The following is a 57,671-nucleotide window of genomic DNA, read 5'->3' as shown; positions in this document are numbered from 1 at the left end:
ACTTTCATCCACGCTAGGCCTTTCGCGCCGTAGATACCCACGAAGTTAGTGTATTCGTCGATTTGCTTACGAGACAGTGCTGCACCGCCTGGAACGCGAATTACCGCTACGCGGCCTTTTTCGTCGTTAGCTGGGCCAGAGAATACTTTGAAATCAACATCTTTCAGGATGTCAGCTACGTCTACAAGCTCAAGTGGGTTACGTAGATCTGGTTTGTCTGAACCAAAACGACGTGCCGCTTCTTCAAATGACATGATTGGGAATTCACCCAGATCAACGTTTAGCAGCTCTTGCCACATTTGACGAATCATCGCTTCTGTTTTTTCACGTACTTGCTCAGCAGACATGAAAGATGTTTCGATATCGATCTGAGTAAATTCAGGCTGACGGTCAGCACGTAGATCTTCGTCACGGAAACATTTAACGATTTGGTAGTAACGGTCAAAACCAGACATCATCAGTAGCTGTTTGAATAGCTGTGGTGATTGAGGTAGCGCGTAGAAGCTGCCTTTGTGTACACGGCTTGGTACTAGGTAGTCACGAGCGCCTTCTGGCGTTGCTTTAGTTAGTACTGGTGTTTCGATGTCTAGGAAGCCATTCTCATCTAGGAAACGACGAACAAAGCTTGATGCTTTTGCACGTAGTTTGATGCGGTCGCTCATCTCTGGACGACGTAGATCTAGGTAACGGTATTTTAGACGTTGCTCTTCAGAGTTCTTTTGGTTGAAGTCTAGAGGCAGAACATCAGAACGGTTGATGATTTCAAGGCCTGAAGCTAGGATTTCTACTTCACCCGTTGCCATACCTGCATTGATTTGGCTTTCAGGACGTGCACGAACTTCACCCGTCAGTTTGATACAGAATTCATTACGTAGTTGCTCTGCTACTTTGTAAGCATCAGCCATGTCTGGATCAACTACTACCTGAACGATACCTTCGCGATCGCGCATATCGATAAAAATAAGACCGCCTAAATCACGACGACGATTAACCCAGCCGCAAAGTTCTACAGTTTGTCCTGCAAGGGACTTGTTCAGGTGACCACAGTAATGGGTACGCATAATGAAATTCCCAATCTCTCTAATTTTGTTAATACCGTCTGCCGAGCGTAAAAATATCGGCAGAGCAAAGTTCCATTTATACGCTGAAAGCGACGGAAAATCGACTATTCAACATACAATTTATTGCGATTTACTGTCTATTGGTGCTTTTTACGCCAGCTAAGGGGTAAAACGGCACCAATGACGAAAATTGGCGCTGATTATAACCTCAAGTCCCCACCAGATGCGAGCTTCCGTGCGTGTCGTTGGTGACTGGTTGTGGACCTTGACTAGTGATTTAAGCAAAAGTCTCGTAAAGTAATGGCAGTGGACAATTCGTAAGCGAGATTATGACGTCATTACCCATTCGACTCGGCCTCACTATGTGGTCGCACAATCAGTGGCAAAAGAGCTTTTATGGTTCGGGGACTAAGCCGGCTGAACGGCTAGAAAAATACACTCAGGTGTTTCATACCGTAGAGGGTAATACCACCTTTTACGCCACGCCCAACGCCCACACAGTGCGCAATTGGTATGCGGCGAGCCACGATAACTTCAAATTCACGTTTAAATTACCGCAAAGCATTACCCACCAGCAAATGCTGAAAGGTTGCCAAGCGCAGCTCAAAGAGTTTATGCAGGTGATGGCGCCGCTGCATGAACGGATTGGCCAGTGGACGATACAATTGCCCGCCGCGTTCACGCCGGCTGATTTACCTACATTGCAAAAGTTTTGCGCCTTGTTTCCACCTAACTTCCCACTTGGTGTTGAAGTGCGTCACCTCGGCTTTTTTGCTAAAAACGATGATGAGAAACGCTTCAATCAATGGTTAATTGAAAGCGGCATTGACCGCATCATCATGGATAGCCGGCCACTATTTTCTGCACTCCCTGATAATGAAGTTGTTATCGATGCGCAAAAGAAAAAGCCGCGCGTACCTGTCCATGCGATCTCTACCGCCAACCATCCTATGATTCGTTTCATCGGCCACCCCGACCTTGCAGCGAATGCCGCTTTATTTAAACCTTGGCTAGCAAAGCTACCTGAATGGGTAAAACAAGGTAAGCAGCCCTATTTAATGGTGCATACTCCAGACAATGTATTTGCACCTGAGCTCGCGCAGACACTCTATCAACAGTTGCAAAGCCACATCTCCCTACCAGAGCTGTCCGTCTTTCCAAGCTTGTCTTCAGAGAATAACAACCACGACCAATTGACGATGTTTTAAAGCACTTTTTAGCCAGCAATAACGCAATGCATGACAGAGGCGCGAAATTTTCATAAAATACGCGCCCTTTTCCATGCTAGTCATAATAGCGCGAGATAACTTATGAACCCTAAGAGCAATTCAGATACCATTTTTTCGGCACCAATCGATAAAATCGGTGACTTCACGTTTGATGAGCGTGTCGCGGAAGTTTTCCCTGATATGATCCAGCGCTCCGTTCCGGGCTACAGCAACATTATCTCGGCAATTGGCATGCTGGCAGAACGCTTTGCCAAACCACACAGCAACATCTATGACTTGGGCTGTTCATTGGGTGCCGCCACGCTGTCTATGCGTCGTCATATCCAACAAGAAGGCTGTAAGATCATCGGCGTGGATAACTCTTCTGCGATGGTTGAACGCTGTAAGTTGCATGTCAACGCTTACCGCAGCGACACGCCGGTTGAGATTGTCGAAGCAGATATTCGCCATATCGAGATTGAAGATGCTTCTGTCGTGGTATTGAACTTTACATTGCAATTCCTTTCTCCAGCAGACCGCTATGCGCTGCTTGAAAAAATTTATGCCGGCTTACGCCCTGGTGGCATTTTGATCCTATCTGAAAAGTTTGTCTTTGAAGATGGAGTGGCGAATGAGCTGCTGATCGACCTGCACCATGATTTCAAACGTGCTAACGGCTACAGCGAACTCGAGATCAGCCAAAAACGCAGTGCGATTGAAAATGTCATGCGCCCTGATTCAAAAAGAGAGCACAAAGAGCGCTTTGCCGAAATTGGTTTCACCAGCTTTGATGTGTGGTTCCAATGTTTCAACTTCGGTTCAATGTTCGCGATTAAATAGCGAGAAGCGAGAAGCGAGACATTTTTGGTGCTCTGCGCTTTGTGTCACATTTATATTTTATTTACTCAGTGAAAAACTATGTTTAATTTTGCCAATTTTTACCAACTCATTGCCCAAGATACGCGCCTGCAACCTTGGTTGAATGTTTTGCCACAACAACTTACAGATTGGCAGAATGCCGAACATGGTGACTTTGATCGCTGGCTACGCGCATTAAATAAAATTCCGGCGGGTACGCCAGATAATATTGATATCACTGACTCAGTCACTCTCTCTAACAACCAGCCAATGCACACTGGCGAGCTGAAAAAACTCGAGAACTTGCTGCGCACGTTCCACCCATGGCGTAAAGGTCCGTACCACGTTCATGGTATCCATATTGATACTGAATGGCGCAGTGACTGGAAGTGGGATCGCGTATTGCCACACATCAGCCCACTGAAAAATCGCAATGTGCTCGATGTTGGCTGCGGTAACGGTTACCACATGTGGCGCATGCTAGGTGCTGGTGCGCGTATGTGTGTCGGTATCGACCCTTCGCATCTATTCCTGATTCAATTTGAAGCGATCCGTAAAATGATGGGCGATGATCAACGCGTACACCTATTACCGCTTGGTATTGAACAACTGCCAAAACTGGAAGCGTTTGATACTGTATTTAGTATGGGCGTGCTTTACCACCGTCGTTCCCCGTTAGATCATCTGATTCAGCTAAAAGACCAACTGGTGTCTGGCGGTGAGTTAGTACTAGAAACACTGGTGATTGAAGGTGACGAAACGTCCGTGCTGGTGCCATTTGATCGCTACGCACAAATGCGTAATGTTTACTTCTTCCCATCGGCCAAAGCGCTTAAAGTATGGCTAGAGCAAGTCGGTTTCGTTGACGTTCGTATCGTGGATGAAAATGTCACCTCGGTGGGTGAACAACGTACTACCGATTGGATGACACACAATTCGCTACCCGACTATCTAGATCCAAACGATTCAAGCAAAACGATTGAAGGGCACCCAGCGCCTCGTCGCGCTGTATTGGTTGCAACTAAACCATAGATTTATTAAGTAAAAACGTCGCACACTTATCATTTCTTGACATAGATTTAACTCAGAGTAAATCTCATATCAGTAACCTTAGACAAAACGGTATAAGGATGCATAATGCATCCTTTCTTTTTATACTGCTTTAGGGTTGCTTTCTCTCCTTGTGAGAACTTTTTGATCTTCCTCTATGAGGTTTCCTAAACCTTGGGCTAAAATCAAAATGTTAGTTAACTCATATCATTATCAGTAATCGTGCTAAGCCAGTGCGGATTATTGGTAACAAACACAATGTACCGTAGGCGTTTTAATGTTCATCCGTATCACTCCAGTTATCGTTGTTGCACTCTTGTCAGGTTGCACGCTGACTAAAGGCGAACAATATCATCAGCAAACTCTTGCTACCCTTCAAGACGTTGAAACTAATCTAAGCACGCAGATTGAATCTCTCCATTCGCAACTCCAACTCCAATCTGATCAAATTGCCGGCTTAGAAGAGCAACTCACTCAAGTTAATCTGCATTCGCAGGAATTACAGCAAGAGACGCTGGCGAAAATCAGCGAAGTATCTATTCAGCAAAGTCATCCTGTTGAACCCGTCGTCATACCGACTGCCACCAACCCTACCCATGGTGTCGTGCTTGGTGAAATCGAACGCGTAACGATTGACTCGATCAAACAAACCTTTGATGCGCGTGTTGATACAGGTGCTGCGACATCATCGCTTAATGCGGTTGATATTGAACAGTTTGAACGTAACGGTAAGAAATGGGTTCGCTTCCACCTCTCCGATGATACAACACCAATGAACGACGAAAACTGGATCGAAGCTCCGGTGCTAAAATTCGTAAAAATTCGTCAGTCGACCAACGACGACTTAGAGCGTCGTGCGGTGGTGGAATTGTGGGTAAAAGTGGGAAATATCCATGAAAAAGCGCAGTTTACCTTGGCAGACCGCTCGCAAATGAGCCATCCTGTATTGCTGGGGCGTGAATTTATTAAAGATATCGCCGTCGTGGACGTAAGTAAGAAATACGTTCAATCTGAAAAAGAATAAACCACTAAGGCCTTTTATGACTTCAAAAGTCCCTTTTTACATTTTTGTAAGCTTACTGGTTATCGCCGGTATCGCATTGAGCATCTTTAGACATCAAAGCTATGGCGTGCCATGGACACCGGGCGAAACTCGTCAGGTTTGGGACATTGAGGCTCGCGTACAGTTTGATGCGGAAAACAAACCGGTTAAAGCATCATTAGCGGTACCCGATACGCAAACTGGCTTTACACTTGTAAGTGAGTCTTCCTCATCGCCTGGCTACGGTGTTTCGTATATCAAAACCGATTCAGGCCGTCGTGCAGAATGGTCAATCCGCCAAGCTTCAGGCTCAGAAACCATCTACTATAAAGCACAATTTTTAGTAGACCCTCAAGCCAAGGTGGCACCGATTGCGCCTAACGGAGAAATCACCGCTCCAACTTTTGATGGCCCAACAGAAGCCGCAGCCATTGCCCTGATTGAACGAGCCAATAAACGCTCTGCAGATGATGTCACTTTTACTCGTGAATTGGTTAAACTTCTTAACGATAACGACAGCCAAAACGCAGCGTTGATTCTTAATAAGATGTCAAAAGTTGAAGCCGTTTACAAAATTCTTTCTTTTAGCCAGATTGAAAGCAAAATTGTCGGTGTGATTGAGCTGGAAGATGGCCGTCGTCGCCAAACTATTCAGCACATGAACCAAGTGTGGGATGGTAATCAATGGCAGCTGTTTAATCCTGAAACGGCCAACCAAACTATCTCTCCCAATATTTTGGTGTGGGATGAGTCAAACGTTTCACTGCTTGATTTAGTTGGCGGCCAAAACAGCCAAGTACACTTCTCAATGATTGCTCAAGAGGTGTCTCCTCAACAAGCAACCGCTGACAAAGTAGAAGCGGACGGCTTGCTAAACCTCTCCATCCATAGCTTGCCACTTGAAGAGCAAGCGATGTTTAAGACCATCATGTTGATCCCAATCGGTGCGCTGATCGTGGTTTTTCTTCGTGTCATTATTGGTCTAAAAACTTCCGGCACCTTCATGCCAGTTCTGATCGCCGTTGCCTTTGTGCAAACCCAGTTGGTTACCGGTATCGTCGGTTTCCTATTGATTGTCGGCACCGGTCTCGTCATTCGAAGTTATCTATCGAGGCTGAACCTATTGCTGGTGGCGCGGATCTCTGCGGTGATTATCACCGTAATCATGATCATTTCCGTGTTTACTGTGGTGGCGTTTAAAGTCGGCCTCACTGAAGGTCTATCGATTACCTTCTTCCCAATGATCATCTTGTCATGGACTATCGAACGTATGTCGATTCTATGGGAAGAAGAGGGTCCGAAAGAAGTGGTACTGCAAGGTGGTGGTTCATTAATGACCGCGGTTTTAGTCTACCTTGCGATGACGAACTCATTCGTTCAACACCTGACCTTTAACTTTATTGGCCTGCAACTGGTGGTGCTAGCTTGTATTCTATTGCTGGGTACTTACACCGGTTACCGACTAACTGAACTGCGTCGTTTTAAGCCATTAGTTGAGGATTAAGCTTATGTTTTTATCCCGCTTAACCGCTCGCTTTACCTCGCCGTTTAAGTTGCGTCATAAGGGTATTATGGGCATGAACCAACGTAACCACAGTTACATTGGTCGCTACAATGACCGCTCAAAATACCCATTGGTGGATGATAAATTAAAAACCAAAATTATCGCACAAGAAGCTGGAGCGACGGTTCCGAAGCTGATTGGCGTGATTCGCCATCAAGCTGACGTAGGTAAGATTCATAACATGGTCAAAGAATGGCCGGGTTTTGTTATCAAACCTGCACAAGGCAGTGGTGGTAAAGGCATTTTAGTGGTGGTCTCGCATAAGGATGGCGTCTACACCAAGCCATCAGGGGCAACCATTAATCAAGAAGACGTTGAACGTCATATCAGTAATGCCTTAGCGGGTCTGTTCTCTCTAGGCGGAAAAAACGATGTGGCGGTGGTTGAGAACTTGATTAAGTTTGATGACTGCTTTGATGGCTTTAGTTTTGAAGGTGTGCCTGATGTACGTATTATCGTCTTTAAAGGCTACCCTGTGATGGCAATGATGCGCTGCTCCACCTCTGCCTCTGACGGCAAAGCCAACTTACACCAAGGTGCGGTTGGTGTCGGGCTGGATATAGCGACAGGCAGAGCGATACGTGCAGTGCAGTTTGATCAGCCGATTAGCTTGCATCCTGATACTGATAAAGACTTGATGACGCTACAAGTGCCCCATTGGGAAAAACTGCTCGTACTTGCTTCTAGCGCTTGGGAAATGACTGGCCTTGGTTATATGGGTACCGATATGGTGCTGGATAAAGAAGAAGGCCCGATGGTATTGGAGCTTAACGCTCGACCGGGATTGGCGATTCAAATTGCTAATGGCGCCGGCTTACTGCCACGCCTTCGTCATATTGAAAACCTTGGTATGCCAGCGGATTATCCAAAACCTGAAGAACGCGTCGCCTACGCAGTGAAGCATTTCGCAACGCCACTTTAATCGTGATAACCCATTATTGCTGATATTTAAAGCTGCCTTTCGGCAGCTTTTTTATTGCCCTCACCTACCGTGTCTTCCCCGCTGGATACAAAAAAGGCTACCCTCAGGTAGCCTTTCAATATCCGAATGTTCAGTAACAGAGTGGAAAATTACAACTCTTCAATCAGCTGCTGAGCATCACTTTTTGGTTTGTCTGTTTGGCCGAAACCGCGTAGACCCACCACATGTACATGTTCGTGGTCTTTAAACATCTTACGCACCAATTTGTAAGTCGTACCTTTTTCTGGGCTGATGTTTTCTGGCGCAGCGATAAGAAGCTGCATATCCAGACGGTCACACAACTCAAACAAGGTCGAGATAGACTTGGTATCAAGACGAGCCGCTTCATCAAGGAACAACAAGCGACATGGAATGATGTCTTTGCTGCGCAGACGACGCGATTCTTCTTCCCAGCTCTGTACCACCATCAATAGAATTGACTGACCGGTACCGATGGCCTCACCAGTTGATAGCGCACCAGATTCAGCTTGCAACCAACCATCAGCGCCACGGCATACTTCAACGCTTAGCTCTAGGTAGTTTCGGTAATCTAGCAGCTCTTCACCCAACACTTGCGGTGAGCGTTGACCCATGTCGATATGCGGGTTCACACGTTGGAACAGCTTGGCCATGGCTTCTGAGAAGGTAAAGCGTGGGCTTTCAAACAGATCTTTGTGCTGCTCTTGCTGTGTTGCTAAGCCATTAAGAAGCACTTCGTGACTCTCACGGATCTTAACGTTCAAACGCACACCTTTGACCTGACCAAAGCCAATATTAGACAGACCTTGGTTAAGCATGCGAATACGGTTTTGTTCACGCTGAATGGTTTTCTTGATGATGCTAGCAACAGAGTCAGAGCTAATTGCTAAGCGATTTTCACGCTGAGTCAGCTCTTCTGTTAGACGTGCTAGCTCAACTTCCATCTCTTCGATCGCTTCCACCGGATCATCGGTGCGAATGATATCTTGACGAATACGCTCGCGCAGATGCTGGTAAACCGCAATGTAGAACAGCACTTTGCGCTCAGGATATGCGGTGTCTTCTGAAAGACGCAGCGAATCACGCAGATCGTCGTTGTCTGCCACTGCAAGGCGCAATGCACCCAATGACTTATCTGACATTGAACGCAGCTCAGAAGCCGACATGTACGCTAATTCACGCTTATGCAGACGACGTTCAACATCATTCGCACGCGCAAGACGCAATACCGAGCACCAACCTGCTTTCGCCAATACCACGAAGGTACGTAGCTCAGTGTACTCTTTCTGCACTTTCTTCATACGCTTGGCTACCGATTTCATCTCAAGCTCAGTTGAGGTGATGGTACGCTCATGTTCGCTCTTACGGGCGCGAGAAGTATGAAGACGCTCTTGTAGCTCGTCACGACGACGCTGGGCACGCTCTGCCGCACCTTCATCTGCAGTGACACCAAACTCTTGTAGTTCTTGCTTGAACTCTTGAACGGTTTCTAGCTTGGCATGGTGAGAACTTTTTAGTGAAGCCAATACTTGGTTGTACTGGTTCATTTGTTCACGCGTCTGTTTTAGCTCATCACGGCTGCGAGTACGCATACGCTCAGCTTGTACCAGTTTCGCTTTAAGTTGCTCACTCAGTTCACTGCTCTTACTTAGTAGCGCCACAGAGTCGGAATAAGCGAAGTAATGACGACGTTCAACCAAATCTGATAGAGCAAAGATTTGTGTCTTCAGGGTCTGCAGTTGGCGATCCGCCGCTTGGTAATCCGCTTCGAGCGCGTCAAACTGCTCAGGGTCGGCATCCAATGCGCTGATCACGCTTTCAAGTTCAGCCACTGTTTTCGCATGCAGTGATAAGAACCCTTTCGCTTGTGATACTTGCGCCAGTTTTTCTTCCAGCTCAGCAAAGCGCGCTTCTAGCGTTTCATCTTCGATAAAGCGCATGATTGGGGCTAGCTTATCAAGCAATGAAACCGCTTGTTTGCTCGCCATTAGCTGGCTACGTTGCTGTTGCTCTTTGCTATCCAGCTCAGACAAGATACGTGCTGCTTGGCTACGCTTTTCACGCACTGCCAATAGCGCTTTTTCTGGATCAGCTTGGAAAGCAACTTGAATATGCTTAGCCACGAAGTTATTGAAAGCTTGATATAAACGCTGAAGCTTTTGTGAATCGAACGCCGCCTTAGCATGGTTCTCTACCACTTCTTCACGTTCTTCACGTAACAACTCCAAACGTTGTTCACGCGCGGCGCGACCAAACAGTGGAATTTCTGGCAAGCGTGAGTAGCGTAATTGACGCTCGTTCAAACGCACGCATACCGCACCTTCCAGTTCTTCAGCATCGAATGAGCTGTCATCGAACGCGTCAATGTCGCCTTCAATGATGTACAAGTCTTCTGGACAATCATCCAGTTCAACCAATTTCTCTTCAATACCAGCAAGGTCAGACACCACAATCGCATGACGCGCTGGGCCGTACATCGCACTGAAATATGGCGCATCACTCAAGGTAATGTCATCGTAAATTTCAGACAGCAGCACACCGCCAAGGGTGTCGGCGAGGCCTTTGACGCGCGGATCGTTTGGACCACCCGGAGACGCTAAACGCTCAATTTCACTATCAAGGAAGCTACGACGCTCTGCCAGTTTATCTTTGGCAATCGACTGCTGTTTTTCTTCTTCAAGCACCAATTGCATTTGCGTCATGACAGCTTGGCTATCAAACAGCTCTGCGCCGCTTTGCTCTTTTAAGCTCTCAAGTGCGTCATTAGCCGCAATCCACGTAGGTGCAATCGCTTCAAGTTTAGCAATTTCAGCCTGTGCATCTTGCTCTACGCGACGCTGTTCACTGCGTTGTTCTCGCAGATCTTCTTGCGCGTATTCCAATGATTCGATATGCGCAGCATGGCGCTCACGTTCTTGCTCGAAACTAAGCTCATCAATCAGCTCAACGTTGTGCTGCTTACGGTAATCTTGACCTAATTCACGCGCTTGACGCTGTTGAATTAAACTGCGTTCAAGATCACGATGCTGAGCACGCCATTGCGCTTCGTTCTCGCTCACTTGTTTGGCTTCACGCGCTTGGATGATCACTTGTTTGGCTTGCTGCGCCGCTTGCTCACGAGGCACTTCGCCTTGGATACTACGGACTAAGCACAACGCGGTTTCAAACTGCTTCACCGCCGCTGATGACATATCTAACTTGTGTTTCAGAGCCAATAGCGTGGTGGTATTTTCTGTTTCGCGGTGCTTTAACTGTGCAACTAACGCTTGCGCTGTTTCTGCTGTCAGCGACTCATCCGCTAACAACTGCTGCGCTTTACCTAATGCTTCTACGGCTTGCTGGTATTGCAGTGCACGTGTTTGCTGCATGTCTAACGCTTGCTGATAATCAGCCAACTGCGTTTTAAGACTATCCACTTCTTCTTCAGCAACCGTTGCCTGCTCTTCAGACATCAGTACGCGTTCTTGCGCTTCTTCCACCACCATCGCTTGCTCTTCAAGACGCTCATTGAGCTCTTCAAGATCTTCTTGGTAACGGGCGATTTTTTCTTGCTGACGCAGTGCATTTTGAACTAATTGCAGATGGTCTGATGCCGCTTGATGGTCTTGCTCAAGCGCCGCTTCGCCTTCAATCAGCAGTTCCAGCTCTTCTTGCACACGATTAAGCAAGTTATTTTGCTCAATCAAGCTGTGACGTGAACCAAACAGTTCACCGCGCAATGACATGGTTTGTTCAATTTTATTACGACGCTCATTGGCATGGCGCATGTAATCGGCCGCCACGTAATTGGTCGATTCGGTAATCAAATGTTTGAACAAGTCACGGTCAGCTTGGGTGGTTTTGATCGCTTCTAGCGTCATGCGGTTTTCACGCAGCGCCGATTCCATATCTTGGAAGGCTTTCTTCACCCCGCCGTTTTGTGGCAATAAGTAGTCTCGTAGTGAACGAGTGATCGCACTTGAGATACCACCGTACAGTGAGGCTTCAATCAAGCGATAGAATTTTGAACGGTCCGCAGAATTACGCAGTTTTTTCGGGATAACGCCGAATTCAAACATTTGCGCGTGATAATCCACAATCGAAGGGAAAGCTTTGAACTGCACGCCTTCATATTGCAATGCGCTGTCTTTAACTTCGTTGATTTGACGCACACGAGCTTGCGTTTCAGATACACTCTCAATCAATAGATCGGTTGGTTTCACATGACTTGGCAAGCCTTGAATCACAAACGGTTTGATGTCGACTTTTTTATCACGACCGGCTACTTGCTGCAGTTTTACCGCAAACAATAGGCGTTGGTTACGTGAGTTCACCACATCGAGCGCCGCATAACAGGCACCCGGCTGCAGTTTACCGTAAAGACCTTTGTCACGAGAGGCTTGGCTACTACCCGCTTCTGTCGTGTTACGGAAGTGCAATAGTGTTTGGTCAGGGATTAGGGCTGTAATAAATGCCGCCATAGTGGTCGACTTACCCGCACCGTTACCGCCTGAAAGCGTAGTCACTAAGCCATCAATATCAAAAGTACGAGCAAAGAAGCCGTTCCAGTTGATCATGGTTAGCGATTGATATTTACCGCGTTGAATCATGCTTCACCCTCTAATTCTTCTTGTTCTTGGTGATCATCGTCATTAAGCAAGCTACCTTGGCTTGGCTCTTTGGTGTGAATCACAGCTTCACCGTCACGGATCAGACGCAATTGCGCTTCACGCATGTCGTCGCCAACGCGAACATCTGCACCGAAACGGAATACTGCTTCACTAATACGGAATTTACCGGTTTCACCGATGTTGATGATCATGCCAAGGCGACGCAGACGACGCAAAGAGGTACGCACTTTATCAAACAACTTTTCTTTATCGAGATCTGAACCGGTTGCACGGTTAGTCACCAGCTTCATTAACTTGTTTTCGTCAGTTAATTGCAGCAACTCGTCGTACAACTCTTGGTTGCTAAAAATACCTTCATGAGCCAAACGCTCAGGGCTAAGGTAAAGGAAACACAAAACCTTACCCACCAGCATATCAAGCTCAGAGAGAACACTACGGCTGATCAACGAGGTTGAACGCGGGCGCAAATAGAAGAAACCTTCTGGCGCTTTCACAAGCTCGGTATTGTAGCGTTGGTAAAACAGCGCTAATTCAGTTTCAAAATCAGACAACAATGCATGGTTGTCGAGATCTTCACTCGAGATATGACGCCCTGCACGCAACACGCTATCAAGCGCTGGAAACAGAGGATTTGAAATTGCTTTTGCCAGTTTCTCTGGCATGTATTCATTAGTATCGGTCGATGACATTTGCTTGTACCTTTGCACCAAATTCGTTGATCGCTTGCCAGTCTGGCTGAACCGCTTGGTAATCCGCTTCGGAATAACCCATTCTGACGGCTTGGTCGACGACGATTCGGGCTAAATCAAAATGATGAGTGCGAGGATGCTGGGCGAGGTAATCGCGCAATACGGTGCCCAAATCAATCGGCACACCGCGCTCTTTATGCGCTCTAAGCATCTCGCCAATGCGCTCAGACAGCTCATCATTGACTTGTTGAAACTCTTCGTATTCTACTTCTAATGGCACTTGACCGGTCACTTCATCGTCACGCAGCACAAGGGCTTCGTCACGTAAGTCGCTCAAACGCTCAGCGTCGGCATAGGTTAAGAACCAAGGCATATCGAAGTAGTCTTTCATTGATTGGCGTAGACGCGTACTGAAAGCACGGTTCTTATCCATATCGATCGCGGTACGAATAAACTTATGCACATGACGGTCGTAACCAATCCATAAGTCGATCGCTTGCTGACCCCATCGAGTAATGCGGTCGAGCTTCATCTGTAGACCAAACAAAGTCTCTTCTACAAACTCAAGCTCTTCATCACCGTAGATGATCTCTTGGATATCCAAAATCTGCGTTTGCAGCTCATCTCCGGCCGCTTGCAAGGTATCTTGCAGCTCACGTAACGTGGTCGACGTTTCAGACAACAAGGCTTCACAGTTATTGATCGCTTCGCGCCAATCTTTGTTCAGTAGTTCGGCAATTTGTAGCTTCACCGATTGTTGCTGCTCATCCATCACACGTTGGTTGAGATCGATTTGGTCAAAGATTTCGCCTACCGAGTATTTCAATACCCCGTAAACGTTCTTTTTCCAATGACCCGGAGTGCCGCCTTTCTGCGCCGCTTCAATCGCTTTCGCCATCTCATCGGCCACCATCGACAATTGAATCGACAGTTTAAGGCGTGAGAACTCGCGATGACGCACGTAGTAATCGGTAATTCCAATTGCTAACGGTGACAAACGATAAATACTGACGCCATCATTCACTTCACTGGTAAAACGGCTAATTAAGCGCTGTTTTACCATCTCATTAATGGCGTTATTGGCACGAAACGCTGACGCTTCGCCGGTATCTTCAAATAATCGAGTGACGATAGTGAACGCATCATGGAGTTCACCTTCACCCAATTCTTCATCAAACCTTTCATTACTCAATACTGAGATCGCGATAAGAAAAGCCAATCTTTCGCTGCTTAGGTTCAATGAGAAATCGTGTTGCTTAACCCAGCCGACCAATTCATCAATCGGCTGCTCAGCAACATTGAGAGTCATCTCACTCATTGTTCTTCCTGTTTATCTTTCTTCTTCGCCCATACATGAATGTATCGGCCTAGTGAGAGGTAAGGCTCTTGTCGGCACAGTTTTTCTTCCAGTGCCAGTACATCTTCATACTGGAATTCACCCATATTTTGACGATTACCAATGTAATCACTAAAACAGCGAATAGCAGATTTACCACAAATTTCAAAACCCGCTTCTTCGATCCATTGATAGACCTCTTCAGGAATCAAGCCTTTCTGTGGCTGAAGTTTAAATCGTTTGCGGTGTGGCATGCCATCAAGCACATGCGGAATGTTGCCACACACGACATTTTTGTAGACTAAACCATGGTGGTTATAGAACATCACCGAAGCGATACCATCGGGTTTGACTTGCTCAAGCAATGTTTGCAAAGCCGTTTTAGGGTCAACCAACCACTCCATTACCGCATGGAACATCACCAAATCAACTGGAGCGTCCATATGCTGAGCAATCTCCTGTACAGGTGAATGAATCAGGCGATAGTGATCAAGGAGACCATTGCGTTCTATTTCTTGTTTTGCCAATTGCAGCATCTCAGAAGATAGATCACACAGCGCAATTTGATGTCCGAGCTTGGCAATCTTTTGCGACATTTGCGCAAGACCACCACCGGCATCTAGCACTTGCAGGGTATGAGTATCTGCTCCCAGTTTGGTGAGCGCTTGCTCAAGATCTTGCCAGACAATGACTTGGCGAATCTCACCTTTGTCAGAGCCGTATATGTTTTTTGCAAATTTGTGGGCAATATCGTCGAAATTACGGTCTTCAGTCACAGCAGCTTGAGTTATCATGTCTAATCGTGCTGCTATTCTGTCACAAGAAGGGCAGATATAAAGAGGGATTCTCTTAATTTCTAATCAACTGGTGTTTTTTCGGACTATTTAAGTATGTTTGAGCTGAAAAAAGTCGTCTCGTCTTTACTCATGCCTTTACCAGCGATGCTGATCATTGGCTTTATCGGCTTAATGCTGATCATGTTTACAAGAAAGCAGAAAACAGGCTGCTTTGTTGTTCTCTTCTCATTTATCGGAATGTTTCTGATTTCATTCCAACCCGTCGCTTCTCGTTTATTAATGCCGATTGAGCGTCAATTTAGCGTTTTTTTACCGGTCGATAAGTCTATCGATTACGTCATGGTGCTCGGTAGTGGTCATGTTGTGGATGACACCATCCCGCCAACATCAGAATTAAGCCGTACCGGTTTGATGCGTTTGGCGGAAGGTATTCGCATTATGCGCATCTACCCAGGGTCAAAACTGATTCTGTCTGGTTATGCAGGCGGTTCTGATGTCAGTAACGCGCGCATGATGGCCAAAGTAGCTTTAGCATTAGGTGTCTCTAAGTCTGATATTATTTTGCTTGAAACAGCAAAAGATACTTGGGAAGAAGCGCGTCAAGCAGCGGCCTTTGTTAAACGCAAAGAAGTGGTCTTAGTGACGTCAGCTAGCCACATGCAGCGTGCGCTGAATGAATTTCATTCTGCCGGATTGAATCCTTACCCTGCGCCGACCAATTACTTAGCTCAAGATGAAATTCATCAGTTCTGGAGCAAGTACACGCCGAAAGCTATCTATCTAGAGCAGACTGAGCGCTACTGGCACGAGACGCTAGGTCGTATTTGGCAAAGCTTAAGAGATTGGGCATCCGATTACGAAGAGCAAAGTCTTGAGGCTTCGCAAAGTAACCTGTAGTGATCAGGCTAACGGTGGGAACGCCGTTAGTGCCCGACTAAAAAAGAAAAACCGAAGCCTAGGCTTCGGTTTTTTTATCACGGGATTTCGTCGACGATTAATCGCCTGCGAACATGTAACCTTCACCATGAACTGTCACAAAAATCTGTGGGTTCTTTGGATCGAACTCCATCTTCGCACGCATGCGTCGAATCAGCACGTCAATCGTACGGTCATTCGGCGCATCAACACGGTGGCTGATCATATTAAGAATGCGTTCGCGACTAAGCACCTGATTTGGGTACGTAGAAAGCGCAACCAAAAGTTCATATTCTGCTTTAGTGAGTTTTACTGGCTCGCCATTACGGCTAAGCGCGCGGCGCTGAACGTCAAACATCCACTCACCAAAACGCACCAAATTTGAATCGTTTTTCTGATCAACAACACTACCGGCATTACGCGCTGACGAAATACGCCACAGTAGGTTTTTCACTCGAACTAACAGTTCACGAAGTTCAAACGGTTTTGTTACATAATCGTCGGCACCCATTTCTAAACCAACGATCTTATCAATGCTATCCGTGCGTCCTGTTACCAGGATAATTCCAATGTCAGACTGACTGCGAAGTTCACGCGTTAACATCAAGCCATCTTCACCAGGAAGATTGATGTCTAGCATAACTAAATCAATCGCATGATTTTGTAGTGTGTCGCGCATCTGCTCGCCGCTTTCTGCTTCGCTGACGGTATAACCTTCATTTTGAAAGTAGCCAACCAGCTTGCTGCGAGTTACTGCGTCATCTTCTACAACTAGTACGTGATAGCTCATCTAAACCACTTAATTTGCATTGGGAATTGTTTACGATGTGTATTCTATTCATAAATCGTAACATTTCTAGTATTTGTTACATTAAAATCAAGAAAGATGATTTTTTATTGATTCAAAACAAACCTAGCCCAATCATTAACATTTTGCCATTTTTGCACTTATTTTGACTCATTGAGTGTTATCCCTATTCATTTTTCTTCGCTAGAATAGTAGGAGAATGAAAATAGGAGCATTGTTTGATGCAAGAGTTAAAAGCGTTTAACGAAAAGCGTGCAGAAATTTATTGGTGGTTCTCTAGCTTATTTGCCAAAGAGCTAACACAAGCAGATCTAGAGCAATATCAAAGCCCTGAGATTCGCAGCTTTTTATCTGGCTTAGGTGAGAACCCAAGTCTTAAACCGGCTATTGATCGTGTTGTGGATGCACTAAACCGTCAACTTGATCGCGAAGATGACCAGTTAGAATTAGCGGCCGACTTTTGTGACTTATTTTTAAAGTCAGACAAAGAATCTGCTTTGCCTTACGCTTCTATGTACATTGGCACTACCGGTCTGCTGCATGACAAGCCTGCTAACGAGATGGAAGCCTTGCTACAAAAATACGGTGTAGCAGTAGAACAAGGCTTAAATGAGCCTGCTGACCACATTGCAATTGAGCTTGATCTATTGGGTAACATCATTATCCGTTCTAACGAGCTTGAGCAAGAGCGTCATTTCGAAGAGAGCTTCGCCGAGCAAGAGGCCTTTATTCGTCAACACGTTTTAAGCTGGGTGGCTAAATTTGCAACCAAATGCCAAGGTTTAGACAATTTCGGCTTCTACTCTGCGGTCGCAGCACTTCTCGTCGCGTTCCTAGAGCTTGATTGCCAATACCTAACGGGCGAATAGAGCAACGATTTCAGCCATCATACTAATAAAAATAGATACTTGATTATTATTGCTAATAACCATCACGGATAACATTGTTATCCGTTCTATTAATAGAATAACGAGGCGCAGACATTTCAGCCTCGCTATAAGCGATTATTGTTACGCAAATATTGAGCATTAACCTATTCTAATTGGTATAACCGTATGGGGGACGGGATTTTTATTTGCCCCCAAACGAGATGCGATCTAGAATCGACAGCGCAAACGATAAAAAAATAATGAATTAAATACAAACCGCTGTAATCAAGCGGTTTTTGTGTTTTTAATACTTTCTGCCAAATTATTCTGATATGTGAATACCGCCGTGGCAGCTATAGATAGGACAATCCCTTATGGCCACTATTAAAGACGTTGCACGCCTCGCTGGCGTATCAACTACTACTGTTTCACACGTGATCAACAAAACTCGTTTTGTCGCAGAGACAACGCAAGAGCGCGTGATGGAAGCGGTTAAAGAGCTGAACTATGCACCAAGTGCCGTTGCTCGTAGCCTAAAATGCAACACCACTCGTACCATCGGTATGCTGGTTACTCAATCAACCAACCTATTCTTCTCTGAAGTTATTGATGGCGTTGAGAGCTACTGCTACCGTCAAGGCTACACTCTGATCCTATGTAACACTGGTGGTATCTACGAGAAGCAACGCGACTACATTCGCATGCTCGCTGAAAAACGCGTTGATGGTATTTTGGTGATGTGTTCTGACCTAACGGAAGAACTGAGCGAGATGCTCAACAACCACAAAGATATTCCTAAAGTTGTGATGGATTGGGGCCCTGAGACTTCTCAAGCAGACAATATCATCGACAACTCAGAAGAAGGTGGCTACCTAGCGACCAAATTCTTGATCGACCATGGTCATAAAGACATTGCCTGCCTAAGTGGTCACTTCGAAAAAGCAGTTTGCCAAGAACGTATTCAAGGCTTTAAACGCGCAATGAATCAAGCTCAACTAGATGTTAACGAAGATTGGATTCTTGAAGGTAACTTCGAGTGTGATACTGCAGTACTTGCTGCAGACCAATTGGTTGCTATGGACAAACGCCCGACTGCAGTTTTCTGCTTCAATGACACCATGGCGCTTGGCTTGATGAGCCGTCTACAACAAAAAGGCATTCGTGTTCCTGAAGACATCTCAGTCATTGGTTATGACAACATCGAGTTAGCGGAATACTTCTCTCCGCCGCTAACCACCGTTCACCAACCAAAACGACGTGTTGGTAAGAACGCATTTGAAATTCTTCTAGAGCGAATTAAAGATAAAGAGCACGAAAAACGCGTGTTTGAAATGCATCCAGAGATCGTTGAACGCAGCACCGTCGCTAAAATCAACTAAGTTGATGATTCAATAAAGATTAGCCGAAGGTCAATCCTTCGGCTAACTCCTCAAAAACAAAACTTATTCTTGCATAAAGATCACATCTATCTCATAGTAAAGAGATACTTCCTGACAGAAGTATTTTAATCTTTAGCAGAGCAAATTAAGTCACGCACAGGGCAAACCATTCTGAAAAGATGGGACGCAAAGCCACCGACCTACACATTGAATAAATGCACGGCAGCGGGGTTACCGATGGTAGAAATGCAACACGTTAACTGATTACTCTCCAGATATCTGCATTGACTGCTATTCTCTCGGACCTGATTTGGTGGCGTATATACACATACACCGAGAAAGTACTGAATGGATAAACCAATACTTAAAGACTCTATGAGGCTTTTTGAGCCGTTAGGTCGGATTAAATCTCGCTCTATGTTTGGTGGGTTTGGCATTTTTGCAGACGATACAATGTTTGCGCTGGTCGTGAACGATAAGCTGCATATTCGTGCCGACAACGCCCTTACCGAGCAGTTTAAGCAACAAGGATTAGAACCGTACGTGTATCACAAACGTGGCTTTCCTGTTGTTACTAAATATTTTGCCTTAAGCGAAGAGTGGTACCAAAACAGTGCAAAAACACTGCAAATTGGCACCGACGCACTCTCTCTCGCTAAGCAAGAGAAGAGCACTCAAGCACAAACGAAACCAACTCGTATTAAAGACTTACCAAATCTACGTCTTGCTACAGAGCGCATGCTGAAAAAAGCAGGCATCGAATCAGTGGAAAGATTGGAAGAGGCAGGTTCTGTTCAAGCGTACAAAGCAATCCAAGCCTCACATGATAATCAAGTGAGCTTAGAGTTACTTTGGGCATTGGAAGGCGCTATTAAAGGGACTCACTGGTCAGTCATTCCCCAAGATCGCCGCCAAGAGCTGATTTCAAGACTTGAGCATTGATTGATACACCAAAGCAATAATTCGAACTAAGCCAGCCATTGTCGCTGGCTTTTTTTTTGAAAGTTTTTCTTTGTTTTTAAGTTCATATACAAACAACACCGTGGTATCGATTTAACTCAAAGTCATCTAGAGTTAATAAAGTCCGTGATGAAATGATGCGTCGCGACGCTAAGTGAGAACAGAGATGAATAAAAAAATATTTTTCGGCCTATTACTTATTGCCATCATTGCGCTGCTTATCACGCAGTTTGGTGACCAACTGACGCTAGAAAATGCCAAAGCTCAGCAAGCCCAGTTGGCTCTGTATATTGAGCAACATTTCGTCCTAGCCGCAGCTATCTACTTTTTTGCCTATTTGGCTATCACCGCCTTTTCGATTCCAGGCGCCGCCGTTGTTACCCTACTTGGGGCGGCGTTATTTGGTTTTTGGGCCAGTTTAATCTTGGTTTCTTTTGCCAGTACACTCGGTGCGACTCTCGCTTTTCTCAGCAGTCGTTTCTTGTTGCGCGATTGGGTGCAAAGTAAATTTGGCGACAAACTCTCGGCAATTAATCTCGGGGTAGAAAAAGACGGAGCGTTTTATCTGTTTTCGCTACGCTTGATCCCTGTCTTCCCATTTTTCTTGATTAACTTATTGATGGGTCTGACTCCCATCAGCACCGCGCGTTTCTATTTGGTTAGTCAAATCGGCATGCTGCCAGGTACAGCGGTGTATCTCAATGCGGGGACACAGTTAGCACAAATTGATTCACTTTCAGGTATTGTTTCACCTTCGGTATTAGCATCATTTGCATTGCTTGGCCTGTTCCCGATCGTCGCGAAATGGGTAATGGCTAAAATAAAACAGAGCGACAAAACCTCGAACAAGGCGTCTAACGGAGAGGCTTAGTGAAAATATTTAGCGCCAGCAACCCACCACAAGCACACATCGTCTGCGAACTTTTACGGGTGAATAACATTGCCTGTGAAGTTCGCGGTGAAGGTATTTTTGGGCTTCAGGGTGAATTACCGTTTGGTGAAGCGAGTGAGCCCTATGTGTGGCTACATGACATTAGCCAACAAAATGAGGCACGCTTATTAATCGAGAAATTTGAGCAGCCACAACTGGAAAAAAATTGGCATTGCTCCAGTTGCGGTGAAGAAAATGAAGGGCAATTTGCCTTGTGTTGGCAATGTGGCGAACCTATCAAATAGAGCGCTGACACAATATTTACGCCATGTATCATGATCACATGGCGCACGCAAGGTTAATGAACCACTATTTGCTGACGAATAAACGCTATTGAATGTTGGTTAAACTCTTCCGGCCGTTCGATATTACATACGTGACCGCAATCTGCGATCTCTTTAAGCTGACTCGAACGATGTACAGCGACCATCTCTTTCACCGGCTGAATGAACATGTAATCTCGATCCCCCATGAGATAAAGAGTCGGAATCGGCAGTTCTTTATCTTTGAAGTAACGCATCAACGGATTCACATCTGCCGCTAAAATAAACCAACGTTTAAATTCTTTTTGGCATAACTTCTTTGCTTCGCGGATGAACAAGTGTCTTGATTGTTTCTGCGTACGTTGCGGCATTACAATATAAGCGAATAATCGATATAACCACATGTAAGGCACTATGTGCTTACAAAAGTTACCAAGCCTCACCAACACCTGTGAACGGGTATTCAAGCGCGTTACAGCGCCACCTAGCACCATAGACTTAACACGATCGGCGGCCAGCTCTGCCAGATTCCGTACAATAATGGTGCCTAATGACATCCCTACAAAATGAGCCGACTGTATTTTCAGGTGATCCAGTACCTGTAGAATATCTAAAGTGACGGTTTTAAACGTATAGCGATTGGTCATCAAATCTTTGAGTAACTGACTTGATTTGCCATGACCACGAAGATCAACCAACAGCAAATTGAAATGCTCTTTATACGCTTTGATTTGCTTAAACCATATCGATGAACTGCCTCCAGCACCATGGATGAAGACCACCCACTCTTTACTGGTTGGATGAGGATAGGTTTTATGGAATAGCAGAGTATTGCTCATCTATACGAATTGGTTTGGTTTCTATTAGGGATTGGCAGACTACCATAAAGTAATGAAATCTTAATTCAGATTCCGTCAATTTATGAGGGGTTGCGACGAGAAAAGTGTAAAAAAAGGCGTCTAGAGACGCCTTTTTAGCCAAGCATGAATACGCTTTAGTACCAAAGTTTATGAACAAATACCTATTTCGTTGACTTTGATTTAACCTAACGCAGCATGGTAAAGCGACAAATATTCGTCTGCGGCTTGTTTCCAGCAGAAATTCTGCTCCATCGCATACAATTGCACCCGTCTCATCTCTGCTGGTTTTTGCGTATACAGCAGCAATGAACGTTGCATGATGCTCAGTAACTCCAATGGTTCTGGAAGTTCAAAAACAAAACCTGTCGCTTGCAGTGGCGAATGATCATAATCAATCACGCTATCCTTAAGCCCCCCAACCGCACGGACGATAGGTAGAGTACCGTAGGCCATGCTGTAGATCTGATTTAAACCACAAGGTTCAAATTCAGATGGCATCAAGAAGAAGTCAGAGCCCGCTTCCACCCAGTGCGCCAGTTCATTGTCGTAAGCTTCAACAAAGGCGAATTTATCGCTGTAACGCTCGGCAATGGCTTTAAGCTGATAGGCCAACTTCGGATCACCCGTGCCGACAATCACCACTTGCACATCCAATTTCAAGAAGCGGTCAAGAATTGGAATCAAATACTGTACGCCCTTTTGATTCGTCAGGCGGCAAACCATGCCATACATCGCGTTATCGGCCTCAGGAAGGCCTACACGTTGCTGCAGAGCATTTTTACTCGCCTTCTTACCACGCAACATACTTTGCTTATTGGCTTTAAAATTGAGTGGCAAGTAGCGATCGGTTTCAGGGCTCCACGCACTGTAATCGCAACCATTCAAAATCCCAACCAAATCTTCAGAGCGTGCTTGGAACTCTTTTGCCATCCCATGGCTACCAAGTTCGGTTTGCAACTCTTTGGCATAAGTAGGACTCACAGCATTAATTTTATCTGCCGTCATCACCCCAGCTTTCAACATCGTAATATGACTATTGCTGACCGCGGCGTCTGGTGTATAGTGCACTTGCATCTCTGGTAAAGAATGCACTTCTTCGTAGCTAAATACCCCTTTAAACACCGCATTGTGAATTGAAATAATGCTTTTGGTATTGGCAAAGTATGGGCATTCCGCATAACGATATTTCAGCAAATACGGGACAAAGCCGGTGTGCCAATCATTGGCATGGACAATATCTGGACGAAAACCCAGTTTAGCCAGCATATCCAAACTTGCGGCGCTGAAAAAAGCAAAGCGCTCACCGTTATCTGGATAGGCTTGATTGTACTCTGAGTACATTTCATCGCGGCTAAAATATTGGTCACACTCGATGGCATAAACCGGTAGGCCCTCTACCGATAGCTGGCGTATTTTATACGGTGTATGCGGCCAATGCTCCAAATGAGTCTCCAGCACTACTGGCGCTTGGTCTATATCGGCGATTTTACGATATGCTGGAATCGTCACTCGCACGTCTTGCCCTAACGAGCATAGCGCTTGCGGCAGTGCCTTGGCGACGTCCGCCAAGCCACCACTTTTTATCAAGCCATCAATTTCTGATGCAACAAAGAGTATCGACAATTGCTTAGTAGCCAACTTTTACTCCTTTAGGAATCACGACTATGCCTTCGTCTGAAACATGGAAGTGTTTACGGTCTTCTTTCAGGTTAACCCCTACTTGCGTCCCCGGTGCGATATCAACATCTTTATCAATAATTACCCGGCGTAACACACAACCTTCACCGATTTTAACGTCACCCAGTAAAATACTTTCACTGATGTCACACGCAGAAGCGATGTTGCTGCGGAAGCCCAATACCGACTTTTCGATTCTTGAACCACGCACTAAACTGCCATTACAAACTAAGCTATCAATGATTTGCACACGACCATTATCACAGTCGGTAAAGGTTGCTGGTGGCAATGGTGGGTAATAGGTATGCAGTGGCCATTTACGGTTATAGAGTGAGAATGGTGCGTCTTTTTGCAACAAATCCATGTGCGCTTCCCAGTACGCATGGATCGTACCGACATCACGCCAGTACACTTCTTCTTTTTCACCCGTGATGTGGTTGGTACTGAAGTCGTAAACGAACACGTCTCCACGTGGGAACATTTTTGGAATGATGTCTTTGCCAAAATCGTGCGACGAATCCGGATTATCCGCATCTTCGATCAACTCAGCAAAAAGCGTTGACGCTTCAAACACGTAGTTGCCCATTGAGACCAATGCAAAACCAGGATCACCTGGAATCGACTTAGGATTTTGTGGTTTTTCTTCAAAGCCGATCATACGACCGTCAGTATCCACTTCAATCACCCCAAACTGTGATGCTTGCTCAAGTGGCATACGCAGTGCAGAAACGGTGAGTGCTGCTTCTTTGGTTTGGTGAAAATCAAGCATCTGCTTGATGTCCATTTTGTAGATATGATCGGAACCGAAGATACACACTTGATCAGGTTCAGCCAGTTCCATGAAGCGCAAGTTTTGGTAAATGGCGTCGGCAGTACCTTCATACCAACGTTTACCGGTACGCATTTGAGCAGGGATAGGATCGATAAAACGGTCAGTAATACCGTTGATGTTCCAACCTTTCTTTAGATGGTGGAACAAGGATTGTGATTTAAACTGAGTCAGCACATAAATGCGCATAAGGTCAGCATTAATAAAATTATTTAGCGCGAAGTCAATAAGGCGGTAGCTACCACCGAAAGGAACCGAAGGTTTACTCCGAGACTCAGTTAAAGGACGCAGTCTTGAGCCCTCTCCACCAGCAAGGATCATTCCTAGTACACCAGCCATTCGTTATTCTCCATATTATTATTTATCGTTTGATACCTAGTCTGGTACCTTTATATTCCCTTGTTTTAGCAGCTATAAAATCCTGTCCATGTTACTCGGTACTTTCCCCCCTCAATAATGTGCATGCTATTGGCTATAAATTATCGTATCTGACAAAGATTACAATTTTAAATACGCTATACCGGTAAATGCTCACAGGTTACTTAACCACCACCTGATCCAGCTCACACATTTGGTAACATTTACATAAGCCGTTAACATACTGAAAACAAAAATGTGATTTAGATCGCACGCTATTGAGTTATTTGATAATAATCCGACGTAAGTATTAAGAAATGTGAAAATGACGTTACATCCGCTCTGACTAAACGGGCGTATTGTTAAATATTCAGGCATAAAAAAAGCAGCGATAAATCGCTGCTTTTTCAATCATATAGATGATTATTTATTCTTACGCTTGTCTGTTATATCCCACTTTCCATCCACGAAAAGGGCTGTATAACCTGATGGCTTACCATCAATTTCTGAGCGCACATAGTTCTCTTTCGTCTTACGACTAAAACGCACTACCATCGGCAGACCATCTGGATCTTTCTCTGGTGCATCCGCAAGATAATGGAACTTTGCAGAAATACGATCTTTAAAACGTTTAAGTTCTTCCACTAAAGGGGCACGTGTTTCACGCGATTTAGGGAAAGTACTTGCCGCTAAGAACAAACCAGAGGCACCATCACGTAGAACAAAGTATGCGTCTGAGTTTTCACACGGCAGCTCTGGTAGGTGTACTGGATCTTCTTTTGGCGGTGCAACTTCACCATTTTTCAGGATCTTACGCGTGTTCTTACAAGTCTCGCTGGTGCAATCCATGTATTTACCGAAACGACCGTTCTTAAGAACCATATCGCTACCACACTTGTCACACTCAACCAGCGGGCCTTCATAGCCTTTAACTTTGTACTCACCAAACTCGACAACGTAACCTTCACAGTTCGGGTTGTTACCACAAACATGCAGCTTACGTTTATCATCAATCAGATAAGCGTCCATCGCCGTTTCACAAATTGGACAACGTTTCTTCGCACGTAGCGCAGCCGTTTCAACGTCTTCTTCAAGTACGTTAATTATGCCTTCTTCGTCACCCAAGTTAATCGTGGTTTTACAGCGCTCTTTTGGCGGTAATGCATAACCAGAACAACCTAGGAACACACCCGTTGATGCAGTACGAATACCCATCTCGCGTGAACACGTTGGACACTCGATATCGGTGTATACGATATGGTTTGGCTTCATGCCACCCACATCTTCATCCAATTCTGCCTTCTCAAGATCGCCAGTAAAATCGGTGAAGAAGTTATCTAGGACTGATTTCCAGTTCGCATCACCCACCGCGACTTGGTCAAGCTTCTGCTCCATTTTTGAGGTGAACTCGTAGTTCATCAACTCATGGAAACTGCCATCAAGACGGTCAGTAACAATTTCACCCATCTTCTCTGCATAGAAACGACGTTGTTCAACTTTTACGTAACCACGATCTTGAATGGTTGAGATGATCGATGCGTACGTTGAAGGACGACCAATACCACGTTTTTCAAGTTCTTTAACCAATGCCGCTTCGGTAAAGCGTGCTGGTGGCTTAGTAAAGTGCTGCTTAGGTTCAAGATCAACCAAGTCAATTTTATCACCCACTTGAACCGCAGGTAGAATTTGGTCTTCGTTCTTACCCATTGGACGTTGAACACGAGTCCAACCATCAAACTTAAGGATACGACCTTTTGCTTTCAGCGTGTATTCAGCCGCTTTTACGCTCACAGTGGTTGAATCGTATTGCGCTGGCGTCATTTGACAGGCAACAAACTGGTTCCAAATCAGGTTATACAGTTTGTGTGCGTCTGCTTCCATAGACACAAGATCTTCAGTTTTCACCGTTACATCTGATGGACGGATCGCTTCGTGCGCCTCTTGAGCGCCCTCTTTGCTACCGTAAACCAGTTTACTTGCTGGCAGGTAAGCGTCACCGTACTCTGTGCCAATATACTCGCGTAACGTCTCTACAGCCTCTGAACTCAAGTTAGTTGAGTCAGTACGCATATAAGTGATGTAACCCGCCTCATACAAGCGCTGAGCCAGCATCATGGTCTTTTTAACGCCGTAGCCTAGACGCGTACTTGCTGCTTGTTGTAGCGTTGAAGTGATAAATGGTGCAGACGGCTTACTTGACGTAGGGCGGTCTTCACGTTTACACACTTCAAAAGCGGCATTTTCAAGTACCGAAACCGCGGCTATCGTGTCAGTTTGATTGGTTGGCTTGAATGCCACACCATCTTTTTGAGCCACTTGTAGGCGGAAGTCCGTTTTGTTTTGCGTCTTGGTATTGGCGTGGATATCCCAAAATTCTTCTGGGATAAACGCTTTAATTTCGCGCTCACGCTCAACCAGTAGCTTAACCGCTACAGATTGAACACGACCAGCTGACAAGCCACGAGCCACTTTTTTCCACAACAGTGGAGAGACCATAAAGCCAACAACACGGTCCATAAAACGACGTGCTTGTTGGGCATTAACACCATCCATACTCAGTTCGCCCGGTTTTTCGAACGCTTGTTGGATAGCATTTTTGGTAATTTCGTTAAACACTACACGTTTGTATCGCTCTTCATCGCCACCGATGATCTCACGAAGGTGCCATGCGATAGCTTCTCCTTCGCGGTCCAAATCGGTTGCGAGATAAACGCAATCTGCGTCTTTGGCGAGTTTCTGTAGCTCAGCGACTACTTTCTCTTTACCCGGTAGTACTTGGTAATTCGCTTCCCAGCCATTAAATGGGTCGATACCCATTTTTTTGATCAGCGATTTACGATCTTTCTCGTGCTTCACACGAGCTTTCTCTTCCGGGCTTAAACCTTTGGTTGATACCGCCGCTGCTTTTTGGCCGGTGCTTTGTCCCGCAGTAGGTAGATCACGTACGTGACCCACACTAGACTTTACGATGAAGTCCTTACCGAGATATTTATTGATGGTTTTAGCCTTAGCAGGCGATTCCACAATAACGAGTGACTTACCCATAACTGACTCTAGTGTCCTTTAGTGACTGATGACGCGAGCTTATCGCACAACATACTTAAAATATTGCTTCTTTTTTTACTATCGAGCGAGATGACCAGAAGATCAATATCTTTTTTTAAAATCACTTTTGACTGCTCGACAAATGCGCGATCTCACCCAAAGCGTTAAGTGTGTTTATAGTACCCATTCAATAATGAGTTCGGTTAAACAATCAATGCCTTACCTGATGAAGTGCCACATACTAAACGTGTGGTTTATATCTCTGCCAACAAAGTAAGCAGATTTATGTAGCCCGTCACAAAACATTTCAACTCACCACCATGAGTAAAATTGTTATAGGTCATTGGAAAATGCCCTTAACTGCACGTACAATCGCGACCATTAATCGCCAAACCCTCTATTTAAAGGTAATCGTGATGAGCGAAAAAAAAACCATCTCACAATTCGATCTACTACTGATCGCGAACCAAATTATTCAAGCCCACGATGATTACATCGAAGGTATGCGTGCTGATAGCGTAGAAGAAAAAGAAGAAGTTTTGGTCTTTAAGGGCAATTATTTCCTAGATGACAATGGTATCCCAACAGCAAATACCACTGCTGTTTTCAATATGTTTAAGTTCCTTGCTCACCATTTGTCGAAAGAATTTACGTTAGAAAAATAGTCAGCTGAGATCGAGAATCGAGAATCGGCAGCGTAACATGAGCTTTTGCTTCGAGTAACAGAAAAGGCTGACACCGTGTCAGCCTTTGTTATTTTCGAAACCCAATGTTCTCGCTTAGCTTAACAGCTCAAACCCGCCAATTTATCGAAATAATCAGGGAAGGTCTTCGAGGTACATTTCGGATCATTAATTGTGACTGGCGTATCGCTCAATGCGACTAACGAGAAACACATGGCCATACGGTGATCGTCATAGGTATCAATCGCAGCATGCTTAAGCTGAGTGGGTGGGGTCACAATGATGTAATCTTCACCCTCCTCCACTTCAGCGCCTACTTTACGCAATTCAGTTGCCATGGCAGACAAGCGGTCGGTCTCTTTTACTCGCCAGTTGTAAACATTGCGAATCGCCGTGGTACCTTCGGCAAACAGCGCCGTAGTGGCAATCGTCATCGCGGCATCAGGGATATGATTAAAGTCTAAATCAACCGCTTTAAGCTTACCCACGCGAGAAATGACGTAGTCATCACCCCATTCAATTTCAGCACCCATTTTCTCTAGCGCGTCAGCAAATTGAATATCCCCTTGAATACTGTTTCTACCGATACCCGTGACCTTAATTGCACCACCTTTGATAGCCGCAGCCGCAAGAAAATACGAAGCAGAAGAAGCATCGCCTTCGACCAATAAATCACCTGGCGAGACATATTGTTGCCCAGCTTTAATCGCAAATTGTTGGTAATTGCGGTTTTCTACCACAACCCCAAACTGAGCCATGATGTGTAAGGTAATATCGATGTAGGGTTTTGAAACCAAATCGCCGACGATGTTGATCGTGACATCGTCTTTCGCTAATGGCGCTGACATCAAAAATGCCGTCAAGAACTGGCTTGAGATAGAACCGTCAATCTCAACGCTGCCGCCATTTAGGCCACTACCAACAATCTTAATTGGTGGGTAGTTGTCATTTTCAAGATAGCTAATCTCTGCTCCGGCTTGACGCAACGCATCTACCAAATGGCCAATTGGGCGCTCTTTCATACGAGGCTCACCAGTAAGTACATACTCACCTGAACCTAAACATAAAGCGGCCGCCAATGGGCGCATCGCGGTGCCTGCGTTACCTAAGACTAATTCTAATGATTGAGCCGCGTCGCTTTGTCCACCAACGCTATGTCCACCAGAAAATGCAGAGCCTAAACCATCCACTTCGCACTCAGTCTTATCATCCGATAAACGATAATTAACCCCGAGCGAAGTCAAAGCATTCAGCATATGACGTATGTCGTCACTATCAAGCAGATTGGTTAAACGAGTGGTTCCTTGCGCCAATGCCGCCAGCAGTAAAGCTCGGTTTGATACACTTTTAGAACCCGGTAAGTTGACCTCACCATCGACTTTATTGATTGGTTGTAATGTAAGGCTTTCCATTAAGACTACTATTCCTTGCTCGCTCACTTCCATAAGAGCGATGAAAAATTCTTCATACTGGCAGACTAACGAAAAACCGCCGTTAAAACCAGAGCAAATCGAGTTTTAACGGCGGTAAAATAAACACCTTACTGCAACAAGAGCCGAATTGATTAATACTCTTTGTCCACACGCACGCCGTCATTGAAATAGAGGATTCTAACCGGGTCATTACGCTGGAAAATCATTGAACTATCGACATCTTGAATCACATTAATCAGACGCTTGTCGTCGGTCCGGATCAACAACTCAACCAAACGATACTCAACGCTGTAACTTTGGTTGGCGCGATTTCTCGCCACGCTGGCACCTGCGACAGCACCCACAGCCGTCGCCACTTCCTTACCGCTACCGCCACCAAATTGGTTACCCACCAATCCGCCGACCACGGCCCCTAAGAATGTTTCCCAGCCATTACTTTTTGATTGGACAATCTGTTGTTGAGTGATGTAACGCACTGAATCAACCTTGCCAAATACCACCTCATTGACAGGACGAGCCACGTTCCGTTGATATGCGGCATTGGCAAACAGAGGAAAAATCAATAATATCCATACCCACTTCTTCATCATAATCGAAACCTCTTGATGGCTATTTATCTGACAGAACTCGACCCTAGTAACTTGAGCTTCCCGTCACCATTTGACGCACTGGATGATCCCAATGGCTTATTAGCGTTTGGCGGTGATCTGTCGGCAGATCGCTTACTAACAGCTTACCACAATGGCATCTTTCCGTGGTATGGCCCTGACGAACCGATATTATGGTGGAGCCCATCCCCGCGCGCAGTCTTTGATCCAAGCGTTTTTAAACCATCGAAAAGTCTGAAAAAGTTCCAACGAAAGCATCAATACCGAGTCAGCATTAATCACGCAACCGAGCAAGTGATTGACCAGTGTGCTGCGCTACGCAGTGCCGAAGAAACATGGCTTAATCAAGATATGCGCCACGCCTACAAACAATTGGCGCAACAAGGTCATTGTCACTCGGTAGAAGTGTGGCAAGAAGAGCGATTGATTGGTGGTTTATATGGCTTGTCAATTGGGCAACTGTTCTGCGGTGAATCGATGTTTAGTCTTGAGAGCAATGCGTCTAAAGTCGCCTTATGGTATTTCTGCTCTCATTTTCAACAGCAAGGTGGACAATTAATTGATTGTCAGGTTCTGAATGAGCACACTCAATCTTTGGGCGCATTTGAATTACCACGCGAAAGCTTTATCCAAAGCCTGCTATCTTTAAGATATCAAGTTATTGACGAGCTGTGCTTTCAACCACAATGGCTTAATTTACCCGCTGAGAAATGAAATGAGTTCTGATTTGCAGCAAATTCGCATCGGTTTGACCGATAACCACCCTTGTAGCTATCTACCTAATCGCCAGGAGAGAGTCGCGGTGGCGCTTGAGCCTGCTCTGCATAGCTCATCTAACTATGAAGTTCTGCTCGCCAATGGCTTTCGTCGCAGCGGCGACACAATTTATAAACCGCACTGTGAATTGTGCAGTGCCTGCCAGCCCATTCGGATTTCAGTCCCGAATTTTGAACCATCACGCAGCCAGAAGCGGCTGTTGGCGAAAGCAAAAAACATTCGGTACCAACTGAAAGAAGAGATGGATGAAGATTGGTTCGACCTTTATCAACCTTATATCGACGCCCGCCATCGCGAAGGCAGTATGTATCCAGCCAATCGTGACAGTTTCGCTCAATTCTCCCATTGTGCTTGGCTAAATACTCAATACCTACATATCTATGATGATGATAAGCTGATTGGTATTGCAGTCACCGATATACTCAGCAATAGCGCCAGCGCCTTCTATACTTTTTTTGACCCAAACAGTGAAATATCACTCGGTACTTTAGGGGGGTTACTACAAATTGATTATTGTCGTAACCAAGGAAAACAATGGCTTTATCTTGGCTACCAAATCGATGAATGCCCTGCTATGAATTACAAAGTCCGCTTTCAACCTCATCAAAGGCTAGTAAATCAGACTTGGCAGGGGTAGAATACCGCCCAACTTTACTTAATTCATTTTTATCGGTACGAATAAGCCGGTTGAAATTGTCCATTTGAAAAAGAGGAATAAATGGCTAAAGAAGACGTAATTGAGTTGCAAGGTACAGTCCTTGATACTCTTCCAAACACGATGTTCCGTGTTGAGTTAGAAAACGGTCACGTAGTTACTGCTCATATCTCTGGTAAAATGCGTAAGAACTACATCCGTATTCTTACTGGTGACAAAGTAACTGTAGAGATGACTCCATACGACCTATCTAAAGGCCGCATCGTCTTCCGTGCTCGTTAATCTTTAGATTTACGAATGCAACAAAAAACGGAGCCACTGGCTCCGTTTTTTGTTTTTGTACTAAAGCACCACCCCGCCAATTATTGGCCTAGCGCTTCTTTATAGTGCTGACGACATACCGACACGTAACGATCATTACCACCAATCGCCACTTGATCACCTTGAGCAATCGCATTGCCGTGTTCATCCGTACGAATCACCATGTTCGCTTTGCGACCACAGTGACAAATCGTTTTCAGCTCGACCAACTTATCAGCCCAAGATAGCAGATACTTACTGCCTTCAAACAGCTCACCAAGAAAATCCGTGCGTAAACCGTAGCATAGAACTGGAATGTGCAGTTTATCGACCACTTCTGTTAATTGATACACCTGCTCTTTCGATAAGAACTGGCATTCATCAATCAAAATACAGTGGCGTTTTTCTTCACTATTAAGCGCTTCAATCGCTTGAAAAAGATCGGTTTCAGGTTTGAATAAGAAAGCTTCTGACTGTAAACCAATGCGCGAACTCACCTTACCCACGCCGTAACGATCATCTAATGCCGCAGTGAAAATCACTGGGTTCATGCCACGTTCTTGGTAGTTAAATGAGGATTGAAGAAGCGTCGTAGATTTACCCGCATTCATTGCCGAGTAATAGAAGTACATCTGAGCCACGAAAAATATCCTATAGAATAGACAAATCGGATAGAAAAAAGGGCTGACGACTCAGCCCCTTAAAATTATTTATACATCCACTAATTGATGGCTGTGGAGGTTATTTACGACGCCAAGTAGTGCCTTCTGCGCCATCTTCCAACTCAATACCCATCTCGTTAAGCTTATCACGCGCTAAATCCGCGTTAGCCCAATCTTTCGATGCGCGAGAGTCGTTACGTAGCTTGATCAGTGCTTCAATTTCAGCCACTTCATCATCGTTACCCGCATCACCTTTTAGGAAAGCTTCTGCATCTTGATGAAGAATACCAATCACTTCCGCCATTTGGCGCATAACAACACCTAGAGCGCTTGCTTGCTCAATGTTTTCTGTTTTAAGACGGTTGATTTCACGCGCCATATCAAACAGTACTGAGTAAGCTTCTGGTGTATTGAAGTCGTCGTTCATCGCGTCATTAAAGCGGACTTGGTACTCATCACCACCTGCCGCTTCAACTGATAAATCTAGACCACGTAGCGAGGTGTATAGACGCTCAAGTGAAGCTCGTGCTTGGTTTAGGTTTTCTTCGCTGTAGTTTAGTTGGCTACGGTAGTGACCAGACATTAGGAAGTAACGAACCGTTTCTGCGTCGTAGTGACCCAATACATCACGAATAGTGAAAAAGTTGCCTAGTGATTTAGACATTTTCTCTTTATCCACCATCACCATGCCGCTGTGCATCCAAGTATTCACATACTGGGTGTTATGCGCGCAGCACGATTGAGCGATTTCATTTTCGTGGTGTGGGAACTGCAGATCAGAACCGCCACCGTGAATGTCGAAATGGTTACCTAGAATCGCCGAGTTCATTGCTGAACATTCGATGTGCCAACCAGGACGGCCCGCACCCCATGGTGATTCCCATGTCGGTTCACCAGGTTTAGACATTTTCCACAAAACGAAATCAAGTGGGCTACGCTTTGCTGACTCAACATCAACACGAGCGCCTGCTTGCAGTTGATCAAGATCTTGCTTAGACAGTTTGCCGTACTCATCGAACTTGCTCACTTCAAACATCACATCGCCATTGCTAGCAACATAAGCAAAACCACGTTCAATCAGTTTTTCTACTAATGCAATAATTTCAGGAATAAATTCAGTGGCACGTGGCTCGATGTCAGGGCGTTTCATATTCAACGCATCAAAATCCGCGTGCATTTCACCGATTAAACGCTCAGTCAGTGACTCACAGCTTTCGCCATTTTCATTTGCACGCTTGATGATCTTGTCATCGATATCCGTGATATTACGAACGAAAGTCAAATCGTAACCAAGGTAACGCAAGTAGCGTGAAACCACGTCAAATGAAACAAACGTGCGTCCATGACCGATATGACAGAGATCGTAAATGGTTACCCCACAGACATACATGCCGATTTTACCAGCATTGATTGGTTTGAATTCCTCTTTCTGTCTTGTGAGTGTGTTATATATTTTTAACATGATCTCTATGCTTTATCTGGGTGAAACAAAATAGTGGCTCAGTATATCAATTCACACTTGATTAGGTAATCCCTCAAACGGTTAAAAAGCCATCATTAACGCCTATACTGATGTGTGAACCCCTTCTTTTGACGTATTAATGTCTGAAAAGTTGCGATAGAATCTTCAGCTCAAATCAAAAAACATCGGTTAAGGATACAATCATGATCACCCTTCACACTAATTTTGGTGACATCAAAGTTAAGCTAGACACTGAGAACGCTCCAGAAACAAGCGCAAACTTCCTACAGTACTGCCGTGATGGTTTTTACGACAACACACTATTCCACCGTGTTATCGATGGTTTCATGATCCAAGGTGGTGGCATGGAGTCTGGCCTACGTGAGAAGGCAACTCGTGCAACAATCAAAAACGAAGCAAACAATGGCCTAAGCAACAAAGTAGGCACGCTAGCGATGGCTCGTACTATGGAACCGCATTCAGCGAGTTCTCAGTTCTTCATCAACGTAAGCAACAACACTTTCCTAGACTTCCGTAGCGAAAGCCTAGATGGTTGGGGTTACTGCGTATTTGCTGAAGTTGTTGAAGGCATGGACGTTGTAGACCAAATCAAAGGTGTAAGCACTGGTTCTTACGGTATGCACCAAGATGTACCACTAGAAGACGTGGTAATCACTGGCACGACTATCGAAGCATAATCGTTAATAAAGGGCGCTTCTGCGCCCTTTTTACTCTTCAGGTATTATGACTACTCTCTTTATCTCCGATCTGCACCTTTCGCCTAACACGACAGACATCAATCGCTGTTTCAGCCAGTTCATGCAAAATGAAGCGATCCACGCCGATGCGCTTTATGTGCTGGGGGACCTATTTGATTTTTGGATTGGTGACGATGACAACAGTGACTTTGCTCAGCAAGTTCGCGCTGAATTTAAACAACTCACCGACCGTGGTGTGCCGTGCTTTTTTGTCAAAGGCAACCGAGATTTCCTTGTCGGTCAACGCTTCGCTAAGCAAACCGGTGTCACACTGCTGGGTGACGAAACGGTAATTGACCTGTATGGACGCAAAGCCGTGATCCTACATGGCGATACACTGTGCACCCAAGATACCCAATATTTAGCCTTTCGCGCCAAAGTGAATCAGCCATGGCTACAATGGGTTTTTAATCGTCTACCAATGGCGCTTAAACGGAAGATCGTCGGCAAAATTCAACAAGATGCTCGCGATACTAAAAAATCGAAATCACTAATGATTATGGATGTGACACAAAGTGAAGTCGAAGACGTAATGGTCGTTCACGGGGTTGAACTGATGATTCACGGCCACACCCATCGTCCGAATACCCATCACTTTACGAGCCACAATAACCAATCGATGACTCGCATTGTTCTTGGTGATTGGTACGAACAAGGTTCAATTTTGTGCTGTGACACGGAAAATTTCACATTAGAAACTCGTCCTTTTCTCAATAAAGAGTGTTAGTTTGAACTAGTTCATAGCAAAAACCGCACGACATCCCTAATATTGACGTAAACAGAAATTAGGTTGATGTCTCCCTTGAAGTATTCTTATTTTGCGCGCCAACCGATATTAGATCAGGAAAAACGAACCATCGGTTACGAGCTATTGTTCCGAGATGGTCCAAGCAACACTTTCCCTAATATCGATCCCGATCTTGCGACCAGTCGTCTACTGTCCGATCACATGTTAACCACTCACAAGGAAACCTTGGGGGATAAACTCGGCTTCATTAATTTTCCCTACGCCAGTTTAGTCCAACAACTACCCACATTGTTTTCCGCTGAGAATATGGTGATCGAGATCTTAGAAGATTGCCAACCGACACCTGAATTATTAAGCGCAATACGCTCGCTGCACGAAAAAGGCTACACTCTGGCGTTGGATGACTTTATCCCCAACAAAGAGTGGCGTGAATTTCTGCCTTATATTTCAATTATCAAGTTTGATATCCACTCAGTCCCAATCGACAAAGCCAAAATTTACATCGATAGCTTGAGCAATTACAACATCGAATTCCTCGCTGAAAAAATCGAAACGCACCAAGAATACCAGCAAGCACTGCAAGCGGGATTTGTTTATTTTCAAGGCTATTTTTTTGCCAAACCAGAAATGGTGCAGAAGAAGGCTTTAGAGCCGTCGTTTTTGACGGTTATCGAACTACTGACTGAAATATCTAAAGATCAGCTTGATTTCAAAGTATTGGAACGCTTGGTCTCGAAAGATGTCACTCTTTCCTATAAATTGCTGCGCTATGTCAACGCTTCAGCGATGGTCAGCACCAAAATCCATTCATTTAAGCAAGCTTTGATTTATCTTGGTGAAGATCGATTGCGTAAATTCATCTCGCTGGTTGCGCTTTCCGCCACGCACGAGGGTAAGCCGGATCATTTGTACACCTTATCTATCCAGCGCGCTAAATTTTGCCAATTACTTAGTCAAAAAATACGTGCAAGCAATCAACCTAAAATGAACCACGCCTTTTTAACGGGTATGTTCTCGCTGCTCGATTCACTGCTTGATCGACCATTAGAAGACATTCTGCACGAAATCCCAATCGATGATGCCATTTTCCAAGCATTAACCGAAAAACGCGGCGTACTTGGCGGCCTGCTGGTGTTGGTCAGCTCCTATGAAAAAGCACGTTGGGATAAAACGGCCAGCCTTAGCTTTAAACTCAAACTGAGTGAACATGCGGTGGCAAGTGCCTATCAAGAATCCATTCTCTGGACCGCTGAATTGGTCGATGTGCAGTAGCGCTTTACTCTCAGTGATTGGCTCAATACACTAGCGCCAATTTCAGCCTAACTAATGGTGCTCGTATGAGTCATTGTCCTTGTGGCAACCCAATTAACTACGAACAGTGCTGCCAACCTGTTCACCTTGATCATCACCAAGCTCAAACACCTGAGCAACTTATGCGTGCCCGTTATAGCGCACATGTAAAAGGCTTGGTTGATTTTGTTGTGGCTACTTACCACCCAAGCTGCGAGGCGGAAGCGCAACGCGAAGCCATCGCCGATTCAGTTAATAGTCACTGGTTATCTCTAGAGGTACTTGGTAGCGAAGCTGGCCACAACCAAGAGGAAGGCTTTGTCACCTTCCAAGCTTACTTTGAGCAAGAAGAACAAGAGTTTTGCTTAGAAGAGCGCTCTCGCTTTGTGCGTGAAAATGATCTTTGGTACTACATCGATGGTGAATACGCCGAACAAGATGAAGAACCGCAAGATGAGCGCCTTTCACAACCGATCAAAAGTCTCAAAGTAGGACGAAATGATCCATGTATTTGCGGTAGCGGTAAAAAATTTAAGAAGTGCTGCGGATAATTCAATAAAAAAGGTAGATGATTGTGCATCTACCTTTTTATTATCAGCGACTTGACGTTACTCAGTGTCATTAGGGTTAACACGAACAATATCAGCTTGTTGTTTATGAAATTGCTTTTTTAGTTCTGCTTTGGATTTAAAGCTAATTTCACCGCCCTGTGCGACCGTCATATGCTGAGCTTCTTGATTATACTTAGCTTGGTAGAGCATCACCGCTTGCATACACGAATCACGCTGTTGTTGTGTAAGCGTGGTTCCTTCTGGCCACTTACCGGTTTCAACAGCAAACAGTAAGCGCTGGTAAGCTTCAGGAGTAATGGCATTGACTAACTGCTCGGCGTCCATAAGGTATCCTTATTGTCATCGTTTGAGCAAAACATAACTGGCTCGCTATTTGAGTCAAGACATGAACCTAGAATAAGCGTATCTGATCACAAGCATTAAATTATGAATAGACTCAAGTTGGCAACAACCATTGGCTTAGGTTTCCTCCTTAGCGGATGTTTCGAAGGACGAAAAAACACCGAACAACTTTGTGCAGATAACCCTGCCCTGCGTTGCGAACAACTCAATATGGATGATGGCCAATGTCGAGTTCCTCGTACTGATTTAGTATGGCATCGTTTTGAAGTGCTCAAAGATCCATCAGATAGCAACAAAATTCGCGAATATCACATTCTCGCCGAATATGAAAAATGCCTAACCTTAGCGGCTCAGATCCAACCGATCGATCAAAACAACCGCAAAGAGAAACGCTTTACTTCCCAAATGCACGTCAATGATGAACAAGCGCGAGTGGTTAGCGAATTGAAGCTATCTACCTCACCTCAAGCGCTCTATTTCCTTTGGAGCCAAGAGGGTGACGAAGACGCGCGACGTGGATTTTTACAAATGGAAGGATCTCAAGCATTAGAAAGTGCCGAGATGCAATATGCTCTAGCAACCTTCTACACAAGCCGCGATGCGGAAAAAACACTGTATTTACTCAATCGTTCTCTTGAGCTCGCCGACGGAAAGAAAACCAATATCGACGCGGTGAAATCTCTCGCCAGTATCAACTTTCAGCAAAATCGCAAAGAGTTAGCTTATATATGGGCACAAGTCGCTAACCAGTTCGATGTCCAAACCGCATCAGCGAACAATCGACAGCTTATGTATGGATTCAATGAAGAGAAATATGAACAGTTGGATAACATCGCAGAGAGTGTCTACGATGCGATCGGCGATGGCGCATATCGCTCCACAATTATCCCGCAATTTTAGTTTCATTAGCGGCACTTAATGTAATTCGCCACTAATTCTACCTGAAAGATTCAAACAAACCGCGGTGATTTAATCACCGCTTTTTTGTGGATTGTTGAAAATTAACGACACCGAATTGACACAAAATCGTTCACCGGTCGTGGGTGGACCATCAGGAAAAACGTGACCCAAATGGCTATCGCAAGTTGCGCAGCGGATCTCAGAACGAACCATTCCGTGACTTAAGTCTTCTAAATAGCGTACTGCCTGATCGTTGATTGGGGCATCAAAGCTAGGCCAGCCGCAACCTGAGTCAAACTTATTATCAGATTGAAATAATGGGGCGTGGCAGCAAGTACAGGAATAAACCCCTGATTCTCGATTGTGCAACAACTTACCACTAAAAGGGGCTTCTGTTCCTTGTTGTCGACAAACACGAAATTCCTCATCAGATAAGCGTTCACGCCAGTATTCCTCTGGCATTGAAACCTTTTCATCTTCTGTTTTCATTCGCTTACTCCTTTGTTTACTCATCATATTTTAGCCCTATTATGGCCAAAAAATTACCTTTATCGACCTTTTGTAGCACATACTTTCTCACCGTGATAGAGTAGTAATAAAGCTGGCTAAGATTTGGCCATGCGACCATTTTATGTCAACTGGATAGTGAAAAAAGTAAATATCAGTATAAAAGATAACCGTTTGCGACTAATTGTGAAAAAAAGCGTCGCTTTTTTTTGACATTAAACAAGTTAAGTCCGATTATCTCTTGCAGACATTTACTGGATTCTGTAATTTTACTACCAGTTATCTTTAATCAGAAATTAAGTTGTGGAGCAGCTATAATGACTATCAAAGTAGGTATTAACGGTTTTGGCCGTATCGGTCGTTTCGTATTCCGTGCAGCGCAAGAGCGCAACGACATTGAAGTTGTAGGTATTAACGACCTTATCGACGTAGAATACATGGCATACATGCTGAAGTACGACTCAACTCACGGCCGTTTCAACGGTACTGTTGAAGTTGTAGACGGTAACCTAATCGTTAACGGTAAAACTGTACGTGTAACTGCTGAGCGTAACCCAGAAGATCTTAAGTGGGATGCAATCGGTGTTGACGTAGTAGCAGAAGCTACTGGTCTATTCCTAGACGACGCAACTGCACGTAAGCACATCACTGCAGGTGCTAAGAAAGTTGTTCTTACTGGTCCATCTAAAGACGCAACTCCAATGTTCGTTATGGGCGTAAACGATTCAACTTACGCAGGCCAAGACATCGTTTCTAACGCTTCTTGTACTACTAACTGTCTAGCGCCTATCGCTAAAGTTCTAAACGACAACTTCGGTATCGTTTCAGGTCTTATGACAACTGTACACGCGACTACAGCAACTCAAAAAACTGTAGATGGTCCTTCAGCTAAAGACTGGCGCGGTGGTCGTGGTGCTTCTCAGAACATCATCCCATCATCAACTGGTGCTGCTAAAGCAGTAGGCGTTGTTCTTCCAGAACTAAACGGCAAACTAACTGGTATGGCTTTCCGCGTACCAACTGCTAACGTTTCTGTAGTTGACCTAACTGTTAACCTAGAGAAAGGCGCATCTTACGAAGCTATCTGTGCAGCTATGAAAGCAGCATCTGAAGGCGAACTAAAAGGCGTTCTAGGCTACACTGAAGACCAAGTTGTTTCTCAAGACTTCATTGGCGAAGTTCAAACTTCAGTATTCGATGCTAAAGCTGGTATCGCTCTAACTGATAACTTCGTTAAAGTTGTATCTTGGTACGACAACGAAATCGGTTACTCAAACAAAGTTCTAGACCTAATCGCACACATCTCTAAGTAATTTCTTAGATAACGATTAGCGAACTTTTCTTTGAGAAAAAATCGTAAAAAAGGCGGCTCTTGAGTCGCCTTTTTAGTATCTAAAAAACGTCATATTTAATTTAAAACACTGACTTTCATCGAAATTATATTCCTTTGGTTTTCCATCTATTCCGCCTATGCACCACAATGGGCCAATGGAATCTAATTTTAAAATTCGAGGACTCTGTTATGAACTTGTCTCAACTGCCAGCAATCGCTGTTCTGTCCGACAACGTCACTATCGTTCAGCAAGGTGAAGTAAAAATCGTTCGTGTGATTCACGAGAAAGCAGTAGCCGGTATTGCCCTACTTGGTGGTCATGTTGTTTCTTACCAACCAACTGGCCAAGAAGATCTTATCTGGATGAGCAATGCCGCTATTTTTGATGGTGAAAAAGCGCTGCGTGGTGGCATTCCAGTCTGCTGGCCTTGGTTTGGTCGTGTCGCTGCACCAGCTCATGGCTTTGCGCGTAGCAAAGAATGGGAATTGGTTGAACACCGTGAAAATGAGCAAGGTGTGATTGTTGAATTAGCGCTGTTCCCAAGTGAAGATACGCTAAATATTTGGCCTCACTTGTTTGATTTACGCCTTGTGATGGAAGTGGGTGAAGAACTCAAAGTCACGCTAAAAGTGCAAAACATTGACGATCACGCATGGACATTCTCTAGTGCGCTACATACCTATTTGAACATCAGCGATATCGAGAAAATGCAAGTCACGGGTATGGGTCCTGAATATATTGATGGTTTGCAAGAAGGTAAAATCTGCCAAGGCGGCGAGACTCTAGCACTGACAGCGGGCATTGACCGAGTCTACACCAAACCAGAGAGCGTGATTGAAGTTGAAGACCAAGTGTTAAACCGAACTTTGAAGATCGTCAATGCCGGCCATAATTCTGCCGTGCTATGGAACCCGTGGATTGAAGTGGCGACAGATATGGCCGATATGGAGAACGATGGTTACAAAACTATGTTCTGTGTTGAATCGACTATTCATGCGCCAACCATCAACGATGGTATCACCTTACAACCTAATGAAGAGTACGAGTTAAGCACCATCATCTCTGCTTAATCCCGCTGCGAAATATTCATGGTTTTCCAACAGCCCACATTTCTGTGGGCTGTTTTATTCTCTCAACCAGTAAAACCCGTTTGCCAAAGCTTTTGCCTACGGCGCTTTCTTGCTAGACTCTGCCGCCTAACTTCATCTGTTGAGTTCTCTATGTCTTATCAATGTCCTCTCTGTCACCTACCGCTTGCTTTTGCTGAGCGAACGTACCGCTGTAGTAACAACCACGGGTTTGATCTTGCCAAAGAAGGCTATGTCAATCTAATGCCCGTCCAGCACAAACGTTCAAAAGATCCAGGCGACAATAAAGAGATGATGCAAGCGCGCCGCCGTTTCTTGGAAAAAGACTATTACCAACCGATGAAACAAGCGGTCGCAAAATTGTGCGCACAATACCTTGTGGATAGTGAACACCAACTGCTTGATATCGGTTGTGGTGAAGGTTACTACACTGATGAAGTAGCTACGGCACTCAAGACACAATCGAATTATGCCAATGTCTTCGGTTTAGATATTTCAAAAGTCGCGATTCGTTTTGCTGCAAAACGCTACCCGAACTGTCAGTTCACCGTCGCTTCGAGCCATCGCCTTCCTTTCGCCGATGCGAGCTTAAACGCGATTTTACGTATCTATGCTCCATGCAAAGCTGAAGAAATGTCACGTACCTTAGCCAACAATGGTGTGGTGATTACCGTGACGCCTGCTGGTCGCCATTTATATCAGCTACGTGAACACATCTATCAAGAGATTCGCTTGCACAATGAAGAACCAGAGCAACTGGAAGGTTTTACATTGGAGCATGAACAAAAACTCAATTACGTGATGACATTAGGTCAAGGTGATGGGTTTGACCTTTTGCAAATGACACCATTTGCTTGGAAGGCCAGTGATGAACTGAGAGAATTACTAAAAACTGCCGAACAATTTGATTGCGAAGCAGACTTTATGATTCGTGTGTATCGCAAGAACGCATAAATTTACCGGCGTAGATTGATTGTTTACTTAGCCCTATTTACCCTTAAATAAACGGAATAGGGCTTTTTTATGTCAGCAATATCTTCTCATAGTAAGCGAATCCTTAATTACAGGCGCGCTGATTCGCTGATGCGGTGCTTAGGCTACGCAGCTTTAATAGCTAGCGTTACAAGTTGCAGCTCAACGGTGGACTCATCAACACCGCCGATCGTCAGTTACTACGATTACCAATTGGCTGACCCACAAGGTAAGCCGATCGCACTCAATGCCCTACCTGATGAGCTACTTAATGCCGATGTGCTTCTCGTGGGTGAGTGGCACACGCACTCCGCGATTCATCGTTTTCAAACCGATCTATTGAAGCAGCTAATCAGCCAGCAACCGCGCACAGTAACGGTTTCAATGGAACAGTTTAGCCGAGACGCTCAACAGACTCTCAACCAATATCTGGCTGGCGAGATTGGCGAACAAGTACTGATCCAACAAGCAGGAGCATGGCCCAATTACCCAAGCGATTACCGCCCCTTAGTTGAACTGGCTAAGCAAAAACAATTGGCCGTTATCGCGAGTAACGCCCCAAAATCCATCGTACGTTGCATTGGCCAACAAGGGTTAAGTTATCTTGATAAACTTGATAGTAAACAGCGAACTTGGTTGGCTGAACAGATTGACACTCGAGACTCCCCTTACAAAGAAAAGTTTATCGCTTCAACTCACCATGGAAACGCACACCATGGAAAGACGCAGCAAACACAGCGTCAATTTTCAGCGCAAATGGCATGGGATGAGACCATGGCTGACAGTATCGTTAGCTATTTGACACAACATCCTCAATCGCAAATCATGCATATCGCGGGAAAATTTCATGTCGAGCAGGGACAGGGAGCCAAAGCATCGATATTACGCCGAGATGCTAACCTCGATGTTGTCGTGGTTTCCCCCGTCACAGAACTCACGAATTCAGGCTCAGATTATCAGCTTTTGGTGCTTGCCCCACCCGTGCGCTATGTACAGCGGGACAATCTGATTCAAGCTTATCAGGCCTTAACTCAGCGAAACGATGCACATCAATGTCTGCCATAATCTGTATTCCAGCGCGCATTGGCTGTTCATCGATTTGATGGTCGCAAGTTTTGAGGTTCTCATAATGGAGTTCACATAAAATAATGAAATTGGCGCATTTTTTGCTTGAAAAGAAATATCGTTCAAACGAATATTTCCCACAAGTTTTATTAGTCTTGGTCGATATAGTGACTGAGGACTGTGATAGGAGACGTTTATGACACCGGTAGGCATGGAGCCAGCGAAGCTGACACCAACCCAACAAGTCAAACCTCAAGCAAAAATGACTGATGTTGCAACCAGCTCAACGCCACTTAAAGTAGAGCAAAATAAAGTGACGCTTTCAGACGAAGGCAAAGCACTGCTGGCCGCGTTAAAAGAAATTGAAAAAGAAAGTGCTCCGGAAAAAACCGTTGGTGACAAAGTTGAATCTTTTGCTGCTGGCGCTCTTGGTATGGATCACCCCGATACCATCAAAGAAGAAGATGATGACTCCTATTCTGCGGGGCAATTTCTTTCCGCAGCGGCAACCGTTGGTGGTATTTTACTCATGCTTGCCTGATCGACTTGATCAGGCGAGTTAACTTCATTTAATGGTGATTAATCGACACGAATAGATTTGCTGTTTGTCATAGAAAAGAATAGACCGACATAATGAGCTTCGTTATAGCCTTTATGGATGAAGCTAACTATGAAAAATGACTTTTCTTTGATAGACAAACCTACCTTTTTTGGTGCTATTGCACTACTACTCATGATTGTTGTGCCACTAATGTTGTTCCCCGAACAAGGGGCTGACTGGATCGCAATCGCAAAAACCTTTATGACCGATAAACTCGGTTTTCTCTATCTCGCCTTAGGCATCAGCGCCTTGTTCTTTATGATTTACGTCATCTTTAGTGATATGGGGCAAATCAAACTTGGCGACGCCGACGAAAAACCCGAGTTCTCCACCATGTCTTGGGCCGCAATGCTTTTTTGTGGCGGTATTGGCGCTAGCATCCTGTATTGGGGATGTATTGAATGGGCTTACTATTACCAAGCGCCCCCTTTCCAATTAGAACCAGGTAGTGAAGAAGCGGTTCGCTGGGCAGCCACTTATGGCATTTTCCACTGGGGACCGATTGCATGGGCGATCTATATGATCCCAGCACTGCCAATCGCCTATTTCTTCTATGTACGCAAGCAACCTGTTCTCAAAGTATCAAGCGCATTAATGCCTGTTCTTGGTGAAGAACGCAGTAAAGGGACTGTGGGGAAAATTGTTGATGTGCTATTTATCTTCGGTCTTCTTGGCGGTGCCGCCACCAGCTTGGGTCTTGCTGCTCCACTCATTGGTGAAGGGCTGCATTACTTATTTGGCCTGCCTAAAAACACCTTTAGCCAAGTCTTAGTGCTACTCGTCTGTACCGCTATCTTTGCCTATTCGTCCTACGCTGGCTTAGAAAAAGGCATTAAGTTCTTAAGTAACGTCAATTTTTGGGGAGCAATGGGGCTATTGGTATTCGTTCTATTTGCCGGGCCAACCATTTTTATGCTGGAAACGGGGCTCGATTCGATCGGACGAATGCTGTCTAACTTCTTTATGATGGCAACATGGGCTGAACCATTTGGTGGCTACGGCTCATTTGAGGATACTCATTTCCCACAAGATTGGACCATCTTCTATTGGGCATGGTGGCTCGTCTTTGCTCCGAGCATGGGGCTTTTTGTCGCGCGTATTTCACGTGGCCGTACTATTAAAGAAATGGTTTCAGGTGCCATTTTCTTCGGCTCATTGGGCTGTTTTCTCTTCTTCATGATTCTGGGTAACTACGGTTTATCACTGCAATTATCAGGTGAGCTTGATGTGGTTGGTATTCTCAATACTGAAGGGGCAACCAAAGCAATTTTCTCAATGCTAGAAATGCTACCAATGGGCACCGCAGTTATTGCCGTCTTCACCGTGTTATGTATTATTTTTACTGCGACGACTTTCGACTCGATCTCTTACATCCTTGCCTCGGTAGTACAAAACAATGTGACCGAAGAGCCAATGCGCTGGAACCGCATGTTTTGGGCATTTACCCTCTCTTTCCTACCAACGGTATTGATGTTTATGGGAGGGTTAAGCACCTTACAAACTGCCGCGATTGTTGGCGGCTTACCGCTGCTAGGAATTTCCGTTATGTTGATGATCTCAGCAGTACGTGCGACCTCACTCGATCTTCGCCATCAAGACGACTATGTAGAGTCCACTATCAATATTGAGGAGTTACCTGACGTAGACCCATGGTCAACCGAAGGGATGGCGCTAGCACGCTTTGAGAAAGCCCGTGATACCGCGCAGGAAGCGGCTGAGGCCGAGCGTCTAGCCATGAATGAATTGGCGCATGTACGTAAACAAATTCGTGCTTTTGCACTGGAGCATAGCTTAGATGAAAACTACGCTGATCACCATTTGCCACAAGAGCTGCAAGATGCGTTACAACACGCCCTTGATAACATAGCCAAAGCGAAAGAGTATAAACAACAAGCTTCCGAGCTTTCACAGCAAGCGAGAATGGATTTCAACAACGCCATTCCAAATCCCTCCTAAGCAGCGTCATATCTTTAAATAAAAGCCCACTCTGTGGGCTTTTTTACATCAGCCATAGCCCTCTTCCCTTAACTATTCCCATCGAATTCAAAGCTGATTAATCAGCTTGCTCTTCGGCAAAACAAAGCATTGGCATACCCAATATCACTAGACCAAAATCAAAGTTGGAATATGAATCATTGATGACGATTTTGTGCAGCAACAAAACTGACATCTAAGCATGATTAAGTAAGTCCGTCTTATAAGAGTATCTTTTCATAGGAATTATAATGAAATACCGACTTACACCTACAATGAATGCCGTCGCCACAGCGATGATTGCAACCACCCTTTCTTTCAGCGCCGCGTCGGCTGAAATAAAAAATGTCATTCTCATGATCGGCGACGGTATGGGCCCGCAACAAGTTGGCTTATTAGAAACCTACGCCAATCAAGCTCCACATTCGATTTACAAAGGTCAAAAAACAGCGCTCTATAACCTGGCCGACGAAGGGGTCATTGGCTCTTCTCTGACGCATCCAGAAGATGCTATCGTGGTTGATTCCGCTTGTTCCGCCACCATGCTCGCCACCGGGCAATACACCGCGTCTGAGGTAATTGGTGTTGATTCTCAAGGCAATCACGTTGAAACCATATTAGAAAAAGCGAAAAAGCAAGGTAAGGCGACGGGATTGGTTTCAGATACTCGTCTCACCCACGCAACGCCAGCCGCCTTTGCCGCGCACCAACCGCACCGCTCGCTGGAAAATGATATTGCGGTAGATATGCTCGCCAACAATGTCGATGTGATGCTCTCTGGTGGTCTTCGTCATTGGGTTCCTAAGTCAACCAACGATAAAGGCAGCACCTACCAAGCACTCGAAAAACTGACTCAAGGTGATGTTTACCTCAAATCAAAACGAAAAGATGAGCGTAACTTACTGCAAGAAGCGAGTGACGGTGGCTACACATTGGCGTTCAACCGCCAAATGCTCGAGCAAGCGCAAGGTGACAAGTTGCTTGGCTTATTCGCCTACTCAGGAATGAATGACGGCATCGCTTACCACAACAGTAAGAATGATCCCAAACGCACCCAGCCATCATTGGCAGAAATGACCACCAAAGCGATTGATATCCTCTCTAAAGATGAGGATGGGTTCTTTTTGATGGTAGAAGGTGGACAAATTGACTGGGCGGGACACAGCAACGACGCTGGCACCATGCTCCATGAAATGATCAAATTTGATGAAGCCGTTGATTCCGTTTACCAGTGGGCAAAAGATCGTGATGACACCATTATCATTGTGACTGCAGACCATGAAACTGGCTCATTTGGTTTTAGCTACTCATCAAACGATTTACCAAAACCACAAAAGCGCAGCGGCAAAGCCTTTGAGCAACGTGACTATGCGCCAAACTTCAACTTTGGCCAATTCTCTATCCTTGATGGACTCTACAACCAGAAAATGAGTTATTACGGCATGATTAGTCGTTTCCAAGAATTGGATAAAGCACAGCAAACGCCAGAAAGACTCGCGAAAATCGTCAATGAAAATAGTGACTTTCCCATCACCGCAGAGCAAGCAGAGCGTGTATTACAAAGCAAGCCTAATCCATACCGCTTAGCAAACCACAAATACTTGGCAGAGAAAGACGTCCCTGCCATTAATGATTTCGATGCATTCTTCCCATACAACGACCGCGGCAACCTGCTAGCAAGAGAGCAAGCAACGGCACAAAATACCGTTTGGGGTACAGGTACTCATACTCACACGCCAGTCAACGTATTTGCATGGGGACCTGCGGAAAAGATTTTACCGGTCTCGAAAATCATGCATCACTCGGAATTGGGTGATTACCTGATGACACAAGTTAAGTAATTCATCGAACGACAACAGATAATTAAAAAGCGCCGCTGATGCCTGATCAGGGCGCTTTTGTTATCGAACTCTTTTAGGCGTCTTTCTTATCCACCATATGCAAATGCACATCTTGTTGTGGGAAAGGAATCGACAACCCTTCACGGTCAAAACGTAATTTAACCTCTTTCGTGACATCCCAATAAACATCCCAGTAATCTTCTGTCTTCACCCAAGGTCGCACAATAAAATCAATCGAAGAGGTATTTAAGGTATGCACTTTGATCATCGGCTCAGGGGAGCGCAATACCATCGAATGCGAGGTCACAATGTCATTAAGAACCTCTTCCGCGTGTAATAAATCATCGCTATAGCCGATACCAAAAACCATGTCGACTCGGCGAATACGCTCATGAGTGACGTTTTTAATCACATCGCCCCAAATTTTACTGTTCGGCACAATGATGATCTGATTGTCAAAGGTACGAATCGTGGTATTAACTAAGCTCATATGGCTAACCTTGCCATCAACCCCACCGGCATAAACAAAATCACCCACGTCAAAAGGACGATAGATAAGCAGCATCATCCCTGCCGCGAAATTAGACAATGTATCTTGTAGAGCAAAACCGATAATGACCCCGGCAATACCGAAACCGGTTAGAATTGGTGCTAAATTGAGGCCGATTTGCGAAAGACCGACCATAATACCGATCACCCAAACCGCTTTGCCCGACATCGAAACAAAGAAATCTTGCATCAATTGCGACATCTTCAAGTTCTTTGATGAGACGGTTTTGGTCACCAACTTACGCGCGACGCCTGCTAAGCCTTTGGCAATCAGCAAAATTAATGCAAAAACCATTAATTGGAAAAGATGCTGCGGCGCATTATCGACCAACCAGTCAAACGCATTGCTCGACCACGTAGTAATAATGGCAAGGATGACCTGAGTATTTAGCAAGTCATGAGTAATGCTGCCGGTCACCTCAAACGCTAAACGCTTGTATTCAGATGTTTCTAAACCTAAATGATCACCAATGGTAATAAGATCGCGCATACTATTGGTCGCGATATCCAACCGTTGCTTGATGATCAACTGGCTCAATTGAATCGCCGACTTCTCTGATTCAGGGCTCGTTGCCAGTTGCGTGGTAGTAAACTGGTGTTGCTGATTAAAATACTCTACCGAAGCAGAAAGCAAACGCAGGCGCGTTCCGGTTGATTCCCTTAACGACTCTTCTAACTTGTCATCTGGCTTACCTAGTTTTTTCAACCAAGTGATATTTTGCCAACTGGCAAGATAGACTGAATCCAAGTAATGCTGTAATTCACGATAGTGATTGAGTAGCGACAACTTGTCTTCTGGTGCCGCAGTATCAATCTGTTCATTGATTTGCTTTATTTTGCTGTCTAGATATTCCGTCGCGCCTTTTGCGTAACGTTTTTGAATATTGACCTGCTTGAGAAGCTCCGCTTCATCAATGCCGCCGTTACTCACCGCAACAGCTAACTTTGCTCTTAATTCTTCATTTTTTTGGAATAGTTGTAGTTGAATCGCGTCGCGTTCATCGCCTGTCGAGGAAGACAAACTGTGTGAAAGATCAACAATATCTTGATTAATCGATTGAATCGCCAACTCCGTTTTAGAGAGTTGGGGCTCTTCGACAGCTTGTTCGGCAAACACCGAGAAAGAGAAGAAACTAATAAACACAGCAAGAAAAATTTTCTTACTCAAATGGAATGACATATATACCTCACTTACGAACGCTAGCCAGAAAAGCCTAGCAGAATCCCTTCCTTACCGTATCAATCTACGGTTAAACGTAAGTGTAGTTGGATTGTTAAATCAGAACAGCGACTAAAGAATAAAAACCGCTCTCTGGCGGAAAAAGTAGCCATATCATAGCTACAAAAAAAGGCTTACCGAGGTAAACCTTTTCAATCAAATCAATGTTCGTGTTCAAGCCACAATACTCAGTGCTTCACTATACTTTTTTCGCTGCCCAATCCGGCAAGTTTTGAATATGGTTTTGCCAATCAACCACTTCAATCTCGTACACCACTTTGTTGCGTACGCTTGCGCCTGCTTTATGCATAGCGGCTTTAGAACCGGTAATTAAAGGGTGCCACTCTGGCAGCGGCTCATTGCGCGCCAATAAACGATAAGCACAGGTGTGCGGTAGCCACTCGAAGTCTTCGATATCTTCACGAGTCAGCTTGGTGCAATCTTCATCTGAAGTAAAACGATTCGCGTAATCTTTGCACGAGCACGTCTTTGTATTTAACCAACTACACGCAACGTTGGTGTAGTAGATTTCATCGGTATCTTCATCCATGAGTTTATGTAGGCAACACTTGCCACAACCATCACAAAGCGCTTCCCATTCCTGATCGCTCATTTGCTCTAGTTTTTTTGTTTGCCAAAATTGTTCGCTCATAGACTCATACTTCGATTCAAAACAGGGGGCGATTTATACCGCTCTCGACTAAGAAGTGCAAGTCCTCACCTAAAATAAGCGCTTTACTCAGTCTGTTCTATTCTTAATACGTCATTAAAACGCGAATTAAGGAGAACTGATGGGCATTATTTCGTGGATTATTCTCGGCCTCATCGCTGGGGCATTAGCAAAATGGTTAATGCCAGGAAAAGATGGCGGTGGTTGGATTGCTACAATGGTATTAGGTATTGCTGGGGCATTTGTCGGTGGCTTTCTTGGCGGATTACTTGGCTTTGGTGGTGCAGATGGCGTCAATATAGGCAGCATTATCACCGCCACCTTGGGGGCATTCGTTCTACTCTTCGTCTATAACCGTTTTATGCGAGGGTGAACGAGACCCGCTTCCAATAGCCCCTTTATTGGGGCTTTGTTGGTTTTATCCCTTGTTTACTATTTCTCAGAAAATCGGCTCCCACCTGTATGGACAACGTTGAACTGGAAACTGATGTAGTGATGGTCTAAAATCCCGTCCCTCTTTGTCTATGTAGACAGTCATTCATCACTTTGGTATTGCATATGTCCGATAATCTAATCGCCGTTTCCGATTGGTTTCCTTGCGTCTCAGCGGCAGGCAAAGGTTGCGGAGCATGCTGTATCGCCCCTTCAATCAGCTCTCCTATTCCAGGAATGCCCAATGGCAAACCTGCTGGGGTTCGTTGTACTCAGCTAAATGAAGATAATCTTTGTAAGATTTTTGGCCAACCAGAAAGACCAAAGGTGTGTCTAGCATTTGATAGCGATGAAGCGATTTGTCACGATGGTCCAGAGCAGGCATTAAATATATTGCTCGATCTGGAACACGCGACGGGTTAAACCGTAATCCCACCTTGCTAAACGATACAAAGCTAAACGACACAAAGTGGGATTAAGCCAACTGACATTGTTATTTTGGTGGTCTAACCTTGCTTGCTGAGGATGACTGAGCGGCTAATTTAGATTCCATTTCGCAACAATCTCTTCTGCACGTTGTAAAAGCTCAACGCTTGAAGCGGATTGTACAAATGCCGCGTTATCGCGCACTTGCGCTTGTGTATGCGCACCAGCGATCACTGGCCCCACTTCTTCTTGAGCAACAAGCCAATGAATAGCTAAATGCGCGAGTGGTATATTCGCCTCTCTTGCCAACACTTTTAGCTCTTCAACACAATTGAAATACGGTTCAAACATGTCGCCATTTAATTTCGGGTTATTACGGCGATCATCATTTTCATCCCAGTTCCCACTGCGGTTCAACGTACCGGTTAACAAACCCTGCATCAATGGTGAGTAAGGTAAATACTTCATATCGTGCTCTTGGCAGAACGGTAGCGCTTCTTCGCGAGTACGGTATTGCAGTGGGATATTGTGATAATGCTCTGGGTTTTGCTCCAGTAAGTTATACAGCCCCTGGAAGGTAGCGACTTCGACACCGGCCATCATTTCACGAGTCATATCAAGTGAGTAATTAGAGACTCCCACATGTCGGATCTTACCTTGCTTTTTCAGCTCAGCCAGCGCGTCTGCAGTTTCACTGATTGGTGTATTAGGATCAGGCCAGTGCACTTGATAAAGATCGATGTAGTCAGTTTGTAGGCGCGTTAATGAATCATCTATCTCTTTAAAGATGCTCTCTTTGGTCAAATCTTTGCGCGTCTTTCTGCGCTCATCTTGTGACCATGGTAGACCGCACTTGGTGGCGATAATAATCGACTCACGCTGCTCATCTTTTAAAGCCTTTCCGAGCACAGTTTCAGCGTGGCCCTTTCCATAAACAGGCGCGACATCGAAAAAGTTAATGCCTGTATCAATCGCCGTTTTAATCGCTCGAATCGATTCATCGTCGGTCACGTTATTCCATGTACCGCCGATAGCCCAGCAGCCAAAGCCTACCGCCGATGCATTCATATCTTTAATTTGTTTGAATTTCATAATACTCAATTCCGTTATTTAAGCTCTGGCCAGTAATCTTTATTCGCTTCGATCATTTCATCGAGGATCAACTTGGCAACTCGTGCCGAAGGAATGGTTTTATTGAGAGCAAATGCTTGCAGCGCTTTTTCATAAGAGCCTTCAATCGCCGCATCCACTAAGCACTTTTCCGACATCAGCTGTTGCTGCAACATGCCTTGATAGAAGTGTGGCACCTCACCAACTTGAATTGGGAACACTTTGTCGCGACCAAGCAAAGCTGGCACCTCAACCATAGCATCATCAGGCAATCCTTTGATCAAACCGTTGTTTGGAATGATCACTAACCACTTCTGGCGCAGGTCATAAGCCATCGACATTGCCACGTCGGCAATAAATTCACCATGTACACCGACGTGGAATTTACCTTCTACATTACCGTCAGAGGCTTTGATTTGTTCAATCGCTTCGAACATTTTCTTCTCACGGCCTTCCATCACTTCGTTGGCACGGGTGCTCTCTGGGTTCGATTGCTCAACAATTTCGTCTGCCATTAAGTAATATTGCAAGTATGTGTTTGGCAAGTACTCAGGGAACATTTGTACCAAAGGCTTAGTGTTCTTAAAGGTTTTGATCCAAGACGGCTCAGAGTGGCAAGCGTTCTCGACTTCTTGCTCTGTCAACATGCCGAACTTTTGAATGTGCTCACGCAGCACAGGCAGTTTCTCTTCACCATCAACTTTGATGGAAGTAAACCAGCCATAGTGGTTCAAACCAAAGTATTCAACATCAAGTTCATAGCGGTTAACGCCTAAGATATTCGAAAGATTACGCTCGATCGCCACTGGCATATCACAAATGTTCAGCACCCGAGAATTAGGACGAAGGCGGTGCACTGCGTCAGCAACAATGGCGGCTGGATTTGAATAGTTCAACATCCAACACGTCGTTTTAGAGAAACGCTCCATATGATCAATTAATTCAATCATTGGGAAGATGGTGCGCATACCGTAAGCCAGACCACCAGCCCCACATGTTTCCTGACCTACACACCCATGACGTAATGGGATTTTCTCATCTTGTTCACGCATCTTATATTGGCCGACACGGATTTGAGCAAAGACGAAATCGGCATTTGAAAATGCCACTTCAGGCTCAGTCGTCACGGAAAGATTCACATGCGGCGCATGAGTTTTCACGACATAATCAACCAGCACCGCAACGTTGTCTTGACGCTGCTTATCAATGTCATAGAGGCGAATTTCTGCAATCGGGAAGTCGTCTCCTTTCATCAGCAGTGCTTTCACAATGCCAGCCGTATAAGTAGAGCCGCCGCCAGCAATAGCGATAATTTGCGGTTGTTTATTCATAACCATCCTCGAACAAGTATTATTAGCTTTAAAGGTTATATTTTTATATGACCTATTTCTTAATTGGTTCCATCCTATTATTTACAATGGACATGACAAATAATTAAGATTGATAATGTGATCTCGTCGAATTTATTTCGAACATTGGTTATTAAAATGGTGAATAAAAAATACCAATTACCTAGGTAAATATATCGCTAATTTATGTGCATCAGGGTGGAACCACGCTTCGGTATAATCAAAACGGCGGCCATCTTTTAAATTAGAAACCGAGCGTAAGTTCATCACAGGAGAAGCCTTATCCATCGCCAATAATGACAGCAATGCTTCGTCAGGCTCAACGGCAGTAAACTCTTGGCGACTGCCTTCAATGATCATCCCTTTGTCGCGCTCTACATAGTCAAACTTAGATTTCTCCAAGGTGGATATATTAAGGTCAGGGAAAAGTGAGACTGGCATATAACTGTCTTCGACAATTCTAGGTAGATCATCAACATACTTAACACGGCGAATATAATACAGCGCTTCACCCTCGTTGATTTCAAGCATTTTATGGATAGCAGGGTTATCAGTTATCATGCTGAATTGAAACACTTTATAGCGTACCGTTTTATTACAGCCCCCTAAGATTTCCGTAGTGCCCGCTAAGCCACGCAACTCGTGAGAATACTGTTTTCCCAACACATACGTGCCCGAACCTCGACGTTTCTCAACCAAGCTTAATTTCACCAACTCATCGACCGCTTTACGAATAGTAATTCGACTAACATCATATTCTTCTATCAGTTGTCTTTCCGTTGGTAGTGCACTGCCAATCTCATAGACTCCACTATTGATTTTTTGCTTGAGGTCATCCAAGACCTTTTTGTACAACATAATTAATAACTCCAACACAAAGGTTATATTAAGCACAAGATAACATGACATATTAAGTTATAGATAGGTCATATATCACAAATATTAACCCCAAAAGTTGTCATGACTTATTTAAATCATAGAGTGTGCAAGAAGCGACGAAAAAACAGCAAGTGACATGACAAAATTGGCGAGCCGCTTTTGCAATGCCACTTGCACACAAATACTAATAATTAATCGAGACAAGAAACATGAACAAGGAAGCAATCACCACTTACCTCAGTGATTTATCTCGGGCAATGCTAGCTCCAATCTATGTCTTACCGCTTGTTGGCTTTGTTATTGCGATTGGCGCAGCTGTGACTAACCCTGGTATTGTCGAACTATTGCCATTCCTCGACGCCCCATTTTTTAAAGGGATGGGCGAAGTTCTGGTTTGGTCAACGCTGAGTGTATTGATCAATCTCCACATCATTTTTGCTGTTGGCATATCAATGGGACTCGCCAAGAAAGACAAGCATCTCGCGGCCTTTAACGCCATGATCCTGTACTTCGTTTATCTCTACACCATGAACACTTATATGAAGTTCAATGGGTTACTGATAGACGGAGATTTAGGAGGAACAGGCCAAGCGACCATCATGGGCTTACAAGTCGTCGACACCGGTATCTTTGTCGGCATGCTCATTGGTATCGTAAATGCCTACTTCCATAACAAATACAGCCAAAAAGTGCTTAACGGCGCTTTGTCACTCTATGGTGAGTCACGCCTTGTTCTGATCATCATGCTGCCAATCACGATTGGGCTTGGTCTGCTTTTTACCCATATTTGGCCACCGGTACAGCAGGTCATATTCCAGTTTGGCGAAGAGATCCGCGGCGCAGGCTCGATGGGCGTTGGTATGTATGGTTTTCTTGAACGTATTTTGATCCCAACAGGCTTACACCACTTACTTTGGGTGCCGATGCATTTTACCGATCTCGGTGGATGCCAAGAGATCGCCGGTCAAAGCTACTGTGGTGTTGAAAACATTTTCCTCGCGGAGATTGGCGATCCACAAACCACTCGTCTCTCTAGCTCAATCATTTTTGACTCGCGTAGCTTGGTGAAAATATTTGGCCTAACTGGCGCTGGCTTAGCGATGTACCACTGCGCTGATGCAGATAAACGATTGAAAGTAAAAGCTATCGTCTTTCCCGCGATTGCATCATCTATCCTCGTGGGTGTCACAGAGCCGATTGAGTTTTCATTCTTGTTTGTCGCCCCTATTTTGTTTGTAGTACATGCCATTCTAACCGGCCTATTTATGTCGCTACTGGCCGTGTTCGATATTGTAGCGGTCGGTAAAGGTGGCCTGATTGATTTTATCGTCTACAACGTTCCGCTGGGCACAGAGAAAACCGATTGGCCTTACTACTTACTCGTCGGCATGGTGCAATTAGTGGTTTATTACGCAGTATTCCGCATGTTAATCACTAAACTCAATCTAAAAACGTTAGGTCGCGGAGAGTCTGAGCTAAAACTGCATGACAAAGCCGACTACAAAGCCAAACAACAAAACCAAACTATTGATGCCGTTGCTGGACAATATAATTCTGCCGCCATCATTGAAGGCTTAGGCGGCAAGGACAATATTGTTGACGTACAAAACTGCTATACACGCCTACGTGTGGAAGTGCGTCAACCTGAATTAGTCAACGAAGCCATCATTCGCGAATCGAATCCTATGGGCGTGGTGCTAAAAGGCACCAACATCCAAATCATCTTTGGTAGTCATGTAGCGGCTGTGCGACAGGAAGTGAATCAACAGCTACAAGTTATGGCTTAACCAGCTCGCGATTCAAACTACAAAAGGGAAGCCATGCTTCCCTTTTTCATTATTATTTTTTAGTCCCTTTCAAGACCCCATCAGTGACGGCTAATGACGCTTACGCTGAGAGATAAACACCCAAATAAAGAACAACATAAAGACAAAGTCATTTAGGCCATAGATGGTATAAAAAGCCCCCGCAAAAACATCATGCTGGTATACAGAAGATAAATCGTTATGGCTAATCCACAGCAACCAAGCAACAACATACACCACCTTCTCAATAGCAAATGCCCCTGCCAACCATGTGATGTTGCCTTCAATCGTTGCCGCGCCCAAATACGCAAGTCCCCATACCATAATCATCAACAAACCGAAGTTCGACATCACAACCGGGTCAAATTGATTAATTACGCTATTGGTAAAACCACGAGAAAAGATCAATACACCACCGATATTCATAGCCGCCGCTAAGACAAAGCCCAGTTTCATTACTTTATTGTTCATCTTGCTATCCCATATTGAGCAACCTTATATAAACGAATATAGATGGCTTCACTAAATGGCGCTACAGAAAAGCATTGCGACACCATTGCTGCATTAACATGAGTTTCGGTTGCTCCCATAAAAAAACCAGATATACAATCT

General features: G+C 44.9%; 53 protein-coding genes and 1 riboswitch (1 of these 54 running past the window's edge). Of the genes, 31 read left to right on the top strand and 22 right to left on the bottom strand.

The features are described 5' to 3' along the window. Nucleotides 1-1,061 carry the 5' portion of an aspartate--tRNA ligase gene (gene aspS, locus RH85_RS12310; RefSeq protein WP_006712576.1) on the bottom strand. The gene continues 718 nt to the left of window position 1, outside the view, so only the first 1,061 of its 1,779 coding nucleotides appear in the window; the start codon lies at nt 1,059-1,061; its stop codon lies off the left edge, out of view. A 329-nt stretch (nt 1,062-1,390) separates the two neighbouring features. Here aspS and RH85_RS12305 point away from each other — a divergent pair, with 329 nt between their 5' ends. The 6 genes from RH85_RS12305 to RH85_RS12280 all read left to right on the top strand — a co-directional run bounded on the left by RH85_RS12305 (nt 1,391) and on the right by RH85_RS12280 (nt 7,705). After that, nucleotides 1,391-2,269 (top strand): DUF72 domain-containing protein, encoded by an 879-nt coding sequence (locus RH85_RS12305; RefSeq protein WP_006712575.1) that lies wholly within the window; start codon nt 1,391-1,393, stop codon nt 2,267-2,269. Between the two features lie 102 nt (nt 2,270-2,371). Next, nucleotides 2,372-3,109, top strand: coding sequence for a carboxy-S-adenosyl-L-methionine synthase CmoA (gene cmoA, locus RH85_RS12300; protein WP_006712574.1), 738 nt, complete (start codon nt 2,372-2,374; stop codon nt 3,107-3,109). 78 nt (nt 3,110-3,187) lie between these two features. After that, on the top strand, nt 3,188-4,159 hold the full coding sequence (gene cmoB / locus RH85_RS12295; RefSeq protein WP_006712573.1) for a tRNA 5-methoxyuridine(34)/uridine 5-oxyacetic acid(34) synthase CmoB: 972 nt from the start codon (nt 3,188-3,190) through the stop codon (nt 4,157-4,159). 295 nt (nt 4,160-4,454) lie between these two features. Continuing rightward, nucleotides 4,455-5,201 carry an ATP-dependent zinc protease family protein gene (locus RH85_RS12290; RefSeq protein ID WP_006712572.1) on the top strand — a complete coding sequence of 249 codons (747 nt, stop codon included), beginning with the start codon at nt 4,455-4,457 and terminating at the stop codon, nt 5,199-5,201. A 16-nt stretch (nt 5,202-5,217) separates the two neighbouring features. Continuing rightward, the gene (locus RH85_RS12285; protein WP_006712571.1) at nt 5,218-6,723 is read left to right on the top strand and encodes an inactive transglutaminase family protein; all 1,506 of its coding nucleotides are present in this window, start codon (nt 5,218-5,220) and stop codon (nt 6,721-6,723) included. Nucleotides 6,724-6,727: 4 nt separating this feature from the next. Continuing rightward, nucleotides 6,728-7,705 (top strand): alpha-L-glutamate ligase-like protein, encoded by a 978-nt coding sequence (locus RH85_RS12280; protein ID WP_006712570.1) that lies wholly within the window; start codon nt 6,728-6,730, stop codon nt 7,703-7,705. A 149-nt stretch (nt 7,706-7,854) separates the two neighbouring features. Here RH85_RS12280 and mukB read toward each other — a convergent pair whose 3' ends face one another. The 4 genes from mukB to cmoM are packed head-to-tail and all read right to left on the bottom strand — an operon-like array spanning nt 7,855 to nt 15,134. Further along, nucleotides 7,855-12,312, bottom strand: a complete 4,458-nt coding sequence (gene mukB, locus RH85_RS12275; RefSeq protein ID WP_006712569.1) for a chromosome partition protein MukB — start codon at nt 12,310-12,312, stop codon at nt 7,855-7,857. Next, complete coding sequence (mukE, locus tag RH85_RS12270; protein WP_006712568.1) at nt 12,309-13,022, bottom strand: chromosome partition protein MukE; 714 nt, start codon at nt 13,020-13,022, stop codon at nt 12,309-12,311. Before mukE ends, mukB begins: the two co-directional genes overlap by 4 nt. Further along, nucleotides 13,003-14,340 carry a chromosome partition protein MukF gene (mukF, locus tag RH85_RS12265; RefSeq protein ID WP_006712567.1) on the bottom strand — a complete coding sequence of 446 codons (1,338 nt, stop codon included), beginning with the start codon at nt 14,338-14,340 and terminating at the stop codon, nt 13,003-13,005. Before mukF ends, mukE begins: the two co-directional genes overlap by 20 nt. Next, the gene (gene cmoM, locus RH85_RS12260; protein WP_086027076.1) at nt 14,337-15,134 is read right to left on the bottom strand and encodes a tRNA uridine 5-oxyacetic acid(34) methyltransferase CmoM; all 798 of its coding nucleotides are present in this window, start codon (nt 15,132-15,134) and stop codon (nt 14,337-14,339) included. The genes mukF and cmoM overlap by 4 nt, the downstream gene beginning before the upstream one ends. A 114-nt stretch (nt 15,135-15,248) precedes the next feature. Between cmoM and elyC the strand changes: the two genes are divergently transcribed. Next, nucleotides 15,249-16,052, top strand: coding sequence for an envelope biogenesis factor ElyC (elyC, locus tag RH85_RS12255; protein WP_006712565.1), 804 nt, complete (start codon nt 15,249-15,251; stop codon nt 16,050-16,052). A gap of 97 nt (nt 16,053-16,149) precedes the next feature. Here the strand turns inward: elyC and torR are convergent, their stop codons facing one another. Continuing rightward, the gene (gene torR, locus RH85_RS12250; protein ID WP_005600132.1) at nt 16,150-16,860 is read right to left on the bottom strand and encodes a two-component system response regulator TorR; all 711 of its coding nucleotides are present in this window, start codon (nt 16,858-16,860) and stop codon (nt 16,150-16,152) included. Nucleotides 16,861-17,099: 239 nt separating this feature from the next. On the opposite strand from torR, the gene torD reads away from it, so the two are divergent. The 5 genes from torD (at nt 17,100) to RH85_RS12225 (ending at nt 21,262) form a co-directional block, all read left to right on the top strand. Then, nucleotides 17,100-17,747, top strand: a complete 648-nt coding sequence (gene torD / locus RH85_RS12245) for a molecular chaperone TorD (protein WP_006712563.1) — start codon at nt 17,100-17,102, stop codon at nt 17,745-17,747. 374 nt (nt 17,748-18,121) lie between these two features. After that, nucleotides 18,122-19,126, top strand: coding sequence for an HTH-type transcriptional repressor PurR (gene purR / locus RH85_RS12240; RefSeq protein WP_006712562.1), 1,005 nt, complete (start codon nt 18,122-18,124; stop codon nt 19,124-19,126). A 150-nt stretch (nt 19,127-19,276) separates the two neighbouring features. Next, a riboswitch (cyclic di-GMP riboswitch) is annotated at nt 19,277-19,365 on the top strand. Nucleotides 19,366-19,474: 109 nt separating this feature from the next. After that, nucleotides 19,475-20,068: a TfoX/Sxy family DNA transformation protein gene (locus RH85_RS12235; RefSeq protein WP_006712561.1), complete on the top strand. Its 594-nt coding sequence runs from the start codon at nt 19,475-19,477 to the stop codon at nt 20,066-20,068. A gap of 184 nt (nt 20,069-20,252) precedes the next feature. Beyond that, the gene (locus tag RH85_RS12230; protein WP_006712560.1) at nt 20,253-20,957 is read left to right on the top strand and encodes a TVP38/TMEM64 family protein; all 705 of its coding nucleotides are present in this window, start codon (nt 20,253-20,255) and stop codon (nt 20,955-20,957) included. Beyond that, complete coding sequence (locus RH85_RS12225) at nt 20,957-21,262, top strand: putative signal transducing protein (RefSeq protein ID WP_006712559.1); 306 nt, start codon at nt 20,957-20,959, stop codon at nt 21,260-21,262. The genes RH85_RS12230 and RH85_RS12225 overlap by 1 nt, the downstream gene beginning before the upstream one ends. 53 nt (nt 21,263-21,315) lie before the next feature. Here the strand turns inward: RH85_RS12225 and RH85_RS12220 are convergent, their stop codons facing one another. The 4 genes from RH85_RS12220 to topA all read right to left on the bottom strand — a co-directional run bounded on the left by RH85_RS12220 (nt 21,316) and on the right by topA (nt 28,048). After that, nucleotides 21,316-22,119, bottom strand: a complete 804-nt coding sequence (locus RH85_RS12220) for an alpha/beta fold hydrolase (protein ID WP_006712558.1) — start codon at nt 22,117-22,119, stop codon at nt 21,316-21,318. 201 nt (nt 22,120-22,320) lie between these two features. Continuing rightward, nucleotides 22,321-23,778 carry a glycogen synthase GlgA gene (gene glgA / locus RH85_RS12215; RefSeq protein ID WP_006712557.1) on the bottom strand — a complete coding sequence of 486 codons (1,458 nt, stop codon included), beginning with the start codon at nt 23,776-23,778 and terminating at the stop codon, nt 22,321-22,323. Further along, nucleotides 23,768-24,985 carry a glucose-1-phosphate adenylyltransferase gene (gene glgC / locus RH85_RS12210; protein ID WP_006712556.1) on the bottom strand — a complete coding sequence of 406 codons (1,218 nt, stop codon included), beginning with the start codon at nt 24,983-24,985 and terminating at the stop codon, nt 23,768-23,770. The genes glgA and glgC overlap by 11 nt, the downstream gene beginning before the upstream one ends. Nucleotides 24,986-25,426: 441 nt before the next feature. Then, nucleotides 25,427-28,048, bottom strand: a complete 2,622-nt coding sequence (gene topA, locus RH85_RS12205) for a type I DNA topoisomerase (RefSeq protein ID WP_006712555.1) — start codon at nt 28,046-28,048, stop codon at nt 25,427-25,429. A gap of 416 nt (nt 28,049-28,464) precedes the next feature. Here topA and RH85_RS12200 point away from each other — a divergent pair, with 416 nt between their 5' ends. Then, a complete protein-coding gene (locus tag RH85_RS12200) occupies nt 28,465-28,713 on the top strand; it encodes a YciN family protein (protein WP_006712554.1) in 249 nt (82 codons plus the stop codon). Between the two features lie 119 nt (nt 28,714-28,832). On the opposite strand, the gene aroA is transcribed toward RH85_RS12200, so the two are convergent. Together aroA and RH85_RS12190 are read right to left on the bottom strand one after the other, a co-directional pair. Further along, complete coding sequence (gene aroA, locus RH85_RS12195; RefSeq protein WP_006712553.1) at nt 28,833-30,143, bottom strand: 3-phosphoshikimate 1-carboxyvinyltransferase; 1,311 nt, start codon at nt 30,141-30,143, stop codon at nt 28,833-28,835. 152 nt (nt 30,144-30,295) lie between these two features. Next, nucleotides 30,296-30,751 (bottom strand): outer membrane lipoprotein, encoded by a 456-nt coding sequence (locus RH85_RS12190; protein WP_039949003.1) that lies wholly within the window; start codon nt 30,749-30,751, stop codon nt 30,296-30,298. Nucleotides 30,752-30,769: 18 nt separating this feature from the next. Between RH85_RS12190 and aat the strand changes: the two genes are divergently transcribed. From aat to infA, 3 genes are all read left to right on the top strand, one after another. Further along, nucleotides 30,770-31,486 carry a leucyl/phenylalanyl-tRNA--protein transferase gene (gene aat / locus RH85_RS12185; RefSeq protein WP_006712551.1) on the top strand — a complete coding sequence of 239 codons (717 nt, stop codon included), beginning with the start codon at nt 30,770-30,772 and terminating at the stop codon, nt 31,484-31,486. 1 nt (nt 31,487) lies between these two features. Beyond that, on the top strand, nt 31,488-32,186 hold the full coding sequence (locus tag RH85_RS12180; protein ID WP_006712550.1) for an arginyltransferase: 699 nt from the start codon (nt 31,488-31,490) through the stop codon (nt 32,184-32,186). An 81-nt stretch (nt 32,187-32,267) separates the two neighbouring features. Continuing rightward, nucleotides 32,268-32,486, top strand: a complete 219-nt coding sequence (gene infA / locus RH85_RS12175; protein WP_005600159.1) for a translation initiation factor IF-1 — start codon at nt 32,268-32,270, stop codon at nt 32,484-32,486. Nucleotides 32,487-32,566: 80 nt separating this feature from the next. On the opposite strand, the gene RH85_RS12170 is transcribed toward infA, so the two are convergent. Both RH85_RS12170 and cysS read right to left on the bottom strand, forming a co-directional pair. Continuing rightward, nucleotides 32,567-33,145 (bottom strand): thymidine kinase, encoded by a 579-nt coding sequence (locus RH85_RS12170; protein ID WP_006712549.1) that lies wholly within the window; start codon nt 33,143-33,145, stop codon nt 32,567-32,569. A gap of 100 nt (nt 33,146-33,245) precedes the next feature. Further along, complete coding sequence (cysS, locus tag RH85_RS12165) at nt 33,246-34,628, bottom strand: cysteine--tRNA ligase (protein ID WP_006712548.1); 1,383 nt, start codon at nt 34,626-34,628, stop codon at nt 33,246-33,248. A 203-nt stretch (nt 34,629-34,831) separates the two neighbouring features. On the opposite strand from cysS, the gene RH85_RS12160 reads away from it, so the two are divergent. The 4 genes from RH85_RS12160 (at nt 34,832) to RH85_RS12145 (ending at nt 37,975) form a co-directional block, all read left to right on the top strand. Beyond that, the gene (locus RH85_RS12160) at nt 34,832-35,326 is read left to right on the top strand and encodes a peptidylprolyl isomerase (RefSeq protein ID WP_005600165.1); all 495 of its coding nucleotides are present in this window, start codon (nt 34,832-34,834) and stop codon (nt 35,324-35,326) included. 46 nt (nt 35,327-35,372) lie between these two features. Beyond that, nucleotides 35,373-36,113 (top strand): UDP-2,3-diacylglucosamine diphosphatase, encoded by a 741-nt coding sequence (gene lpxH, locus RH85_RS12155; protein WP_006712547.1) that lies wholly within the window; start codon nt 35,373-35,375, stop codon nt 36,111-36,113. A gap of 75 nt (nt 36,114-36,188) precedes the next feature. Beyond that, the gene (locus RH85_RS12150) at nt 36,189-37,406 is read left to right on the top strand and encodes an EAL and HDOD domain-containing protein (protein ID WP_006712546.1); all 1,218 of its coding nucleotides are present in this window, start codon (nt 36,189-36,191) and stop codon (nt 37,404-37,406) included. A gap of 65 nt (nt 37,407-37,471) precedes the next feature. Beyond that, nucleotides 37,472-37,975 carry a YchJ family protein gene (locus RH85_RS12145; RefSeq protein WP_006712545.1) on the top strand — a complete coding sequence of 168 codons (504 nt, stop codon included), beginning with the start codon at nt 37,472-37,474 and terminating at the stop codon, nt 37,973-37,975. Nucleotides 37,976-38,032: 57 nt separating this feature from the next. Here RH85_RS12145 and RH85_RS12140 read toward each other — a convergent pair whose 3' ends face one another. After that, nucleotides 38,033-38,320 carry a YeaC family protein gene (locus tag RH85_RS12140; protein WP_006712544.1) on the bottom strand — a complete coding sequence of 96 codons (288 nt, stop codon included), beginning with the start codon at nt 38,318-38,320 and terminating at the stop codon, nt 38,033-38,035. Between the two features lie 102 nt (nt 38,321-38,422). Between RH85_RS12140 and RH85_RS12135 the strand changes: the two genes are divergently transcribed. Further along, nucleotides 38,423-39,238: a DUF2989 domain-containing protein gene (locus RH85_RS12135; protein ID WP_006712543.1), complete on the top strand. Its 816-nt coding sequence runs from the start codon at nt 38,423-38,425 to the stop codon at nt 39,236-39,238. A 69-nt stretch (nt 39,239-39,307) separates the two neighbouring features. Here RH85_RS12135 and msrB read toward each other — a convergent pair whose 3' ends face one another. Beyond that, entirely contained in the window at nt 39,308-39,727 is a 420-nt protein-coding gene (gene msrB, locus RH85_RS12130) for a peptide-methionine (R)-S-oxide reductase MsrB (protein ID WP_006712542.1), read from the bottom strand. Between the two features lie 335 nt (nt 39,728-40,062). On the opposite strand from msrB, the gene gap reads away from it, so the two are divergent. The 7 genes from gap (at nt 40,063) to RH85_RS12095 (ending at nt 48,620) form a co-directional block, all read left to right on the top strand. Continuing rightward, nucleotides 40,063-41,058 (top strand): type I glyceraldehyde-3-phosphate dehydrogenase, encoded by a 996-nt coding sequence (gene gap / locus RH85_RS12125; RefSeq protein WP_006712541.1) that lies wholly within the window; start codon nt 40,063-40,065, stop codon nt 41,056-41,058. A 209-nt stretch (nt 41,059-41,267) separates the two neighbouring features. After that, the gene (locus RH85_RS12120) at nt 41,268-42,149 is read left to right on the top strand and encodes a D-hexose-6-phosphate mutarotase (protein WP_006712540.1); all 882 of its coding nucleotides are present in this window, start codon (nt 41,268-41,270) and stop codon (nt 42,147-42,149) included. A gap of 150 nt (nt 42,150-42,299) precedes the next feature. Next, nucleotides 42,300-43,121 (top strand): 23S rRNA (guanine(745)-N(1))-methyltransferase, encoded by an 822-nt coding sequence (gene rlmA, locus RH85_RS12115; RefSeq protein WP_006712539.1) that lies wholly within the window; start codon nt 42,300-42,302, stop codon nt 43,119-43,121. A gap of 129 nt (nt 43,122-43,250) precedes the next feature. Next, nucleotides 43,251-44,204 carry a ChaN family lipoprotein gene (locus tag RH85_RS12110; protein ID WP_039948999.1) on the top strand — a complete coding sequence of 318 codons (954 nt, stop codon included), beginning with the start codon at nt 43,251-43,253 and terminating at the stop codon, nt 44,202-44,204. 196 nt (nt 44,205-44,400) lie between these two features. Next, nucleotides 44,401-44,745, top strand: coding sequence for a hypothetical protein (locus tag RH85_RS12105; protein ID WP_006712537.1), 345 nt, complete (start codon nt 44,401-44,403; stop codon nt 44,743-44,745). Nucleotides 44,746-44,874: 129 nt separating this feature from the next. Then, the gene (locus RH85_RS12100; protein ID WP_039948998.1) at nt 44,875-46,761 is read left to right on the top strand and encodes a BCCT family transporter; all 1,887 of its coding nucleotides are present in this window, start codon (nt 44,875-44,877) and stop codon (nt 46,759-46,761) included. Nucleotides 46,762-47,054: 293 nt separating this feature from the next. Then, the gene (locus RH85_RS12095; RefSeq protein WP_006712534.1) at nt 47,055-48,620 is read left to right on the top strand and encodes an alkaline phosphatase; all 1,566 of its coding nucleotides are present in this window, start codon (nt 47,055-47,057) and stop codon (nt 48,618-48,620) included. Between the two features lie 73 nt (nt 48,621-48,693). On the opposite strand, the gene RH85_RS12090 is transcribed toward RH85_RS12095, so the two are convergent. Further along, the gene (locus tag RH85_RS12090) at nt 48,694-50,349 is read right to left on the bottom strand and encodes a mechanosensitive ion channel family protein (protein ID WP_006712533.1); all 1,656 of its coding nucleotides are present in this window, start codon (nt 50,347-50,349) and stop codon (nt 48,694-48,696) included. A gap of 238 nt (nt 50,350-50,587) precedes the next feature. Continuing rightward, nucleotides 50,588-51,040 (bottom strand): YcgN family cysteine cluster protein, encoded by a 453-nt coding sequence (locus RH85_RS12085; RefSeq protein WP_005600188.1) that lies wholly within the window; start codon nt 51,038-51,040, stop codon nt 50,588-50,590. Between the two features lie 139 nt (nt 51,041-51,179). Here RH85_RS12085 and RH85_RS12080 point away from each other — a divergent pair, with 139 nt between their 5' ends. Both RH85_RS12080 and RH85_RS12075 read left to right on the top strand, forming a co-directional pair. After that, nucleotides 51,180-51,431 (top strand): GlsB/YeaQ/YmgE family stress response membrane protein, encoded by a 252-nt coding sequence (locus tag RH85_RS12080; protein ID WP_006712532.1) that lies wholly within the window; start codon nt 51,180-51,182, stop codon nt 51,429-51,431. Nucleotides 51,432-51,616: 185 nt separating this feature from the next. Further along, nucleotides 51,617-51,913, top strand: coding sequence for a YkgJ family cysteine cluster protein (locus tag RH85_RS12075; protein ID WP_006712531.1), 297 nt, complete (start codon nt 51,617-51,619; stop codon nt 51,911-51,913). 114 nt (nt 51,914-52,027) lie between these two features. Here the strand turns inward: RH85_RS12075 and RH85_RS12070 are convergent, their stop codons facing one another. The 3 genes from RH85_RS12070 to RH85_RS12060 all read right to left on the bottom strand — a co-directional run bounded on the left by RH85_RS12070 (nt 52,028) and on the right by RH85_RS12060 (nt 55,233). Then, complete coding sequence (locus RH85_RS12070; protein WP_006712530.1) at nt 52,028-53,008, bottom strand: aldo/keto reductase; 981 nt, start codon at nt 53,006-53,008, stop codon at nt 52,028-52,030. A gap of 14 nt (nt 53,009-53,022) precedes the next feature. Next, nucleotides 53,023-54,357: a 6-phospho-alpha-glucosidase gene (locus tag RH85_RS12065; protein ID WP_006712529.1), complete on the bottom strand. Its 1,335-nt coding sequence runs from the start codon at nt 54,355-54,357 to the stop codon at nt 53,023-53,025. Between the two features lie 177 nt (nt 54,358-54,534). Beyond that, the gene (locus RH85_RS12060) at nt 54,535-55,233 is read right to left on the bottom strand and encodes a GntR family transcriptional regulator (RefSeq protein WP_006712528.1); all 699 of its coding nucleotides are present in this window, start codon (nt 55,231-55,233) and stop codon (nt 54,535-54,537) included. A 230-nt stretch (nt 55,234-55,463) separates the two neighbouring features. Between RH85_RS12060 and RH85_RS12055 the strand changes: the two genes are divergently transcribed. Continuing rightward, the gene (locus RH85_RS12055) at nt 55,464-57,041 is read left to right on the top strand and encodes a PTS transporter subunit EIIC (RefSeq protein WP_006712527.1); all 1,578 of its coding nucleotides are present in this window, start codon (nt 55,464-55,466) and stop codon (nt 57,039-57,041) included. A gap of 90 nt (nt 57,042-57,131) precedes the next feature. Here RH85_RS12055 and RH85_RS12050 read toward each other — a convergent pair whose 3' ends face one another. Further along, on the bottom strand, nt 57,132-57,530 hold the full coding sequence (locus RH85_RS12050) for a hypothetical protein (protein ID WP_006712526.1): 399 nt from the start codon (nt 57,528-57,530) through the stop codon (nt 57,132-57,134). Nucleotides 57,531-57,671: the final 141 nt, after the last annotated feature.

The sequence above is a fragment of the Vibrio ichthyoenteri ATCC 700023 genome (assembly GCF_000222605.1).
Lineage (GTDB): Bacteria > Pseudomonadota > Gammaproteobacteria > Enterobacterales > Vibrionaceae > Vibrio > Vibrio ichthyoenteri.
This window is presented reverse-complemented; position numbering and strand designations above follow the sequence as displayed.

Coding starts and splice junctions, on each gene's coding strand:
- RH85_RS12230 (WP_006712560.1), top strand. CDS start 20,253: ATGAATAAAAAAATATTTTTCGGCCTATTACTTATTGCCATCATTGCG.
- infA (WP_005600159.1), top strand. CDS start 32,268: ATGGCTAAAGAAGACGTAATTGAGTTGCAAGGTACAGTCCTTGATACT.
- topA (WP_006712555.1), bottom strand. CDS start 28,048: ATGGGTAAGTCACTCGTTATTGTGGAATCGCCTGCTAAGGCTAAAACC.
- cmoA (WP_006712574.1), top strand. CDS start 2,372: ATGAACCCTAAGAGCAATTCAGATACCATTTTTTCGGCACCAATCGAT.
- aroA (WP_006712553.1), bottom strand. CDS start 30,143: ATGGAAAGCCTTACATTACAACCAATCAATAAAGTCGATGGTGAGGTC.
- RH85_RS12235 (WP_006712561.1), top strand. CDS start 19,475: ATGGATAAACCAATACTTAAAGACTCTATGAGGCTTTTTGAGCCGTTA.
- RH85_RS12200 (WP_006712554.1), top strand. CDS start 28,465: ATGAGCGAAAAAAAAACCATCTCACAATTCGATCTACTACTGATCGCG.
- gap (WP_006712541.1), top strand. CDS start 40,063: ATGACTATCAAAGTAGGTATTAACGGTTTTGGCCGTATCGGTCGTTTC.
- RH85_RS12290 (WP_006712572.1), top strand. CDS start 4,455: ATGTTCATCCGTATCACTCCAGTTATCGTTGTTGCACTCTTGTCAGGT.
- cmoB (WP_006712573.1), top strand. CDS start 3,188: ATGTTTAATTTTGCCAATTTTTACCAACTCATTGCCCAAGATACGCGC.
- RH85_RS12220 (WP_006712558.1), bottom strand. CDS start 22,119: ATGAGCAATACTCTGCTATTCCATAAAACCTATCCTCATCCAACCAGT.
- RH85_RS12065 (WP_006712529.1), bottom strand. CDS start 54,357: ATGAATAAACAACCGCAAATTATCGCTATTGCTGGCGGCGGCTCTACT.
- RH85_RS12140 (WP_006712544.1), bottom strand. CDS start 38,320: ATGGACGCCGAGCAGTTAGTCAATGCCATTACTCCTGAAGCTTACCAG.
- RH85_RS12100 (WP_039948998.1), top strand. CDS start 44,875: ATGAAAAATGACTTTTCTTTGATAGACAAACCTACCTTTTTTGGTGCT.
- purR (WP_006712562.1), top strand. CDS start 18,122: ATGGCCACTATTAAAGACGTTGCACGCCTCGCTGGCGTATCAACTACT.
- aat (WP_006712551.1), top strand. CDS start 30,770: ATGGCTATTTATCTGACAGAACTCGACCCTAGTAACTTGAGCTTCCCG.
- RH85_RS12305 (WP_006712575.1), top strand. CDS start 1,391: ATGACGTCATTACCCATTCGACTCGGCCTCACTATGTGGTCGCACAAT.
- RH85_RS12105 (WP_006712537.1), top strand. CDS start 44,401: ATGACACCGGTAGGCATGGAGCCAGCGAAGCTGACACCAACCCAACAA.
- RH85_RS12055 (WP_006712527.1), top strand. CDS start 55,464: ATGAACAAGGAAGCAATCACCACTTACCTCAGTGATTTATCTCGGGCA.
- RH85_RS12180 (WP_006712550.1), top strand. CDS start 31,488: ATGAGTTCTGATTTGCAGCAAATTCGCATCGGTTTGACCGATAACCAC.
- glgC (WP_006712556.1), bottom strand. CDS start 24,985: ATGGCTGGTGTACTAGGAATGATCCTTGCTGGTGGAGAGGGCTCAAGA.
- RH85_RS12075 (WP_006712531.1), top strand. CDS start 51,617: ATGTCCGATAATCTAATCGCCGTTTCCGATTGGTTTCCTTGCGTCTCA.
- RH85_RS12145 (WP_006712545.1), top strand. CDS start 37,472: ATGAGTCATTGTCCTTGTGGCAACCCAATTAACTACGAACAGTGCTGC.
- RH85_RS12280 (WP_006712570.1), top strand. CDS start 6,728: ATGTTTTTATCCCGCTTAACCGCTCGCTTTACCTCGCCGTTTAAGTTG.
- RH85_RS12090 (WP_006712533.1), bottom strand. CDS start 50,349: ATGTCATTCCATTTGAGTAAGAAAATTTTTCTTGCTGTGTTTATTAGT.
- RH85_RS12120 (WP_006712540.1), top strand. CDS start 41,268: ATGAACTTGTCTCAACTGCCAGCAATCGCTGTTCTGTCCGACAACGTC.
- torR (WP_005600132.1), bottom strand. CDS start 16,860: ATGAGCTATCACGTACTAGTTGTAGAAGATGACGCAGTAACTCGCAGC.
- cysS (WP_006712548.1), bottom strand. CDS start 34,628: ATGTTAAAAATATATAACACACTCACAAGACAGAAAGAGGAATTCAAA.
- RH85_RS12190 (WP_039949003.1), bottom strand. CDS start 30,751: ATGAAGAAGTGGGTATGGATATTATTGATTTTTCCTCTGTTTGCCAAT.
- RH85_RS12050 (WP_006712526.1), bottom strand. CDS start 57,530: ATGAACAATAAAGTAATGAAACTGGGCTTTGTCTTAGCGGCGGCTATG.
- RH85_RS12135 (WP_006712543.1), top strand. CDS start 38,423: ATGAATAGACTCAAGTTGGCAACAACCATTGGCTTAGGTTTCCTCCTT.
- rlmA (WP_006712539.1), top strand. CDS start 42,300: ATGTCTTATCAATGTCCTCTCTGTCACCTACCGCTTGCTTTTGCTGAG.
- RH85_RS12080 (WP_006712532.1), top strand. CDS start 51,180: ATGGGCATTATTTCGTGGATTATTCTCGGCCTCATCGCTGGGGCATTA.
- RH85_RS12110 (WP_039948999.1), top strand. CDS start 43,251: ATGCGGTGCTTAGGCTACGCAGCTTTAATAGCTAGCGTTACAAGTTGC.
- mukE (WP_006712568.1), bottom strand. CDS start 13,022: ATGTCATCGACCGATACTAATGAATACATGCCAGAGAAACTGGCAAAA.
- RH85_RS12085 (WP_005600188.1), bottom strand. CDS start 51,040: ATGAGCGAACAATTTTGGCAAACAAAAAAACTAGAGCAAATGAGCGAT.
- msrB (WP_006712542.1), bottom strand. CDS start 39,727: ATGAAAACAGAAGATGAAAAGGTTTCAATGCCAGAGGAATACTGGCGT.
- RH85_RS12285 (WP_006712571.1), top strand. CDS start 5,218: ATGACTTCAAAAGTCCCTTTTTACATTTTTGTAAGCTTACTGGTTATC.
- mukF (WP_006712567.1), bottom strand. CDS start 14,340: ATGAGTGAGATGACTCTCAATGTTGCTGAGCAGCCGATTGATGAATTG.
- RH85_RS12070 (WP_006712530.1), bottom strand. CDS start 53,008: ATGAAATTCAAACAAATTAAAGATATGAATGCATCGGCGGTAGGCTTT.
- RH85_RS12095 (WP_006712534.1), top strand. CDS start 47,055: ATGAATGCCGTCGCCACAGCGATGATTGCAACCACCCTTTCTTTCAGC.
- RH85_RS12160 (WP_005600165.1), top strand. CDS start 34,832: ATGATCACCCTTCACACTAATTTTGGTGACATCAAAGTTAAGCTAGAC.
- mukB (WP_006712569.1), bottom strand. CDS start 12,312: ATGATTCAACGCGGTAAATATCAATCGCTAACCATGATCAACTGGAAC.
- RH85_RS12060 (WP_006712528.1), bottom strand. CDS start 55,233: ATGTTGTACAAAAAGGTCTTGGATGACCTCAAGCAAAAAATCAATAGT.
- lpxH (WP_006712547.1), top strand. CDS start 35,373: ATGACTACTCTCTTTATCTCCGATCTGCACCTTTCGCCTAACACGACA.
- torD (WP_006712563.1), top strand. CDS start 17,100: ATGCAAGAGTTAAAAGCGTTTAACGAAAAGCGTGCAGAAATTTATTGG.
- elyC (WP_006712565.1), top strand. CDS start 15,249: ATGTTTGAGCTGAAAAAAGTCGTCTCGTCTTTACTCATGCCTTTACCA.